The 55,345-nt window shown below is 60.0% G+C and carries 56 protein-coding genes, 1 tRNA gene and 1 pseudogene (2 of these 58 running past the window's edge); 30 read left to right on the top strand and 28 right to left on the bottom strand.

The window, feature by feature from the left end; all coding sequences use genetic code 11:
* The 5 genes from AACH73_RS05455 to AACH73_RS05435 form a co-directional block, all read right to left on the bottom strand.
* Nucleotides 1-473 carry the beginning of a nitrate reductase gene (locus tag AACH73_RS05455; RefSeq protein ID WP_338735659.1) on the bottom strand. Its footprint begins 2,188 nt before the window's first position, so only the first 473 of its 2,661 coding nucleotides appear in the window; it begins with the start codon at nt 471-473; its stop codon lies beyond the left edge, outside the window.
* A 35-nt stretch (nt 474-508) separates the two neighbouring features.
* A complete protein-coding gene (gene nirD / locus AACH73_RS05450; protein ID WP_338735658.1) occupies nt 509-856 on the bottom strand; it encodes a nitrite reductase small subunit NirD in 348 nt (115 codons plus the stop codon).
* On the bottom strand, nt 853-3,339 hold the full coding sequence (gene nirB, locus AACH73_RS05445; RefSeq protein WP_338735657.1) for a nitrite reductase large subunit NirB: 2,487 nt from the start codon (nt 3,337-3,339) through the stop codon (nt 853-855). Before nirB ends, nirD begins: the two co-directional genes overlap by 4 nt.
* 228 nt (nt 3,340-3,567) lie before the next feature.
* A complete protein-coding gene (locus AACH73_RS05440) occupies nt 3,568-4,713 on the bottom strand; it encodes a CmpA/NrtA family ABC transporter substrate-binding protein (RefSeq protein ID WP_338735656.1) in 1,146 nt (381 codons plus the stop codon).
* Complete coding sequence (locus AACH73_RS05435; RefSeq protein ID WP_272740166.1) at nt 4,707-5,300, bottom strand: ANTAR domain-containing protein; 594 nt, start codon at nt 5,298-5,300, stop codon at nt 4,707-4,709. Before AACH73_RS05435 ends, AACH73_RS05440 begins: the two co-directional genes overlap by 7 nt.
* Here AACH73_RS05435 and AACH73_RS05430 point away from each other — a divergent pair.
* Together AACH73_RS05430 and AACH73_RS05425 are read left to right on the top strand one after the other, a co-directional pair.
* Entirely contained in the window at nt 5,284-6,810 is a 1,527-nt protein-coding gene (locus AACH73_RS05430; RefSeq protein ID WP_338735655.1) for a nitrate/nitrite transporter, read from the top strand. The two genes, AACH73_RS05435 and AACH73_RS05430, sit on opposite strands and share 17 nt — an antisense overlap.
* Nucleotides 6,811-7,053: 243 nt before the next feature.
* Nucleotides 7,054-7,290: pseudogene (locus tag AACH73_RS05425) on the top strand (Ca2+-dependent phosphoinositide-specific phospholipase C); the annotation flags it as partial.
* 144 nt (nt 7,291-7,434) lie between these two features.
* Here AACH73_RS05425 and AACH73_RS05420 read toward each other — a convergent pair.
* Both AACH73_RS05420 and AACH73_RS05415 read right to left on the bottom strand, forming a co-directional pair.
* Entirely contained in the window at nt 7,435-8,178 is a 744-nt protein-coding gene (locus AACH73_RS05420; RefSeq protein WP_338735654.1) for a hypothetical protein, read from the bottom strand.
* Nucleotides 8,179-8,256: 78 nt separating this feature from the next.
* Nucleotides 8,257-9,090 carry a helix-turn-helix domain-containing protein gene (locus AACH73_RS05415; RefSeq protein ID WP_338735653.1) on the bottom strand — a complete coding sequence of 278 codons (834 nt, stop codon included), beginning with the start codon at nt 9,088-9,090 and terminating at the stop codon, nt 8,257-8,259.
* Nucleotides 9,091-9,355: 265 nt separating this feature from the next.
* Here AACH73_RS05415 and AACH73_RS05410 point away from each other — a divergent pair, with 265 nt between their 5' ends.
* Entirely contained in the window at nt 9,356-10,177 is an 822-nt protein-coding gene (locus tag AACH73_RS05410) for a hypothetical protein (protein WP_338735652.1), read from the top strand.
* 100 nt (nt 10,178-10,277) lie between these two features.
* Here the strand turns inward: AACH73_RS05410 and AACH73_RS05405 are convergent, their stop codons facing one another.
* Nucleotides 10,278-10,787 carry an MOSC domain-containing protein gene (locus tag AACH73_RS05405; RefSeq protein ID WP_338735651.1) on the bottom strand — a complete coding sequence of 170 codons (510 nt, stop codon included), beginning with the start codon at nt 10,785-10,787 and terminating at the stop codon, nt 10,278-10,280.
* Nucleotides 10,788-10,994: 207 nt separating this feature from the next.
* Between AACH73_RS05405 and AACH73_RS05400 the strand changes: the two genes are divergently transcribed.
* The 4 genes from AACH73_RS05400 (at nt 10,995) to AACH73_RS05385 (ending at nt 12,886) form a co-directional block, all read left to right on the top strand.
* Nucleotides 10,995-11,681, top strand: coding sequence for a helix-turn-helix transcriptional regulator (locus AACH73_RS05400; RefSeq protein ID WP_338735650.1), 687 nt, complete (start codon nt 10,995-10,997; stop codon nt 11,679-11,681).
* A 60-nt stretch (nt 11,682-11,741) separates the two neighbouring features.
* A complete protein-coding gene (locus AACH73_RS05395; protein WP_338735648.1) occupies nt 11,742-12,101 on the top strand; it encodes a hypothetical protein in 360 nt (119 codons plus the stop codon).
* Between the two features lie 14 nt (nt 12,102-12,115).
* Nucleotides 12,116-12,553, top strand: a complete 438-nt coding sequence (locus AACH73_RS05390; protein WP_272741066.1) for a hypothetical protein — start codon at nt 12,116-12,118, stop codon at nt 12,551-12,553.
* Nucleotides 12,554-12,634: 81 nt separating this feature from the next.
* Nucleotides 12,635-12,886 carry a helix-turn-helix transcriptional regulator gene (locus tag AACH73_RS05385; RefSeq protein ID WP_338735646.1) on the top strand — a complete coding sequence of 84 codons (252 nt, stop codon included), beginning with the start codon at nt 12,635-12,637 and terminating at the stop codon, nt 12,884-12,886.
* A 173-nt stretch (nt 12,887-13,059) separates the two neighbouring features.
* Here the strand turns inward: AACH73_RS05385 and AACH73_RS05380 are convergent, their stop codons facing one another.
* The 4 genes from AACH73_RS05380 to AACH73_RS05365 form a co-directional block, all read right to left on the bottom strand.
* Nucleotides 13,060-13,836, bottom strand: a complete 777-nt coding sequence (locus AACH73_RS05380) for a hypothetical protein (RefSeq protein WP_338735645.1) — start codon at nt 13,834-13,836, stop codon at nt 13,060-13,062.
* 86 nt (nt 13,837-13,922) lie between these two features.
* Nucleotides 13,923-14,321: a hypothetical protein gene (locus AACH73_RS05375; RefSeq protein WP_338735643.1), complete on the bottom strand. Its 399-nt coding sequence runs from the start codon at nt 14,319-14,321 to the stop codon at nt 13,923-13,925.
* The gene (locus AACH73_RS05370) at nt 14,321-15,376 is read right to left on the bottom strand and encodes an endonuclease/exonuclease/phosphatase family protein (protein WP_338735641.1); all 1,056 of its coding nucleotides are present in this window, start codon (nt 15,374-15,376) and stop codon (nt 14,321-14,323) included. The genes AACH73_RS05375 and AACH73_RS05370 overlap by 1 nt, the downstream gene beginning before the upstream one ends.
* A 69-nt stretch (nt 15,377-15,445) precedes the next feature.
* Nucleotides 15,446-15,808, bottom strand: coding sequence for a hypothetical protein (locus tag AACH73_RS05365; protein ID WP_338735639.1), 363 nt, complete (start codon nt 15,806-15,808; stop codon nt 15,446-15,448).
* Between the two features lie 108 nt (nt 15,809-15,916).
* On the opposite strand from AACH73_RS05365, the gene AACH73_RS05360 reads away from it, so the two are divergent.
* The 3 genes from AACH73_RS05360 to AACH73_RS05350 all read left to right on the top strand — a co-directional run bounded on the left by AACH73_RS05360 (nt 15,917) and on the right by AACH73_RS05350 (nt 19,490).
* Nucleotides 15,917-16,630 (top strand): SOS response-associated peptidase family protein, encoded by a 714-nt coding sequence (locus tag AACH73_RS05360; RefSeq protein ID WP_338735638.1) that lies wholly within the window; start codon nt 15,917-15,919, stop codon nt 16,628-16,630.
* Between the two features lie 297 nt (nt 16,631-16,927).
* Nucleotides 16,928-17,878 (top strand): alpha/beta hydrolase, encoded by a 951-nt coding sequence (locus tag AACH73_RS05355; protein ID WP_338735637.1) that lies wholly within the window; start codon nt 16,928-16,930, stop codon nt 17,876-17,878.
* 184 nt (nt 17,879-18,062) lie between these two features.
* Nucleotides 18,063-19,490 carry a DUF6880 family protein gene (locus AACH73_RS05350; RefSeq protein ID WP_338735636.1) on the top strand — a complete coding sequence of 476 codons (1,428 nt, stop codon included), beginning with the start codon at nt 18,063-18,065 and terminating at the stop codon, nt 19,488-19,490.
* A gap of 60 nt (nt 19,491-19,550) precedes the next feature.
* Here the strand turns inward: AACH73_RS05350 and AACH73_RS05345 are convergent, their stop codons facing one another.
* Both AACH73_RS05345 and AACH73_RS05340 read right to left on the bottom strand, forming a co-directional pair.
* A complete protein-coding gene (locus AACH73_RS05345) occupies nt 19,551-20,870 on the bottom strand; it encodes an ATP-binding protein (RefSeq protein WP_338735635.1) in 1,320 nt (439 codons plus the stop codon).
* Complete coding sequence (locus AACH73_RS05340; RefSeq protein WP_338735634.1) at nt 20,867-21,592, bottom strand: response regulator; 726 nt, start codon at nt 21,590-21,592, stop codon at nt 20,867-20,869. The genes AACH73_RS05345 and AACH73_RS05340 overlap by 4 nt, the downstream gene beginning before the upstream one ends.
* A 220-nt stretch (nt 21,593-21,812) precedes the next feature.
* Between AACH73_RS05340 and AACH73_RS05335 the strand changes: the two genes are divergently transcribed.
* The 3 genes from AACH73_RS05335 to AACH73_RS05325 all read left to right on the top strand — a co-directional run bounded on the left by AACH73_RS05335 (nt 21,813) and on the right by AACH73_RS05325 (nt 23,726).
* Complete coding sequence (locus AACH73_RS05335) at nt 21,813-22,334, top strand: hypothetical protein (RefSeq protein ID WP_338735633.1); 522 nt, start codon at nt 21,813-21,815, stop codon at nt 22,332-22,334.
* A gap of 119 nt (nt 22,335-22,453) precedes the next feature.
* Nucleotides 22,454-22,879: an EF-hand domain-containing protein gene (locus tag AACH73_RS05330; RefSeq protein WP_338735632.1), complete on the top strand. Its 426-nt coding sequence runs from the start codon at nt 22,454-22,456 to the stop codon at nt 22,877-22,879.
* Between the two features lie 4 nt (nt 22,880-22,883).
* Entirely contained in the window at nt 22,884-23,726 is an 843-nt protein-coding gene (locus AACH73_RS05325; protein WP_338735631.1) for a sterol desaturase family protein, read from the top strand.
* A 155-nt stretch (nt 23,727-23,881) separates the two neighbouring features.
* Here AACH73_RS05325 and AACH73_RS05320 read toward each other — a convergent pair whose 3' ends face one another.
* The 3 genes from AACH73_RS05320 to AACH73_RS05310 all read right to left on the bottom strand — a co-directional run bounded on the left by AACH73_RS05320 (nt 23,882) and on the right by AACH73_RS05310 (nt 25,719).
* Nucleotides 23,882-24,229 carry a carboxymuconolactone decarboxylase family protein gene (locus AACH73_RS05320; protein WP_338735630.1) on the bottom strand — a complete coding sequence of 116 codons (348 nt, stop codon included), beginning with the start codon at nt 24,227-24,229 and terminating at the stop codon, nt 23,882-23,884.
* A complete protein-coding gene (locus AACH73_RS05315; protein ID WP_338735629.1) occupies nt 24,226-24,429 on the bottom strand; it encodes a DUF2892 domain-containing protein in 204 nt (67 codons plus the stop codon). The genes AACH73_RS05320 and AACH73_RS05315 overlap by 4 nt, the downstream gene beginning before the upstream one ends.
* Nucleotides 24,430-24,537: 108 nt before the next feature.
* Nucleotides 24,538-25,719 carry an FAD/NAD(P)-binding oxidoreductase gene (locus AACH73_RS05310; protein WP_338735628.1) on the bottom strand — a complete coding sequence of 394 codons (1,182 nt, stop codon included), beginning with the start codon at nt 25,717-25,719 and terminating at the stop codon, nt 24,538-24,540.
* Nucleotides 25,720-25,859: 140 nt separating this feature from the next.
* Between AACH73_RS05310 and AACH73_RS05305 the strand changes: the two genes are divergently transcribed.
* The 5 genes from AACH73_RS05305 to AACH73_RS05285 all read left to right on the top strand — a co-directional run bounded on the left by AACH73_RS05305 (nt 25,860) and on the right by AACH73_RS05285 (nt 32,162).
* Entirely contained in the window at nt 25,860-26,210 is a 351-nt protein-coding gene (locus AACH73_RS05305; RefSeq protein WP_338735627.1) for a rhodanese-like domain-containing protein, read from the top strand.
* A gap of 32 nt (nt 26,211-26,242) precedes the next feature.
* Nucleotides 26,243-27,253 carry an efflux RND transporter periplasmic adaptor subunit gene (locus AACH73_RS05300; protein WP_338735626.1) on the top strand — a complete coding sequence of 337 codons (1,011 nt, stop codon included), beginning with the start codon at nt 26,243-26,245 and terminating at the stop codon, nt 27,251-27,253.
* Nucleotides 27,250-30,477, top strand: a complete 3,228-nt coding sequence (locus tag AACH73_RS05295) for an efflux RND transporter permease subunit (RefSeq protein WP_338735625.1) — start codon at nt 27,250-27,252, stop codon at nt 30,475-30,477. The genes AACH73_RS05300 and AACH73_RS05295 overlap by 4 nt, the downstream gene beginning before the upstream one ends.
* Nucleotides 30,474-30,779, top strand: coding sequence for a metalloregulator ArsR/SmtB family transcription factor (locus AACH73_RS05290; RefSeq protein WP_338735624.1), 306 nt, complete (start codon nt 30,474-30,476; stop codon nt 30,777-30,779). The genes AACH73_RS05295 and AACH73_RS05290 overlap by 4 nt, the downstream gene beginning before the upstream one ends.
* Before the next feature lie 822 nt (nt 30,780-31,601).
* Entirely contained in the window at nt 31,602-32,162 is a 561-nt protein-coding gene (locus tag AACH73_RS05285) for a hypothetical protein (RefSeq protein WP_338735623.1), read from the top strand.
* Here the strand turns inward: AACH73_RS05285 and AACH73_RS05280 are convergent.
* Nucleotides 32,135-32,208: transfer RNA gene (locus AACH73_RS05280), tRNA-Gln, on the bottom strand. The two genes, AACH73_RS05285 and AACH73_RS05280, sit on opposite strands and share 28 nt — an antisense overlap.
* Before the next feature lie 133 nt (nt 32,209-32,341).
* On the opposite strand from AACH73_RS05280, the gene AACH73_RS05275 reads away from it, so the two are divergent.
* From AACH73_RS05275 to sppA, 3 genes are all read left to right on the top strand, one after another.
* A complete protein-coding gene (locus tag AACH73_RS05275; RefSeq protein WP_338735622.1) occupies nt 32,342-33,055 on the top strand; it encodes an alpha/beta hydrolase in 714 nt (237 codons plus the stop codon).
* Nucleotides 33,056-33,083: 28 nt separating this feature from the next.
* Complete coding sequence (locus AACH73_RS05270) at nt 33,084-33,953, top strand: rhodanese-related sulfurtransferase (RefSeq protein ID WP_338735621.1); 870 nt, start codon at nt 33,084-33,086, stop codon at nt 33,951-33,953.
* A gap of 149 nt (nt 33,954-34,102) precedes the next feature.
* Complete coding sequence (gene sppA, locus AACH73_RS05265; RefSeq protein ID WP_272740189.1) at nt 34,103-35,881, top strand: signal peptide peptidase SppA; 1,779 nt, start codon at nt 34,103-34,105, stop codon at nt 35,879-35,881.
* A 110-nt stretch (nt 35,882-35,991) separates the two neighbouring features.
* Here the strand turns inward: sppA and clpA are convergent, their stop codons facing one another.
* The 3 genes from clpA to AACH73_RS05250 form a co-directional block, all read right to left on the bottom strand.
* Nucleotides 35,992-38,301 carry an ATP-dependent Clp protease ATP-binding subunit ClpA gene (gene clpA / locus AACH73_RS05260; protein ID WP_338735620.1) on the bottom strand — a complete coding sequence of 770 codons (2,310 nt, stop codon included), beginning with the start codon at nt 38,299-38,301 and terminating at the stop codon, nt 35,992-35,994.
* A gap of 161 nt (nt 38,302-38,462) precedes the next feature.
* A complete protein-coding gene (clpS, locus tag AACH73_RS05255; RefSeq protein WP_303651337.1) occupies nt 38,463-38,861 on the bottom strand; it encodes an ATP-dependent Clp protease adapter ClpS in 399 nt (132 codons plus the stop codon).
* 251 nt (nt 38,862-39,112) lie between these two features.
* Entirely contained in the window at nt 39,113-39,895 is a 783-nt protein-coding gene (locus tag AACH73_RS05250; RefSeq protein ID WP_338735618.1) for a hypothetical protein, read from the bottom strand.
* Nucleotides 39,896-40,099: 204 nt separating this feature from the next.
* Here AACH73_RS05250 and AACH73_RS05245 point away from each other — a divergent pair, with 204 nt between their 5' ends.
* Together AACH73_RS05245 and AACH73_RS05240 are read left to right on the top strand one after the other, a co-directional pair.
* The gene (locus tag AACH73_RS05245) at nt 40,100-40,711 is read left to right on the top strand and encodes a TIGR00730 family Rossman fold protein (protein ID WP_338735617.1); all 612 of its coding nucleotides are present in this window, start codon (nt 40,100-40,102) and stop codon (nt 40,709-40,711) included.
* 96 nt (nt 40,712-40,807) lie between these two features.
* The gene (locus AACH73_RS05240) at nt 40,808-41,008 is read left to right on the top strand and encodes a hypothetical protein (RefSeq protein ID WP_272740193.1); all 201 of its coding nucleotides are present in this window, start codon (nt 40,808-40,810) and stop codon (nt 41,006-41,008) included.
* 32 nt (nt 41,009-41,040) lie between these two features.
* On the opposite strand, the gene dksA is transcribed toward AACH73_RS05240, so the two are convergent.
* Complete coding sequence (gene dksA, locus AACH73_RS05235) at nt 41,041-41,490, bottom strand: RNA polymerase-binding protein DksA (RefSeq protein ID WP_041658562.1); 450 nt, start codon at nt 41,488-41,490, stop codon at nt 41,041-41,043.
* Between the two features lie 228 nt (nt 41,491-41,718).
* The gene (locus AACH73_RS05230) at nt 41,719-42,141 is read right to left on the bottom strand and encodes a flagellar assembly protein FliX (protein WP_272740194.1); all 423 of its coding nucleotides are present in this window, start codon (nt 42,139-42,141) and stop codon (nt 41,719-41,721) included.
* Between the two features lie 283 nt (nt 42,142-42,424).
* On the opposite strand from AACH73_RS05230, the gene AACH73_RS05225 reads away from it, so the two are divergent.
* The 3 genes from AACH73_RS05225 to AACH73_RS05215 are packed head-to-tail and all read left to right on the top strand — an operon-like array spanning nt 42,425 to nt 44,243.
* Entirely contained in the window at nt 42,425-43,504 is a 1,080-nt protein-coding gene (locus AACH73_RS05225) for a flagellar basal body P-ring protein FlgI (RefSeq protein WP_272740464.1), read from the top strand.
* Nucleotides 43,504-43,806, top strand: coding sequence for a rod-binding protein (locus AACH73_RS05220; RefSeq protein WP_272740195.1), 303 nt, complete (start codon nt 43,504-43,506; stop codon nt 43,804-43,806). Before AACH73_RS05225 ends, AACH73_RS05220 begins: the two co-directional genes overlap by 1 nt.
* Nucleotides 43,803-44,243, top strand: coding sequence for a flagellar basal-body protein FlbY (locus AACH73_RS05215; RefSeq protein WP_338735616.1), 441 nt, complete (start codon nt 43,803-43,805; stop codon nt 44,241-44,243). Before AACH73_RS05220 ends, AACH73_RS05215 begins: the two co-directional genes overlap by 4 nt.
* On the opposite strand, the gene AACH73_RS05210 is transcribed toward AACH73_RS05215, so the two are convergent.
* Nucleotides 44,233-44,916, bottom strand: a complete 684-nt coding sequence (locus tag AACH73_RS05210; protein ID WP_338735615.1) for a hypothetical protein — start codon at nt 44,914-44,916, stop codon at nt 44,233-44,235. The genes AACH73_RS05215 and AACH73_RS05210 overlap by 11 nt on opposite strands.
* Nucleotides 44,917-45,173: 257 nt before the next feature.
* Here AACH73_RS05210 and uvrA point away from each other — a divergent pair, with 257 nt between their 5' ends.
* Nucleotides 45,174-48,056, top strand: coding sequence for an excinuclease ABC subunit UvrA (gene uvrA, locus AACH73_RS05205; protein ID WP_338735719.1), 2,883 nt, complete (start codon nt 45,174-45,176; stop codon nt 48,054-48,056).
* 93 nt (nt 48,057-48,149) lie between these two features.
* Nucleotides 48,150-49,007: a carbonic anhydrase family protein gene (locus AACH73_RS05200; RefSeq protein WP_272740198.1), complete on the top strand. Its 858-nt coding sequence runs from the start codon at nt 48,150-48,152 to the stop codon at nt 49,005-49,007.
* On the opposite strand, the gene AACH73_RS05195 is transcribed toward AACH73_RS05200, so the two are convergent.
* Nucleotides 49,008-49,907: a hypothetical protein gene (locus AACH73_RS05195; protein ID WP_272740199.1), complete on the bottom strand. Its 900-nt coding sequence runs from the start codon at nt 49,905-49,907 to the stop codon at nt 49,008-49,010.
* 26 nt (nt 49,908-49,933) lie between these two features.
* Nucleotides 49,934-50,737 carry a hypothetical protein gene (locus AACH73_RS05190; RefSeq protein WP_338735614.1) on the bottom strand — a complete coding sequence of 268 codons (804 nt, stop codon included), beginning with the start codon at nt 50,735-50,737 and terminating at the stop codon, nt 49,934-49,936.
* A 147-nt stretch (nt 50,738-50,884) separates the two neighbouring features.
* Here AACH73_RS05190 and trmFO point away from each other — a divergent pair, with 147 nt between their 5' ends.
* Nucleotides 50,885-52,297, top strand: coding sequence for a methylenetetrahydrofolate--tRNA-(uracil(54)-C(5))-methyltransferase (FADH(2)-oxidizing) TrmFO (gene trmFO, locus AACH73_RS05185; protein ID WP_272740201.1), 1,413 nt, complete (start codon nt 50,885-50,887; stop codon nt 52,295-52,297).
* Between the two features lie 23 nt (nt 52,298-52,320).
* Nucleotides 52,321-53,007 (top strand): DUF1353 domain-containing protein, encoded by a 687-nt coding sequence (locus AACH73_RS05180; protein WP_272740202.1) that lies wholly within the window; start codon nt 52,321-52,323, stop codon nt 53,005-53,007.
* Between the two features lie 147 nt (nt 53,008-53,154).
* Here AACH73_RS05180 and AACH73_RS05175 read toward each other — a convergent pair whose 3' ends face one another.
* Nucleotides 53,155-53,853 (bottom strand): squalene/phytoene synthase family protein, encoded by a 699-nt coding sequence (locus tag AACH73_RS05175; RefSeq protein WP_272740203.1) that lies wholly within the window; start codon nt 53,851-53,853, stop codon nt 53,155-53,157.
* A 92-nt stretch (nt 53,854-53,945) separates the two neighbouring features.
* Nucleotides 53,946-55,345, bottom strand: the 3' portion of a protein-coding gene (gene secD / locus AACH73_RS05170) for a protein translocase subunit SecD (protein WP_272740204.1). It continues 1,192 nt past the right edge of the window; only the last 1,400 of its 2,592 coding nucleotides appear in the window; its start codon lies beyond the right edge, outside the window — the gene reads right to left on this strand; the stop codon is at nt 53,946-53,948.

Raw genomic sequence — 55,345 nt, 5'->3', positions numbered from 1 at the left:
AGATCGTCATAGACCCCTGGCACGAGATCCGCGCCGAAGGCCAGTTTGTGGGCGGCCACCGCCGAACTCATGCACAGGCGCGAATTGGTGTCGATATTGGCCGTCCCGATATAGCCCTTGGCCAGCTTGTTGACCGCGTAATAGTCCTCGGTCAGCAACTGACCGGAGACATAAAAGGCCACGGCGTCCGGGCCGTGCTCGGCGATGATGTCGCGAAACCGCCCGGCCACCTCGCTAAGCGCCGCGTCCCACGTCGTATCGACAAAACCCTGTGGCGTACGACGGCGAGGGCTGAGTAAGCGCCCTTCCAGCCCGAAGGTCTTGCCCAAAGCCGTGCCCTTGGAGCAGAGCCTGCCCAGATTGGCCGGGTGCGCCACCTCGCCCCGGACGGTCATCTGCCGGCCATCAAGCGTCGCTTCAACGCCGCAACCGACGCCGCAATAGGGACAGGTGGTGGATTGGGTGGTGGTCATTGAACCTCTCCCCCTCTCCCTTTAAGGAAAGGGGTTCAACGCAGTCCCAGAAAAATGCGGGCGTTTTCGATCTTCAGCGGCACGGTGGGCGTACAGCCCTTCCCCGCATCGGCCCCGACGGCTTCCCCCGTTTCGAGGCTAAACGACCAGTTGTGCAGCGGACAGGCGATATGACGGCCGTGCACGATGCCTTCGGACAGAGGGCCGCCCTTGTGCGGGCATTTGTCCATGACGGCGTAATAGTCATTATCCACGGTGCGGAAGACGGCGATGGCCCCCTTGTCCGTCTCGACCCGCCGGGCCCCCTGAAACGGTACATCCGCCGCCGCTCCGACATCGAGCCACGTCAGAGGTGGCCTTTGCAAAGCCAGATCGCCGCTCATCGCGCCATCTCCTTCTTTTCGCTGCGCAGGTCCGCCAGCGGTGAAAACACTTTGGCCGGCTCGGACTGGGGGGCGTGTTCCGCCCATGGATCGACCTGAAACACGGCCTGTGACTCAAGAAAGCGCGCCATTAAAGCTTTGCGGGCCTCCTCATCGAACAGTCTGGCCTTGATCGCCTCAAGGCCCACACGCTCAATCCACGGCGCGGTGCGCTCCAGGTACCAGGCGTCCTCACGGTAGAACTGCACAAAGGCCATCGAATACTCGCGGGCCTCGGCCTCGGTCGCCACCTTGCACAACAAATCCGTGCCGCGCAGGTGAATGCCGCCATTGCCGCCCACGTGCAGCTCATAGCCGGAATCGACGCAGATGACGCCGAAGTCCTTGATCGTCGCCTCGGCGCAGTTGCGCGGGCAACCTGAGACCGCCATCTTGAACTTGTGCGGCATCCAGGACCCCCAGGTGTCCTGTTCCAGCCGGATACCCAGCCCCGTCGAATCCTGCGTGCCGAAGCGGCACCATTCCGACCCGACGCAGGTTTTCACCGTCCTCAGCGCCTTGGCATAGGCGTGGCCTGAGACCATACCGGCGGCATTGAGATCGGCCCAAACGGCGGGCAGGTCTTCTTTTTTGACGCCGAAGATATCGAGGCGCTGCCCGCCCGTGACCTTGACCATGGGCAGGTTGAACTTATCGACGACATCGGCAATGGCGCGCAGCTCCCTGGCCGAAGTGACGCCGCCCCACATGCGCGGCACGACGGAATAGGTGCCATCTTTCTGAATATTGGCGTGGTTACGCTCATTGACGAAGCGCGAGCGCGGATCATCCTGATACTCACGCGGCCACGCACACAAGAGGTAGTAATTCAGCGCCGGCCGGCACGAAGAACAGCCATCCGGCGTCTCCCATTTCAGCGCCTGCATGACGTCTGGGATGGTCATCAGTCCTTGCTCGACAATCGCCTGACGCACGACCGCGTGGCCGTGTGAGGTGCATTTGCACATCGGCTTGGGGCCGATCTGCGCCTTGAAAGCATCGCCCAGAGTGACCTTGAGCAACTGTTCGACAATGCCGGTGCACGAGCCGCACGAGGCTGAGGCCTTGGTGCAACCGCGCACCTTGTCCAGCGTGTCCGCGCCGCCGCTGATGGCCGCAACCACCGTACCCTTGCTCACGCCGTTGCAGCCGCACACTTCCGTGTCGTCGGGCCATGCCGCAACGGCGGCGTTAGGGTCCACACCGGCCAGCGCCTCCGTCACGGCCTGACCGAAGATCAGGGTGTCGCGAATCTCACCGATGCTTTCCCCCTTTTTGATCAGGTCGAAATACCAGCCGCCATCGGCCGCCTCACCAAACAGCACCGCGCCCACAAGCTGGTCATTCCTGATGACGATGCGCTTATAGACGCCGCGCGCCGGATCACGGAACACGATGTCTTCGCAATCGTCGCCGCCATTGAACTGACCGGCCGAATAGAGATCGACGCCGGAGACCTTAAGCCGCGTCGCCAGTTCCGAGCCCAGATAGGTCGCCTGGGGATTCTTGCCGGTCAGCACATCGGCCAGCGTGCGGCACATGTCCCAGATGGGTGCCACAAGGCCATAGCACTGCCCGCGGTGCTGCACGCATTCGCCGACCGCAAAGATGAAGGGGTCGCTGGTGCGCATCTGGTCATCGACGACGATGCCACGCTCGACCGTCAGACCGGCTGACTTCGCCGGTTCCACGTGCGGGCGGATACCCACCGCCATGACCAGCAGCGAGGCCGGAATCACCCGTCCGTCCTTGAGTTTCAGCCCTTCCACATGGGTTTCGCCCAGTATGGCCTCGGACTGCGCATTCAGGACGGCCGACACACCGCGTTCGGCCAGCGCCTTTTCCAGCAATCGCCCGGCGGCCTCATCGAGCTGACGCTCCATCAGCACATCGACCAGATGGATCACGGTGGCCTTCATGCCGCGTTTGGCCAGACCATAGGCGGCCTCCAGGCCCAGAAGCCCGCCGCCGATGACCACCGCCTCGCCGCCTGCCTCCGCTGCTTTCTGCATCAGATCGACGTCGTGCAGGTCGCGAAAGGCCACGACGCCTGACAAATCCGCACCGGGTAGAGGCAGTCGGATGGGGTCGGAACCGGTAGCCAGAATCAGACAGTCGTAACTGATCGTCTGACCGTCATGCAGCACCACCCGCCTAGCGTCGCGGTCAATGCCCTGCACCCAGACGCCAAAGTGTGTTTTCACGCCATTGACGTCGTACCAGTCCTGCGAATGGGTGACGATCTGTTCAAACGTCTTTTCGCCCGCCAGCACCGGCGATAGTTGGATGCGGTCGTAGGTGGCGCAAGACTCGGCACCGATGACCGAAATATCAAACATCCGATCATCGCGTTTGAGGATCTCTTCGACGATGCGGCCACCGGCCATGCCCGCGCCGATGACGACGATCCGGGGTTTGGCCACAGGCTCAGAATGAAAAGCCATGGGGTTGCTCCAATGCGAGCGCGTGGGAATTGGGCCAAAAAAAATCCCGCACCCCTTTGACGCCAAAGCGTTTCAGGAGTGCGGGACATCTTTGTCCGATGAAGGCTCAAACGCGCCGCCGTTGGCGCTTCTGGGCAAATGTCGTGGATCGACCTTGATCCGTAGCTTCATTGGGCCACAGGACGCACGCCCTGTCAATCTCCGTTTTTGCGCGTGCGAGACGAAGCTTTAGCCTCTGTGGACGCGAAACACCCCACCATCAAACAGGGCGTTGGGCGGCATCAGGATATCGTGCGGCCTCGCCCGAACCTTCCAGTTCACGTCGGCGCCGCCCTCGTCCTTTTCATCGTCGATCGGGAGCGCCAGACCCAATGGTTCGGCTGCCTGACGCCACAGGTCCGGACGGTAAATCCGGCGGGCGACAGCGTCAAAATCATGATTATCCTCCGTGAGGCCCCATCGTACGAACTGCCCGATAAACCATTTGGCATGGCTGATCCACGGGAAGGTCGCCGTTTGCGGATCGAGGATCAGTCCGGCCCCGCCGGGTGCAAGAGCCGCCTGAACCGCCTCAAGGGGAGCCCGCACGTACAAATCCGCGCTGAGCAGACGGGCCAGATCATCGGCGTTCTCAGCCTTGACTGCCCACTGCCCGGCCCGTAACAGGGCGCGTGTCAGAGCGACCACGGCCTGAGGATTGTCTTCCGCCCAGGTCCCCCGCACAGCCAGTACCTTCTCAGGTTTCAGTGTCCAGAAAGCCGGATCAGAAAACAGCACCACCCCGTCACCGTTCAGCTCGGCCATCTGTGGCCAGGGGGAACCTGAGCAGAAGCCGTCGATCACCCCGTCGCGCAGATGATCGGCCATCCGCGATGGCGGCAGAACCACCCATTGCACCTGGCGATCCGGGTCAATCCCCCCCGCCGCCAGCCAGTGTCGCAGCACAAAATGATGCGGCGAATAGTTGAAAGGGATCGCCAGTGTCACCTTGCCTTCGCTGACGGCGCGCCGGTGCTGGATCACCATGCGCAGAGCCCGTGCTGATTCCAGAAGGGTCGAGGCCCCAAGTCCCTCGAAAACCTCTTTCAGCTTTGATGAGATGACCACCGAATTGCCGTTCGCCCCCAGAGCCATGGGGGCGATGATATGCCCTATGGCCGGCCCAAGCCCCAGTCCGCGCGCGAGCGGAAGCGTTGCGAGCACATGGGCGGCGTCCAGTAAACCGTAGGAAAGCTTGTCTCGGATATTCGACCAGTTGGCCTCGCGGCTTAACGAAACATCCAGTCCCTCAGCGCTGTAAAATCCCAGCGCTTCGGCCAGGACGACGAGCGCGGCGTCGTTGAGGGGGCTAAAGCCGATACGTACACTCAGCATCCGTCGTCCCTCTTTTTCAGCAGGTCGGAAATGGCAAGAATATCCTCGGCAATGGCCGCAATCGGGCGGCCTGAGTCCATGGCGTGCTTGCGCATCAGGCGATAGGCCTCTTCCTCCCCGATGCCGCGTGAGGTCATGAGCACCCCCTTGGCCCGGTCAATGGTCTTTCGCGCCGCCAGATCGGCCCGCGCCTTTGAAAGGTCATGCCGAAGGGTCTGCATCAGATTGAAGCGATGCGCGGCGACCGACAGAATAGATGCGACCCGGTTTGGGGAGTAGCCGTCCACGACATAGGCGGCCACTCCGGCCTCAAGGGCCTGAGCCGTGGTGTTGGCGTCGGAACGGTCCACAAACATCGCCACAGGGCGGGGCGCGTGTTCATGGGCGATCTGCAGCGCATCGAGCGTATCGCGGTCCGGACTTTCGCACGCGATGATGACCATGTCGGGGTTGATAGCGCTGAGGCGCGCCAGTTCAAACCGTGGCCAGACGTGGATCGTTGCGCCCTGAAGGCCGTCGTCCAGCCGCAGGCCTTCCGCCACCAGGGCGGCGCGCGCATCGTCAGGGTCGATGATCAGCACATTCACGGGAATTATCCGGCAAGGGACAGATCGACACCCCGATTTCGGGGCGGGTTCGAATCTCCCCTTAGGGCTAATGCGAATATACCGCAGTGCGCAAGAGAAAAATTTAACGCCTCTCGCAGTGCAAAAATCCAGTCTTGACAGAGCGGGTCAGGGTAACTTAGCCTTTGATATGCGACTGGGGAACTGGCCAACGGCGGGCAGCTTCCGGAACGAACCGGACCGTCGTCTTCACCCAAAAACGTTTCCCCATGGCTGTGGCGCCTGTGCGGCTGCCCAGCGCTTTGCCGCAGGTATTTCCATGATTTCCAAAGACTTCCTCAAATCCGGGCACTCCCCTACCCTGGTCTCGGCTTTTCTATATTTTGATATGAGTTTCATGGTCTGGGTGCTTCTGGGGGCGTTGGGTGTGCAGATTGCCAACGACCTCGGCCTAAGCCCGGCACAGAAGGGCTTCATGGTCGCCGTCCCCATTCTGACCGGAGCCGTGTTGCGTATAGTGGCTGGCGTTATGGTCGATCGCATCGGCCCCAAAACAACCGGTGCCATCGCTCAGGCTATCGTCATTTCCGGCCTGCTGCTGGCCTTTGTCCTGAAAATAGACTCCTACACCGGTGTCCTGATGCTGGCAGGTGTGCTGGGTGTCGCCGGCGCTTCGTTTGCTGTCGCCCTGCCCCTGGCGTCGCGCTGGTATCCCCCGCAATATCAGGGCGTGGCCCTGGGGATTGCCGGAGCGGGCAATTCCGGCACGGTCTTCGCCTCACTCTTTGCGCCGTCGCTGGCCAAGGCGTTTGGCTGGACGACCGTCTTTGGATTTGCCGCGCTTCCGCTGATCGCTGCCTTTATCTTTTATCTCCTCTTCGCCAAAGACGCGCCCGATCCGCCGGCGCCCAAGCGTCTTGATCAGTATTTTGCCGTTCTTAAACAACAGGACGCCTGGTGGTTTCTTCTCTTTTACGGCGTCTCGTTCGGGGGTTTCGTCGGTCTTAGCTCTTCTCTCAACATCTACTTCAACACAGAGTATGGCCTTGATCCGATCAAGGCTGGCTTCTTCACCGCCGCCTGCGTTTTTGCCGGTTCTCTCTTTAGGCCGGTGGGCGGCAGCGTCGCAGACAAGATTGGCGGCATTCGGACGCTGTCGATCATGTACATCGTCGCCGCTATTACCCTCACCATAATCAGCTTCCGTCTCCCAAATGCGTTCACCGCCCTTTTGTTCCTGATCGTCGGCATGGGGGCATTGGGTATGGCCAATGGCGCGGTCTTCCAGCTGGTGCCCCAACGCTTTCGCGCTGAGATCGGCGTCATGACTGGTCTAGTCGGCATGTTCGGTGGCATTGGAGGCTTTTATCTGGCCACGAGCCTTGGCTTGTCGAAACAAGCCCTGGGTTCCTATCAGCCCGGGCTGATCGGCTTTGCTGTGCTGGCATTAATCGCCTACGGCGGACTGACCTTAATCAAACGCCGATGGCGCACAACGTGGGGCGGGGTTCTGGAGAACGTGCGTATATGATATTGTCGTCGCGGTGATCTTCGCCGATGCTCGGGGGCTTCCCATCAGATTGAAGCAGACCTGCGGCTTCTCCCAATACCCCTTGTATGCAACTTTCCCCTCAATCGCCAAAACGACTGGGAGGGGCGTTCTAACCGCGGCCGGTCTGTCCGCCGACCCAGCGTTCAGCCAGCGTTTTCCATTCCGGTTTTCGGAGGGGCTGAACTATAACCATCCCGATTTGAAGACCCGCGCGATGCAGGGTTGCGCAGCCTCGAAATAGACGTCAATCCTAACCCGCGGGGCGGCCACTATCTCGATCCGGCAGGCTACCGACTGCTGAAATCGAAAGGCATCACTGACCTGCCGCCGCACATTACGACCGATCTCGATAAACCAGGCTTCAAGGTTCTGCACGTCCCGGACATCGACTTCCGCAGCCATTGCCCGATGCTGAAATTATGCCTGAGCCAGATCCGCAACTGGTCCGACGCCCATCCCGATCACGTCCCACTGTTTATCCTGATCGAGGCCAAGACGCAGGGCGTCCCTATCCTTCCGCAACCGACCTCGCCCGGTGAATTAACTATCGCGCCATTGCTCAAAGGTAATGCGCTTGTGCGATCGGCAAGCCGTTACCCCGGTCTATCCGCCCACCCAACGTTCAGCAAAAGCCTTCCATTCCGGCAGAAAATAGATCCACGCAGACAGGAGCTGAACACAGATCATAAAAACGGTGCCCCAGACAAAAGCGGGCACAAGGCGCCGATAAACGACGACGTCGCGAAGAGCGATCATGCCCGTCAGGACGATCGGTGCGGCGTTGAAGGCCAGCCAGAACGTCAGAAAGCCGGGCGAGACGCCAAGATGTTCCAGTCCACCCAGAATAGGGCGCGTTAGCCAGCGCCCGTACCCTGCCGTTGTTATAGAAATCAGTGCCAGCATCATCAGGCGTTTGTGCGCCTCTGGCGAGCGGCGAAGCCACACACCGGCGGTGGCCAGCGCCCCAAACATCACGACACCTGACAGGGCGATCACCATGAAGGCGGTTTTGGCGCCAGGCTCACCAAGTGTGCGGCGTTCAAAGTCAATCTCCGCCCAAGGCCCTACGACCAGCATGAAACACAGGAGCCCTATGCCTAGATAGCCAAGAACCTTATGTGCGCTATATCTCCCGGTTTTGATCAGGACAATCTGAAGGGTTTGCAACACCATCCAGCCGACATAGGCGGCCGCATGAATATGCACGATCAGCGGGTATCGAAATCCTTGTGCGTGTTCATATTTTTTGGCGATATCGCCACCGAACCCGGCGAACATGCCTATCCAGATCAGCACCATCAGGCACAGGAAAAAGGTGCTGTCCCGGCTTTTGGGAGTATTAGTCATATCAAAGCCCTCTCTGCGGTTAGGTCCCGCAGAGCCTACCAACCCTCTCCGAAATGCCAGTGGTAAGAAACGGACGTCTCAGTCCTCGAGAAAGCCAAATTTTCGCTCGGGCGATGTCGCCTCGACCGCCCGAAAGGCGTTTGGCGCCATGCCGCAGAAGTCCCGGAAATCATGTCGCAGGTGGTGATAGTCATAATAGCCAGCATAGACGGCCAGACTGAGCCAGTCATGAGCCGGAAAGCGATTGCTCAGGCGGACGAGCTGATCAAAGCGCGCTATACGCGCAAAGAGCTTCGGCGAAACGCCCATGCGGTCCTGAAACGCCCGACGCAGTTGTCGCGTTCCAACGTCGTGACACCGGGCTACCCGATCAATCTCGGTTGTCGGGCTTTGCAGCAATTGCAGGGCCACCGCGTCGCATGCAGTCATTTGGCGGTTGCGCCTGTGGTGATGCCGCAAAATCCAGGATTCCGCGGCGCGGATCATCTGACGGGCATCCTCCGTATCCTCAATTTCCCGGATGAGCGCGGCAAAATCCGGTGGGAAAACCGCCTCCGCATCAAGATCGGTATCGGTCAGTTCATGTATCGCGAGGCCGGTCAGCATATGGACCGCGCCAGGCTGAAACTCGATCTGATAGACACTGAAATCACGGCCCCCTTGCCGCAAGGTCGTCCGCGTCGGCTGACCGATCAACGCCGCACGCGGTTTGCGTCTCAGCTCTAACGCCCCCAACGGTCGGATCCATTCCGGATCGCGGCTATAAAACGCCAGGGACACGGATGGACGCGGCCAATAGGGTTTGGCGGGGACGGCCTCCGTCGCCGCAAAGGAAAACCGGATAATCTGGTGTTGGCGTATCAGCCTGGTGAGCGGCGGACTGGGGGGAACAAATTCAAACCGTAGGGTCATGAGGAATAGCGCCAGCGATCGAGCGTCCGATCATAGCCGCAAAGCCTCATGTCCGCTGGTAAAAAACGGACAGGATTACAAACAAAGCACTCCGTGGCCCAGAGAATCGACCATCTAGTGCACGCGCAGCCCGGAACACAGGTTGCGGGAGCCGACCCTACCCCTGATTGGCGTTCAGCGCGTGCCTGCCTCGATTTAGACCGCCCTACCGCAATCCATTTCTGATCGGGAGCGTAAGATCTATCAGACGGCTAAGGGGAAAATCGTGTTAACAGCGGAAGACTACGGCTTCGCGTTCAGCTATGCGCACGATTGGTTTTGGGCAACCACCGCAGGCTTCGGGCTGGCCTTTATCCTTACGACCCTCCTTCTGGCTCTTGATCGACGGCGCATAGCGGGCGAGTCCGTATGGCTGAAGCCGCTGAAGTTTGCCTTATCCCTGTTCATCCACTTCCTGACCCTGACTTTGCTGACGGGTGGCCTGTCCATAGAGCTGCGTCAGAGGGGTTTCTTGACCGCAACGGCTATTGCCGCCTGCCTGGCCGCCGCTTTTGAAATCATCTACATCGGGTTTAGAGCCGCGCGCCAGGAGCGGTCTCACTTCAATCTGGCCACACACGTGGCGCGCCTGATGTACGCTCTAATGGCCCTCGGCGCCGTCGTGCTCACGCTGGCAGCAGGCATTCTGGCCGGTTACATTTTTTTAGACCCAGGCTTTGCCGGTGGCGCCGGTTTGAGATGGGGCAGCGTCCTCGGTCTGTCTCTTGGCACGCTTATGACATTGATCACGGCCTTTGCCATGGGCGGCGCCTTATCGCACCATGTCGGTCAGGAAGCGGCGGGAGCACCGAAAATGCCGGTCACCGGCTGGTCACTCACCGTTGGCGACCGGCGCCCGGCCCATTTCGTGGCGACCCATGTGATGCAGGTCCTACCCGTCGCAGGCCTGATCTTCGATCAGGTATTCCTGCCGCCTCTGGCAACGGCTCTCGTGGCGCTTCTGGCCGGCCTGAGCGTCCTATTGACGGTCTGGCTGTTCCGGGAAGCCGGCCAGGGACGCCCAATCTTCAGGGTACGGCATCGTTAGATTAAAGCCAGCCATTGCGCTCAAACAAAAATCTTGCGGCCCGAGATAAGCCGGGGCGAAAGAGAAGGCGCGGCCCCATAGAAAACAGATCGGACTTGCCTCAGGCTTCCGAGGTTTTGTCGCGTTCGGCTATCAGCCGATCCCCGACACGAAAACGGCCCCCCGTAATGACCCGTGCAGTGATCCCGCCGTGTCCGCGCACGGCATTATAGCCTCCGACACCGAACGTTTCTTCCATGCGCGAACAGGGATGGCATTCGCCGGTATATTCCAGCACCGCCTCGCCCAGACGGAAGCGCTTATCTTTCAGTGCCAGTAGATTGATCCCGACCGTGACGACGTTGCGTCGAAGACGGTGCGGCAAGACGGACACGCCGAGGAAACTGGCGATCGCATTTATGTCCTCCTCGCCGATAAGCGTCAGGTGCCGGTTGCCACTTCGTCCCTGATAGTGGTCACCGATTAAGCCAACCTCAGGTGACAGATGAGCCTCATCTGCAGCGATAATCTCCCCTCGCCGCTCCGGCCGCCAACCTATCCACTGCACCGTGCCGGGGCGCATCGGTGCCTTAAGGAGGAGTGCGAGACTGGACTTGGGGTTGAAGGCCATGGCTTGGTAGGTTTAGGTCAGGGTTGCACGCTAAACTTAGTCAGAAGTGGGGTCATTCTCCAGCTTTAAGATCGCAAAACTGATGCTGGTCGCGATTTCTAATAGTTGTGGACCGTATCTCCGGCTGACCTGACACAATCGTAACTGGTCTTCACGCTCCTCTTCCGTTAACCCTTAGTAGGGTACGTCAATCGGGGCTGACGAACATTGACTGATCAGATTGAGGAAAAGCTGGCGTCACTAACGCCGCGGCAGAAAGAGGTGATGCGCTACATCGCCCGGCACTACCGCGACAAAGAGATCGCGCGTTTGATGAACATCAGCGAGCACACGGCGCGTGCGCATGCTGACGCGGTGCGCCAAAAGCTCGGAGGCGTCAGCCGACGTGAAGCGGCCCGGTTTCTTAGTGACCACGTGGACGCTCTGGGCATCCCCCCTGAGCGGGAATATCAGTCATCGGGAATAGCGCAGACCGCCCCGGAACTCTCATCCTTCGGTCATCCCTCCCCTGAAGGCGCTAGAGATGACCAACCCCTCCCTTCCCATGACGCCGCCGTACCCGCCATCGGTCACGATGCAATGGGCGCACATCGAGACGGCGCTCAGATACCTGGCGGTGCCCGAGAAGGCGCATCTGATCAGCGAGACGCTTTCGGCGATCCGGCAAGAATACCAGACGACGCCGGAGAAGCTCGTCTTTACCCTGATCTCAGCCTGCGCCTGGCTCACAGACGAGACGGCCTCCATGGCTGGCTCGCAGAGCTCAATCTCCTTCAATGGACACTTCTGACTCTGGGCCTCACCCTGTCCGTCGTCCTGATCATCGGCGGTGTGATGGGGGGCCTGATCGGAATTTTCCAGGCCATTCGCGAACTCAGCGGCCAGACCGGATAACCTTCTTCCGGCTGGGCGTTTAACCCAGCCGGTAAGAGACCGGCCCTCACTGGAGACCTGATGATGAAACGATCGGAAATGGTAATGGCTGGCGCTGAACGTCTCTTCCAGACCGAAGAGGCCGTCGATCGCGCGCTGACCGAAACAGGCGAGATGCTCGCCGCCCTGCTGCGCATGCGTATGGCTGGCGGCCTTTCGGCAGTGATGGGACAGGAAGCGGTCGAAGGCATCATTGGCAGCGCCCACGCGCTGGCCCAGGCCCGTCGCGAAATCATCACCGTGCACGGTCACCTCAATAAGGTTAAAACCCAGATGGGTTGTGCAACGGTGGCCGTGGGGGCCGGAGATACAAAGCCAGGGACTTCCGGCGATAAAATTATTCCGGCTCAAGGTCATAACGAGGCTGTGACTGCGAGCTAAGATAGGGAGAAGAGATGCTACCCCTTTTACATCTGATCTGGGTCTGGACAGCAAACCTGACGGTGTTGGTGTGTGGTAGCTTAGCCATCTGGCGAGGCGGTTGGGCTGAACGGTCAACCGCCGTCGTTATCTGGGTCGCCTGGTTTATTACCCCGGTACTTCAAAAGCAAAATCATGATCCTGGGGTGATGACGACGATTCTGGATGGGGCAGTTACCGCATTCGTATTTGCTGTCTCTTACTACTCGCGTAGAATCTGGACGGTTTTCATGACCGCGTTTATGTTTGGGACTTTTTTAACCCACCTCACAGCGGACGTCATGCCGGGTGTCGGGTATTTTGCTTATGTGACGACTATGGGCTTATTTGGTGGCTATGGCGTTGCACTGACCTTGGGCGGCGCCGCGCTGGAAGCAGAATATTTACGAAAGACGCCCAAAATACACGCCTGACGTGTGATGGCTAATGTCCTTATGCCAATGAAACTAAGCTGGGGTTTCTGCTTCTAGGTCTACGGGGTCGCGTTCAGGTCTATGTCTCATCCCCATTTCATTGACGTTCAGGTCGGCAAACGTCTTCGCGAGTTTCGCGAAGCCAAACGACTTTCCCAAATAGACTTCGCCAGTGCCCAGGCCATCGCTTTCCAACAGGTCCAAAAATACGAAAACGGTCACAACCGCATCAGCGCCTCTAGGCTGCATGTCGCGGCGTGTTTCCTGAAAGTGCCGGTGGCGGACTTTTTTGAGAGCCTGGATGATAGTGCGCCCGTAGGTCTGTCTGGGTAATAAGCGCGTATCTGGGCCTTCACGCGCACCTCAGAAGGACAAACGCTTTCCCGGTATTCATCAGTTGAGCCCGCCCATGAGACGCAGCGTCGTCTTCGTGGTCTAGGCTGTGCTCGCGGAACAAAAAAGAGTAAAACGGTTTTTGGTGGCAGGCGTCTTCGCTCTTCATCGAACTATCTGACTGGCGCCAGTTTCGCCGACTCAATATGCCAGCGCCGCTGAGCCGGCGTGGCCCCGTCTACATCGTTGACGCGGCGAAGCGTGTAGCTCCCCTTAAAGCGCTGATGCCCGCCCGTCTTCAGCACCGCATCGATGGTGACCGGCACGCTTTGAAACACCGACCCCGCCCCGGCATCGCCCTCGGGCAGATCCCCAATCGTCACCTTGGTCGACTGGGTGTCCGTAAAGCCGGCGCTGAACTGCGGTAAAGACTGGTTCGGCGGACCGTCCTCGCCCCATTGCGACCAGGCGGTTCCATAATCGCGCGCATTGATGGCAGAATAATAGAGGGAGACGACCGCCGCTGCCGCTTGCCCACTTTTTGGATCAGGCTGGCAATCGGCGATCGGTGCGTCCTTTTCATCGAACTGCGCGCAACTGCGGGCAATCTCATCGGACATCAGGGCGCAACTGTTGGCAACATTGCAGGGCGGATGCGTCGCCGGGGATACTTTCTGACAGGTTTTGGCAAGGCGCTCGGCCGCCTTTGCACCGATGTCCGTCGAACAGGCCACGGGTCCCTCCGCTTCGGTCGCGGGCAGGGTCTCAAGCTTTGTGCGCGAAACCGAGGCCGAAGCCGCCACGGGATCGATGATCTCTATGCCGCCCGAGGCCGTGTTCCCGGGCTCTGCCCGGGGGGCCTTATCAGGTGCCTCACCGTCGGGAGCGCCACACGCACTCAAAACGCACATAGCGGCCAGCAAAACGGGGCTCAGGGCTAAAGGCTTCATCGAACATTCCTCTCAGCGGTTGCGGGGGGTCTTAAAGCGCGCTTTGCAAATAAGCCATTCCCCTCTGAGATGAAGCAGCCGCCCCCTTACGCTTGCACATCAGATTGAGGCAGCACAGACCATCCGGCAATACGATCCTTGCGGAACGTGCGTTCTTCCTGCCGGTTGAGGCACACCCCTTCGATATAGGCACCTTGGCTGCGCCAGTTGGACACGCGACGCTCGGTGACCACCCCGTCACGATCGGCATAGGTAAAGGTGGCTAATTCACCCTCTTCGCCCTCGCCCCAGCGCGGATCCGTCGCAGCCATGTCTCGATCATGTTCATCAAGCGTTCGCGCGACCTCCGGGTCGGCCCGCTTGTACTTCGAGGGATTGCGCAGGGCCTCGGCAGGTGCCTCGCGCCGTCTGATGCCGATCAGGTAGGTCAGAGCCGCTCCGGTGATAAGCCCTGCCGCAAATGCGATCAGTGTTGTTACGGTCATCACTTGCCTCCCCGAACGAGATCAACGGCGATCGGCCAATGGTCAGAGGTACCAGACCCCTTGCCGGTTTCGGTATTGAAACGGAAGGCCTTGGGACGCATGACCTGATCGCGATCATCCCACTGCAGTTGTTCATTGTCCGTCAGAACCGTGCGGAAGGTCTTCGGATCAATGGCCCAGTCGTGGCTCACCCCGCTGGCCTTCTGGGTGATGACGTCGAGATAGGACCAGGTCTTTTCGCGCCCGTAGAACTGGCTGCCGCTACCCCGGCAAGCATTGTCCAGTTGCATGGGCAACACCCAGCCAGTGAAGGCGGCCGCAAGCCCTTTGCGTTCTTCCGGCGCACAGTTGAAATTGAAGTCACCGGCCGCGAGGATGACGTGGCTTTGCGGCAGTTTGGCGGCTAAATTCGCTATCGTCTGGGCGGCGATTTCACGGCACACGCGCGGATTGCCACCTGACGGCAGATGTCCGCCGAAAATCGTTAGCGTCTTGCCGTCGGGCAGAGCGAGATCGACTTGCAAAAGATCGCGGGTCGTACCGGCAGAGCCATCGCGGCTCTTGCAGTCAGACGCCTTCGTCAGATCCACCGGGAAGGACTTAGGCGTAAAGCCATTGGCCAGAGGCAGTTTGGACAGAAGGGCGACCTTGATCCCACGCTGATCGGGCTTAGGCGCCGGACGGTTCGGATCGGCATCCAATAGCACCGCCGTCACGTAGGCGGCACCGGCATTATTCAATGCGCCTTTAATCGCCTCAAGGCTCGCCTGGCTTTCCACCTCGGTCAGGACGAGGACATCCGGCCCTCGCCCGAAATCAAAGCGCTGGATGACGCGAGCGACGTTTGCAGCTTTCGCCGACACCCAGGCCGGGGTGTTGACGACCTCGTTGCTCGAGCTATTGGGCATCCGGGGGTCGTCTTCGGCGTCAAAGAAGTTCTCGACATTGTAGGTCATGACGGTCAGGCGCGACGCGACCTCTTGCGCGGCAGCGCCGCCCGCAATGACAAGGCTCAACAGGCCGCTTACCAACCAGGGGGCAGTTTTCAGGCTCATGACGGGCTCCTTTGATGTTGGCTCATTTACCGACAGGGCTTCGATGCCGTCCAGCGGTTTTGAGGTCCACTAACCCGAAACGGCAGATGATTGCGCCTCTTCGAGCGTCCCCATGGCCTCAATAAAGCTCAGGCTGTTACCCGCCTGCGGCAGATCAAACGCAACACCATCAAAATCGCCATAGACCCATTTGTCCTCGCGCAGCATGCGCAGGGTTGCGCCATCGCGCGAGACGTCCTTTCGATCGACCTCGGTCATGGCCCGCGTCTCCCAGTCAGCGAGCAGCTTTTCGATGCGGCGGTGCATCGAGGTCAGGGTGCCGAGCGCACAGGCGCGGCCTTTGACAAGGGGTTGCGGCAGGTCTCGCAAGGCGGCGATCATTGCGGCCAGGCGGTCATGATAGAGGCGCAGGCCTTGGGGATTGAGGCTCATATCGTCCTTCCGATCTGTCAGCGAGAGCGGTGAGGTGCCACGCTGTTAAAGCTCTTGGCAAGGTGCCGATATTGGGTTTCACTGAACCGCCCACAGGAAGAACAACCGATGTGTAATCTCTACTCAATGACCAGCAATGAAGCGGCCATTCGCGCTCTTGCCCGGGTCCTCAAATCATCGGTCGGCAATCTGCCCCTGTTCGAATACATCGGGGCCAACGGCTTTGGCCCCATTGTGCGCAACACCGGCGAGGGCCGCGAACTGGCTATGTGCCGGTGGGGGATGCCCTCTCCGCCTTTTACGCTGAAAGGCAAAAACTACGATTCCGGGGTCACCAATATCCGCAACACGGACAAGCCCTACTGGGCCAAATGGCTGACCGATACCGCAAACCGTTGCCTCGTGCCGTTTACGTCCTTCTCCGAGCCCGATCAGGTTTCCGGCAGCAATGTCATCCACTGGTTCGCCCAAAGCCCCGAGCGCCCCCTGCTCTTCTTTGCCGGCATCTGGACGCCTCAGTGGACCTCCGTGCGCAAGGTCAAGGATGGCGAGACGACGGATGATCTCTATGCCTTCCTGACCACAACGGCGAATGCCGAAGTCGGCGCGGTCCACGACAAGGCCATGCCCGTTATTCTGACGACGGAAGCCGAACGGGAGCTTTGGATGACGGGCGCCTGGAGCGAGGTTCAGGCGCTCCAGCGTCCTTTGCCCGACGGTGGCCTGAGCGTCGTGGCAACGGGGCAACGCAAGGACGGGCCGCATCTGGATGAATTAAATACTCTTTCAGGCGGGACGCAAACGAATAGTCTTCTCTTTTGAGAGCGCAATCGCGATGGAGAAGGTCAATGTCCGGACGAACAACAAACCTTTAACAATGAGCGTGTTTGTGCCCTGAGGTACGTTACGTAAACGGCCTGCCACTTTAGAGAGGCTCGTTATCGCTAGTCCGATTAAAGACCATATCAATACCCACGCGGATCTGAGCAAATGAAGCAGGTTAGCGTCATTTATATCAACTATTGATTTGCATGAAAAACCGCTCAGGTCTTGGCCTTGCCGTCATAGGCGCGGTAACGTATCAAATGACAAGCTAAGATATAAAAGGGAGTTCGGACCGTGGCATACAGATTTGCGTCCTTCATCATGGCCGCGGCGTTCGTCCCTGCGCCTCCAGCGGCGACGGCCCTGGAGGCGGCCTCTGACTTTGCGCCCAAAATGACGGAAGTTGCCCTTTATGGTGACGCCCCCATTCCAAATTCGAAACCGGTGGCAGACACCGAAACAGGCGCGCAAAAGGGCTGGGTACAGAATGTGTCGCGGCCCACGCTTCAAATCTACCTGCCGTCACCGGCTAAGGCGACGGGCACCAGCGTCCTCATAATCCCTGGTGGCGGCTATTCGGGCCTGACATTCGATTACGAAGGCGTTCAGCAGGCGCAATACTTCATCGATCATGGCATTGCCGCCTTTGTCCTGAAGTACCGTCTCCCGAGTGACTCAACGATGGGGGATAAATCGATCGGGCCTCTTCAGGACGCACAGCAGGGTCTGCGTAACATCAGGCTAAACGCCAAGACCTGGAATCTCGACCCCGCGCGCGTCGGGGTGGTTGGGTTTTCGGCAGGCGGCCACCTCGCGTCGACACTGGCAACGCATTTTCAGAAGGCATATGTCCCAAACCCTGAGAATATAAATCTCCGCCCGGACTTTCAGGTGCTCATCTACCCGGTCATCAGCATGGATGCCAGGATCACCCATATGGGCTCAAGGACCGCGCTCCTCGGCGCATCACCGTCAGAGGCTCAGATTGAGGCGTTTTCAAGCGAGCGAAACGTAACGAACGCCACGCCGCCCGCTTTGATTCTCCACGCCGCTGACGACCAACTGGTGGACCTCGACAATAGCCTTGCTTATCTCGAAGCCCTTCGGCATGCAGGTGTCCCTGCTGAGGCGCGTATCTTCAGTAAGGGACAGCATGGCTTTCCTTTGTTGCCCCGCAGTACCTGGCAGGGTGCCATAATGGACTGGATCACCGCGAACGGCTGGCTCAGTCCGCGTAAACCGTAAGGCTCCCAAAAAGTAAAATCACGGCTGACCGCTGCCTTAGGCGAACGCGACGCTTATAACCTTATTGCCCCTTTTTTTGGCGGGTTCAGTGGAACGTGATCCTCATCTTGATGCCGTAGAAGGGACACTCGCCCTAAGAAGAGCCCTGTTCAAACCTAACGTCTGACCCTATCTTTGTGTCTATATGGCCGTAAAAACCACCCTCAATGCGACGAACCTTGCCTCCCTGGGCGCCGATCGGCTGGCGCAGTTGCTGATCGAGATCAGTGCGGGCGATGCCAACGCCAAACGCCGTTTACGCTTGGAACTCATAGGGCAGGATAGTCCATCGCGCCTCGTAAGTGAGGTCCAAAAACGTATAGCGGCGATTTCGGCCGCCGAAACGAGCGTGGGATGGCGCACTCTCAAAGGGTTTCGGGGCGATCTCAAAAGTCTTCATGATCTGATCTTGGGTCAGATAGAGCCGTCAGCTCCGAAAGACGCCCTTGAGCTTCTGTGGAAGTTTCTGGCCCTATGTAATGGCGTCATTGAACGAACAAATGACGCATCCGGGGAAATCCTGACGCTTTTTAAGACAATCCCGGCTGACATAGCGCGACTGGCGACGGATTTATCCTCAGACTGCGCAACCCTCATCGCGCCTGCGGCCCAAGCCCTCATGGCTAATCGTTATGGCCAGTCGGACGCACTGGTCTCGGGTCTAGCGGCGCAACTTGGGGAGATCGGTCTGAAAGCTTTACGAGCCGAATGTCTCACGGCGGCCAAATCCCCTGAAAAGGCCCCTTCGGCCCGGCCACGGAAAGTCTCGCGCTGGAAACGCCGTCAAATTCAGGCCACACAACTCCATCGCCGGACGCGGCAAGAAGTGACCCACATGGCGCTGGAAGCCATCGCGGACGCTGCAAACGACATTGATGCCTTCATCGACCTGCAAGCTGACCCCAAACAACCGAGCACAGCGTTTCGTATCGCGACGCGTCTGCACACGGTGGGACGCAACGTCGAAGCCCTGAGGGTACTCGATGCCGCTCGCGGGCAGCTCCACCTGACGGACCTCGCGTGGATTACGCTGCGCATCGAGATTTTGGAGGCCTCTGGCCAGTCTGATGGCGCGCAGGGCCTTCGTCTCCAGACCTTTCGACACACACTCGATCCGGTATATTTGCGCGCCTATCTCAAACGCCTGCCTGACTTCGAAGACGTCGAGGCTGAAGACGCCGAACTCGACGCTGCCATTATGGCGGGTGACGCGTCCGCCGCTCTCCGGCTCCTTATCCAGTGGCCGTCACTTGATCGAGCCGCACGTCTGGTCCTGGCCCGTTCGAAAGACATTAGTGCCGAAAACCGCGAGCGCCTCGAGTTCGCCGCGGATCGCCTCGCCGCGCGATATCCGGCGGCCGCCAGCCTTCTCTACAGGCGCATGGTCGAAGCCATATTGATATCAGCACTCACCGTTTATTATGCCGATGGGGCGAGATATGTTTGGGAGGCCGAACGGTTAGACGCCCGCATTCCCGATCAAACGGAAATAGAACCTTTTAGCGTCTGGATGAAGAGACTACGTGAGGCCTACCGCCATAGACATGACTTCTGGCAACGCGTTGAGGGGTGAGGCGATCGGCCCGACCGGTCATTGGCGGAAGGGTGCTGGTGACCTATACCCGGTAAAATCTTAGCGCTCTTTGTTAGGCGCCCCTGTTTCAATCGCAACTTCAAAGCCACGAGCGGTTTGTTTGAAGGTCAACTCCCAGCCGTGCAGACGGGTGATTTGCTGCGCCATGGCGAGGCCAAGACCTACGCCTGCAACAGACACCTGACCGGCGACAGGCTGACGCGCCTCATCCCCTCTGACAAAAGGCTTGGTCAGCAGTTCAGCCTGTTCCGGGCGGAAACCCTCGCCCTGATCGCGCACCCCAAAGCGAAGCCCCCCTTCGGCAATTATGGCAAAGACCGTCACCGGCGCCTGTCCATAGCGCAAGGCATTCTCGATAAGATTACACAGCAGACGTCGCAACGCTTCGCAACGCCCCGTGAGTATCTGTTCAGTGTCAGGCAGGCTGATCTCTACGCCCGCCTGCGCGTAGTCGGCAGCCGCCAAACTTATCAAGGCATTCAGCGAGAAAGGTTCCACCACTTCCGCTTCAAATCCTCTGGCGTACACCAAAAACTGCGACAGGATGCGCTCAATGCTTTCCACCTGACGTTCAGCAGTAAGACGCAGGTCCGTATCCGCGATGGAGGCCATATCCAGCGCCAGCCGCAGCTTGGCCAAAGGCGTGCGCAAATCATGAGAAATCCCCGCCAGAACCAGAGCGCGATTATCCTCGATCTCGGTCAGGCGCCCGGTCATGCGGTTGAAGCTGCGGCTAAGTTCGGCGATCTCCACCAGGCCTTGCTCCTCAAGCATCTGCGGTTTCTCGCTGACATAAACCCGGTCGGTGGCGTTTTGCAGCGCCTCCAGAGGGCGCAGCAATTGCCGCGACAACCAGACGGCCGCAGCAGACGCCAGACACACAGCGATCACCCCCAGCCAGATAATCATGCCCGTTGGCGCATAGAAGGGCGTGGATTTCAGACCAATCCAATAGGGGGTGCCGCCCAGAAAGATCTGAACCCACAGTTTACCCCTTGCATCTGTACGCCAGTCGAGATGCGCCTGTCCATTCAACCGCTCCGCCAGACTGCGCATAAAGGCGCGTTCCATATACCGCGGCCGGGGGCCCGTGCGGTCTGGCGGCTTATCCCCCTGCCACAGCGCCAGATAGCTCGACGCCTCAAGCCGTCGGATCAGCACGGGGCGGGCTTCGACGGGCAAGGTGTCGTAGGTTTCGGTCAGCACCGCCACGTTTTGCGCCAGCATGGCCGCTGCGCGGTCGATCTGAGGACGCACGATCAGAAAGGTCATGGCGGCGACGGTCAGGACCTGACTCACCGCGACAATCAGTATGGTCCCGGCAAGGCTCTGAAAGCGTAGCGAACGTAGCGGGATCACGGGCTTTTACCGTCCGGCGTGAAGACATAGCCATGCCCCCATACCGTCCTGATCCACACGGGATTGGCCTGATCATCTTCGATGATGCGCCTCAGCCGCACAATCTGAACATCCACGGCGCGATCGGTAACTTCGGCATCGCGCCCAAGGGCGAGATCAATGATGCGCGCCCGCGATAGGGGCCTGCCCGCGTGCATCACCAATGTCTTCAGAAGAGAAAATTCGCGCGTGGACAATTCGACCCCCTCGTCACCGCGCGTCAGTTGCATCCGCCCGATATCCAGCCGATACGGCCCAAAGCGTACCACCTCGGATGAAACGGCCCCCATCGGCTCCCCGGGGACGAACTGATGACGGCGGCGCACCGCCTCTATACGCGCCAGAAGCTCACGCGGCATAAAAGGCTTAGGCAGGTAGTCGTCCGCCCCCATCTCCAGGCCGACCACGCGATCGACCGGATCGCCACGCGCAGTCAGCATGATAATCGGCGTGGTGTCGCCTTCGCTGCGCAGCCGGCGGCAAACCGCAAGCCCGTCTTCACCGGGCATCATCAGATCGAGAATGAGCAGATCGAAAGTTTCGCGGGCCAGCAATCGGTTGAGGCTTTCCGCATCCGGCACGCAGCGCACAGAATAATGGTTTTCCGTCAGATAGCGTTGCAGGAGCGCACGCATTTCCTGATCGTCATCAAGAACAATGAGCCGGCCCTTTTGCGTCGTCATCTGCGCGTCATCCCAGTTCGCCCGTGTAATAGGCTAATTTACAGCTCTTAAAAAAAGCTGCATCCGCACAGATGTTACAAACCGTTACGCGGGGCGCCGCCTGTAACCGACTGTCGCAACAGAGCCCGAAGACGACATCATGGCGTAACAGGTCGGCGACGATGATGAAGGGGTAGTCGCGTCACCCTTCCCCTCCCTATCTCCTACAAAGGATTCCCCAATGAAAAAACTTTTGTCTGCGTCGCTGGTTGCTGGCCTCTCCACCCTTATGCTGACCGGTCTGATCGTGGCCCCCGTCCATGCGGCCGAAGGCCGTGTGAAAGCCCGCGGCGCCAACGGCATGGTCGCCGCCGGTACCCATAATGGCAACAGCTATGTGCGTGGTCACGGCGCCAAGACCAATTCGGACGGTTCGACCACGACCGGATCGGGCGCGGCCTTCAAGACCAATAAAGGCGCCGCCGGGGCCCGCGGTTCGGCCACGACCTACAACCCGGACGGCTCGGTCGAACATGAGGGCGGCTTCGCGACCTCCGGGGCGCGCGGCAATGTGAATTCGCAAGGTGGCTTCACCCGCAATGCCGACGGCACCTCTTCGGGGTCGCGCACCACCAACGCCACCAATGCCCAGAACGGCAACAGCTACACCGGCACCACGACCTATGATTCCACCAATGGCGTCTCGCATCAGTCAAGCTGCAAGGACGCGAGCGGTAACGCCATCGCCTGCCCGACGCGCTAAGGACTGCCCCCTTCGGGCCGTTTTCCCCCGGACGTGCCCACGTGCGCAAGCAGCGATATGGCCCCGCCCGCATCCCCCGTGCCGGGCGGGGCCTTCTGCACTGACTTAAGGATAATGCTATGAACTCTCGTCCAATTTTTTTTCTCTCGCTGGCCCTTGTTGCCGCCTGGCCAGTGTCAGCCCTGGCTCAGCCCTCCCGACTGGACCCTGACAGTGTGGCTCAACGCATCGAAATGGCGGACCTCAACCGCGACGGCATGGTTACCCGTCAGGAATTCCTCTCCTTTCGCAGTCAGTCGTTTTCAAAGTTCGATCGCAACCACGACGGCTCTCTCAGTGCTGCCGACCTGCCCGCTTTTGCCCGCCAGTCTGAGCGGGGAGAGGCCTTTCTGAAGATGATGGAGACCTTTGACCGCAACCATGACGGCCGCGTCAGCCGCACCGAATTCGTCAATGGGCCTACCCCTGTTTTCGACAATACCGACACCAACGCCAATGGCGTCATTGACGGCTACGAACTGAAACAACTCAAGGCGAAAGGCTAGTCGCATGTACAAGAGCGTCCCGCACCTGTCGGACCCCCTCACGGCCACCCCTGTGCTGGCGACCCTGGCGGGGCTGATCCTGATCGAAGCGACCATTGTCGTGCTGGCCTTGCGGCGCGGCTATGACACCGGCGAGGCCGCCGCGTCCGTTGCTGTGGGGGTAGGCAATATCCTGACCCGATCGGTCAACCGTGTGTTGATTGCGCTTGTTATGTCAGTGGTCAGCGAGCTGGCCCCCTGGCATTGGGATATCACCTCAGCCTGGACGTGGGTGGCGGGCTTTGTCGGGGTGGAGTTCTGCTATTACTGGATGCATCGGCTGGGTCATAGGGTCTGGTGGATGTGGGCCTCTCACGGCGTTCACCATTCCGCCAGCCATTTCATCCTGCCTTCGGCCATGCGTCTGCCGTGGACAGGGGTCTTTTCCGGAGAATGGCTGGTGTTCTTGCCTCTGGTTCTGATCGGGTGTCCGCCGATGGTGGTGGCCACACTTCTGGCGCTGAACCTGCTATATCAGTTTTTCCTGCACACCGAACTGTCGCCGCGCTGGGGTCCGCTGGAATACGTACTGAACACGCCCACCCATCACCGCATCCACCATGCGTCCAATGCATCCTGTCTGGACAAGAATTTCGGCGGTGTGCTGATTGTGTTTGACCGGCTGTTCGGCACCTTTGCGAGCGAAGAGGGCAATGAACCGCTCCGCTTCGGCCTGACCGCGCCCATTGATAGCCGCAACCCGTTCGTCATTGCTTTTGCGGGCTGGGGCCGCTTGTTCAAAGCCGTGAAAAACGAAAGAGGAGCCGTGCCGCGCCTGCGTCTTCTTCTCGGTCCCCCGCGCGACTGAGGCCGGCATGCCTCTTGTAAAAACGACTGTACCCGAAGACGCTGTAGGCTATTCATCGTTAGGCAACAGAGCTGGCGGTGAGAAAGTCAGCACTGCCCCTTCCCCTCTCGCGAAAGGTGCCGCTTGAGACTGAGCACTGGCACAGATCTGACTGATTAGGGTAGGACTGAATACTGCTCAAAGGCCAGTATCGCATCAGCGGCATACATCAGCGAAGGCCCTCCACCCATGTAGATAGCCATGCCGAGCACCTCTTCGACCTCCTGTTTCGTCGCGCCCAGTCGCACCAGTGCCTCGGTGTGATAGCCTATGCAGCCGTCGCAGCGGGTCGCAACCCCAATGGCCAGTGCAATGAACTCTTTCATCTTCTTGTCCAGCGCGCCCTCGGCGGTGGCGGCCTTCGCCAGCGCCGAAAAGCCCGCCATGGTTTCCGGAATATCCTTGCGCAGCGTCTTGATATTAGCCGACAGACGTGTGGTGATTTCAGGATAGGACTTACTCATTTGAAGCACCCCCCCGGCTTGGCGCCCAGCGCCTTGAACACCATGGCCGCCGGACAAAAGCCGGTGAAACTGACTTGAATCATATTGGCCCCGGCAAAGACGGTCAGCCACACCCAGTTCGGGTGGGCAAAATGCGCCAGCGCGACCGACACCAGCACGACGGTTCCGGCAAAGGCCAGAACGAGACGATCCAGAGACATGCGATTTCTCCTCAGGGTTTGATTTTGTGGGCGCCGATCAAATCGAGCGCGAGCTTTTCATAGAAGGGTTCGGACTTGCCGGACTTCACCTTGCCGATGAAGTATTTTTCAAAGCCCACCTTGGCGAGATGCACCCACTTGCCGGATGCCGACCAGTTGATGTTGCGCGGTGGAATCTGCGGCTGAGCAAAAAAGGCCACGCCGCCATCGCCGAAGTCGGCCAGACAGATGGCATTCCACGTCGCTTCGTGCGTCGGGGCCTTGCCCGCCAGTATTAGTTTGAAGTTGTGCGCGATGGCCGTGACCATGGACTCGATCATGAAGCCGGTCTTGGGCACACCCACAGGCACCCGTCGGCGCAATGGCCACGCAGACGCCCAGTGCAAATATGTTAGGATAGGTCGGATTGCGCTGATGCTTGTCCACGAGAATAAACCCGCGCGGGTTGGTCAGGCCTTCGTGCCCGCGCACGGCCTCAACACCCCTGAAAGCCGGCAGCATCATCGAAAAACCGAAGGGCAACTGATGATGCCCCTTTGTCGAGCCATCTTCATTGACCTCTTCGACATGCACCAGGCCGGCCTCGACCTTTTCGACCCTGGCATTGGTGATCCATTTGATGTGGCGCTGGCGCAGTTCACTTTCCAGCAGACCCTTGGTGTCCCCCACACCATCCAGTCCCAGATGCCCAACATAGGGTTCGGAGGTCACAAAGGTCATTGGCACCTTATCGCGCACCTTGCGTTTGCGCAGTTCGGTATCAAGGATGAGAGCAAACTCATAGGCGGGCCCGAAGCACGAGGCCCCCTGCACCGCTCCGACCACTATGGGCTTCGGGTCCCTGACAAAGGCCTCAAACACATCTGACGCGGCCAAGGCGTGATCGACGTGACAGACCGATTGGGTGAAATGCTCCGGACCAAAACCTTCGATTTCGTCAAACGCCAGTTCCGGTCCTGTCGCAATGACCAGATAGTCGTAAAACAGCTCCATTTCCGTCGAAAGGGTGACCTTGTTATCTTTGGGATGGATGGCCTTTGCCCCGCAGGTAAAGAATTCGATGCCCTTGCGCCGGAAGATGTGAGTCAGATTGACTTCAATGGCTTCGCGCGTGCGCCATTTGACGGTGACCCACGGGTTTGACGGTACAAAATGGAATGTGTCACCCTTATTGACGACGGTGACATCGGCCTTGTTGCCGACCGCTTCCTTGATCTCAAAGGCAGCAATCGTACCGCCCAACCCCGCACCCAGAACCACGATGCGCGGCTTTTGACCTGTATTGGCCATGACTGACCTCCCTGGTGTCCACCCGGTTTACCGCCCGCCCACTCCCGCGGAGGCCCATTAAAAACAGTGGACTTGCGTTTAATTGCATATTATCTTAACTACGCTATATCGAAACTTCAAGCGCTTTTTTTGAGGCCCCCATGTTCGGACTGTTTAAACCGCAAACCCCCATCACTAACCTGACCCCGGCCGAGGTACACAAAGGGCTCCAGACCAAAAAAATCCTGCTGATAGACGTGCGCGAACCGTCTGAGTTTACGTCCGAGCACATAAAAGAGGCTATCAACCTGCCTCTGTCGAGCCTCAGCAAGGACGCTCTGAAGACCGTCACCGCCGGAGCCGGTGAACGTACCGTGGTCATGCAGTGTCTGGCGGGTGGGCGTTCAGCGCAGGGCGTCAAGGCCTGCCGTGACTTCGGCGAAAGCGTCGATCATCACCTTCAGGGCGGCATCAATGCCTGGAAGGCCGCCGGCCTGCCGACCGTCCGCTAAGCCCATAAAAGAGACATGACCGGAGAGTCACTATGCGCCGCGCCGCCGCTTCGTCCCTAACCCTTATTCTGTCCGCGCTTGCTCTGACCGGTCTATTGGCCTGTTCGGAGAACCACTCCGAGGCCACAACCAGCGAACGAGCATCAGAGCCCGCACCAGAGAAGGCCGCAGGCGACCTGCTTAGCGTCGCCACGACCGACATCGACGATATCAAGCGCCTGTCGGCTACGCTGACGACGCGCGATATGGGCGAGGCCGTAGCGCGGATTCCCGGCGTGCTTATCACCCTGAATGTGCGCGAAGGCGACACCGTCGCCAAGGGACAGGTCATTGGCGTGGTCAAGGACCAGAGGCTGAATTTCGAAGCCAGCGCCTACACGGCGACCGCGCTTCAGGCGGAGGCCGACTACAAACGCATCAGGACGCTGTATGACAAGGGCGTCTACGCCAAGGCGCGGCTGGAGCAGGCGGAATCGGCCTGGAACGCGGCGCAGGCGCAGCGTGCAGCGGCGGGTGAACTGGCCGGTCAGGGCGTTATTCGCGCCCCGGCCTCTGGAGTGGTCGTGAAGGCCGATGTCCCTGCCGGGGCCGTGGTTATGGCCGGTCAGTCGGTGGCGACGGTAACCGCCGGGCCACGCGTCGTGCGCCTGCAACTGCCCGAACCGCAGGCGCGCGCGCTCAGCGTGGGGCAAAGTGTGCAACTGGAAGCTAATGCCCTGACCGCTTCGGGCACGCTCAGCCAGATCTATCCGGCGGTCGATAAAGGGCAGGTCATTGCCGATGTCACTCCGGCGGGGCTGGATCAGGTGCTGGTGGGTGAGCGCGTAATTACCTCGCTCAGCCTCGGCAAACGTCGGGGCATTCAGGTGCCGGCCGCCTATGTCGCCACTCGCTACGGCCTCGACTATGTGCGTCTGGTCGCCCCTGACCGCACCTTCAGCGAGATACCGGTGCAGACCGCGCCGCTTTCAGCGGGACAGGTGGAAATCCTCAGCGGGCTTAAGGACGGGGACACACTGGCCCCCTATGGAGCGGCGAAATGAGCGACGCCAAGTTAGGACTGTCGGGCCGCCTGACCAGGGCGACGCTGAACTCACCCCTCACGCCTCTGGCCCTGCTGGTGGCCGTGTTTGTCGGCCTGATGGCGGTCATGTCCATCCCGCGCGAGGAGGAGCCGCAGATTTCGGTGCCCATGGTCGATATTCAGGTGGCGGCGGCCGGGCTGAAGGTTAGTGACGCCAAGGAACTGATCGCCAGACCTCTGGAAACGATCGTTAAAAGCATCAACGGCGTCGATCACGTCTATAGCTTTATCGAAGACGACGCGGTGATGGTGACGGCGCGCTTCAAGGTGGGCACGGATCCCGACTCCGCCGCCGTGCGCATCCATGAAAAACTGCGCGCCAATGCCGATAAGATCCCAAACGGCATCCCCGAACCGCTCATTTCGACGCGCGGCATCAATGACGTGCCGTCGATGATCATTACCCTGTCGCCCACCCGCGCTGCCGGAGCGCGTATCGATGATGTGGCGCTGTACGGACTGGCGCTCAAACTGCGCAGCGAGCTGGCGAAGGTGGACAATGTCGGCCTGACCTTCCTCACCGGTGGCCGCCCGGAAGAAATCCGCATCGAGCCGGACCCGGCGCGCATGAGCCTGCACGGCGTGTCCCTGACGGCGCTCACTCAGGCGATTTCAGCGGCCAACCAGACCCTGCCCGCAGGCCCGGTGCGCGATCATGGCCAGACGCTCGACCTCAAGGCCGGGCGCTCACTCAGCAGCGTCTTCGACGTGGGGCAGATCACCGTGACCTCGGTCAGCGGCCAGCCGGTTTTGGTGCGCGACGTCACCACTATCGTGCAGGCTCCGCGCGAGGATCAGGCGCGGGTGACCCGCTATCGCCAGACGGCGCACGGTATTGAGGCCGCGCCTGCCGTGTCATTGGCCATCGCCAAGCGTCAGGGGGCCAATGCGGTCATCGTCTCCGAGGCCATCCACAAACGGCTTGAGGCGCTCAAAGGCACGCTGATCCCGTCGGGGGTTGAGGTGTCGATTACGCGCGACTACGGCGAAACGGCCAATGAAAAGGCCAATGAGCTGCTGTTCCATCTGGGGATGGCCACGGCTTCGATCGTCGTGCTGATCGGATTTGCCATCGGCTGGCGCGAAGCCGCGGTGACCGCCGTGGTGATCCCGACCACCATCCTTTTAACGCTGTTCGCCTCGAACCTGATGGGCTTCACCATCAACAGAGTCAGCCTGTTCGCGCTGATCTTCTCCATCGGCATTCTGGTCGATGATGCCATCGTGATGATCGAAAACACCGCAAGGCACTGGGGTATGAACGATGGCCGAAGCCGCGCTCAGGCCACCATCGAAGCCGTGGCAGAAGTCGGTAACCCGACCATTGTCGCCACCCTGACCGTGGTGGCGGCGCTGCTGCCCATGCTTTTTGTCTCCGGTCTGATGGGGCCCTACATGGCCCCCATCCCGGTCAATGCCTCGGCGGCTATGGTCTTTTCGTTCTTTGTCGCGGTGATCCTCGCGCCGTGGCTGATGATCCGCTTTGCGCGCAAGACGCTGAGCGACGGCCAATCGCACGACCACGAAGGTTTTATCGGCCTCCTCTATCGCCGTGTGGCGTCGAAGGTCATCGCCACGAAAAAGACGGCCTGGACTTTCCTGTTGCTGGTTGGGGCCGCCACGCTCGTGTCGATGAGCCTGTTCGGCTTCAAGGTGGTGACGGTCAAATTACTGCCCTTCGACAACAAGTCGGAGCTTCAGGTCATTGCCGACCTGCCCGAAGGCACGTCGCTGGAGATGACGCAGCGCGTGCTGGCCGAGGCCGCGCGGGTGAGCGCCGGTCTGAAAGAGGTTAAAGCCATCGACGCCTATGCCGGTACCGCCACGCCGTTCAACTTCAACGGGCTGGTGCGTCACTACTATCTGCGTAGGCGCCCGGAACAGGGCGATCTCAATGTGTTGCTGGCTCCCAAGGGCGAGCGCTCGCGCGCCAGCCATGCCATTGCACTGGACCTGCGCCAAAGGCTGAAGGCAGTGACCCTGCCTGCGGGTGGTGTGTTGAAGGTGGTCGAGGCGCCGCCGGGACCGCCGGTCATGGCCACCCTGCTGGCCGAAATCTACGGGCCGGATGCCGCCACGCGGCGCGCCGTGGCCGAAAAGGTCAAGGCCATCTTCAAGGACATCGACTTCATCGTCGATGTGGACGATTCCTACGGTCTGCCGCGCCCGACTCTCAACGTCGCACCTGATCGTGCCCGTCTGGAAAGCCTCAGAGTGTCGGAAGGCGAACTCTATGCCTCGGTCAATACGCTGATGAACGGGCAGGTTCTGGGCTACGCGCAGCAGGCCGGGCGCAGCGGCGAAGGCCGCGAACCGCTGGAGATCGCGCTCCGCCTACCTCAGAATGCGCGCTATGTCAGCGAAACACTTGAGTCCATGCCCGTGGCCACCTCCGGCGGACGACTGGTGGCGCTAAACGAGATCGCCGCGTTTGAACGCGGACAGGGCTCGACCGCCTATTTCCGCCGCGACGGACGCGATGCCGACATGATCATGGCGGAGCTGGCCGGGCGTTATGAGGCGCCTATCTATGGCCTCGGTGCCGTCAATGACGCCATAACTGCCGCCGATTGGGGGAACCTGCCGAAGCCGGTGATCCGCCTCAATGGTCAACCCGAAGACGAAACCCGTCCCACCGTGTTGTGGGACGGCGAATGGGAGATCACCTGGGTCACGTTCCGTGACATGGGCGCGGCCTTTGGGGTGGCACTTCTGGGCATCTATATTCTGGTGGTGGCGCAATTCAAAAACTTCCGCCTGCCGCTGGTCATACTGACGCCGGTGCCCCTGACGCTGATCGGCATTGTCATCGGGCACCTGTTGTTTGGCGCGCCGTTTTCCGCCACCTCGATGATCGGGTTTATCGCTCTGGCCGGGATTATCGTGCGCAATTCGATCCTGCTGGTCGATTTCATCCGCCATGCCGAAAACGAAGCTGACGGTCACAAACGCCCTCTGCGTGAGGTGCTGCTGAAGGCCGGGGCCACGCGCTTCAAGCCCATCCTACTGACAGCGCTGGCGGCCATGATCGGGGCCAGCGTTATCCTGTTTGACCCCATCTTTCAGGGGCTGGCCATCTCGCTGCTGTTCGGGCTTTTGTCCTCGACGCTTCTGACCGTACTGGTTATTCCGGCCATCTATGTTGTCTTCAAGGACGACCTTAAAGAGCGAGTTAAGTCATGACTGTCACCACGCAGGACCTGCAAAACCTGAAGCCGAATGTGCAGCGGGCGACGCGGATGCTCAAACTACTGGCCAGCGAACATCGCCTGATGATCCTGTGCCGGCTGTTTGAGGGGGAAGCCAGCGTCTCCGACCTGGCGGATCATCTGGGGCAGTCCATCGCGGGCACCTCACAGCACCTGGCCAAGATGCGGGCGGAAAATCTGGTGGCCACGCGCCGAGCCGGCCAAACCATTTACTATACTCTCAGCGATCCCGCAGCTAGAGACGTCGTCAGCACGTTGTGCCAAATCTACAAATAGTTGAGGAACCGTTTGCCTTTTCGGACATGATCGGATGCCTGTTCATCGATGTTTTTTTCTAAAAGTTGTAGTCAGGATCGAATTTTAAGGAAATAGTTTCAGAGAAATCCTCAGTCGTGTTTTGAAATTTCAACCTGTGATACAAAAACATACAAGAATATCTAATTCTTTTGGGGTTTAAACTACAATTTTCTTACCCGGCCGCAGTTAGTCAATATTAAGCCGAGGCGGTCTCTGATCCGATGAACAATCGATCGATCCGACCGCGTTAACGGCAATCTCCTCATTTAAAACAAATTCGGAAATTGCGAAATCGTAACAGCCCAAGACTCCTGGACCGTTGGTGTGGAATCGGGGACGACGTAAAGCCCCACGCGTCAGACCGGCCGCCAAATTGCGATAAATCCCCCATTTCGGTCATCTGGGCCGCAGTTCACGACCCATCAGACCGGCTTCAGTTTCCAGGCGGCGCTGACGCGGTCGCGCTGTACGAGGCCCGCCACCGGTAATCTCAAAGCCTCCTGATCGTCGAAGGACAATCACAGCACAGCATCGGCCTCCCGGCCGGTGCTGTCTATTCGTTGGCGATCTTTAACCCTCCAGAGAATACGAACGTTTACAGCCTTCGCCGCGATCGCCTGCAGATCGCGGTCAGACCTTCGCGTCCTCAACCATCCCACAGATGGCTGAGCCAATCCCATCTTCGCTGTATCCCCTCTGTTAGCGATTCGCCGCCGAAGACCAAATCCGCCATTGGCGTGACCCAGGCTGCCATCGACCGGGCCTCCTCCTGCTCGAGGCCTCTATGGTCGAGAGGAGGTCATGGCTGAACAATTTGCCGCCATCCTGTCGCGACTGAAATCCGCTTCCGGCATCTATGACCTGATTGTCAGAGCTTTAAGGAGCAGCTTCGCCACCGAGCGCGAAGAACATGAACTGGCCGTCACACGACTGACTGGGGAGATCGACCACTTAGGTAAGCGTATCGAGGCCGTCTACACAGACAAGCTCGATGGGAAGATAAGTGCCGAATACTACAAACGTGCGTCGAGCCAATGGCAGGATGAGATGCGGCGACGCCACGACGAACTGCGACGGTATCAGGAAGCCAGCGAGGCCTACATGAATGAGGGTGTGGATCTGCTTATACTCGCCCGAGACGAGGAGGAAATCTTCCAAAAGCACGAGGGCGCATCGCGAAAAAGGCTGCTAAATTTCGTACTATCGAACTGCACCTGGAAGGACGCTCAACTTTCAGCAAATTTCCGAAAGCCGTTTGATTCGCTTCTGAAAACACTACCATGCAACACCACCCAAATTTGGGCGATTGGTATGATGATGCAGGAAAAGAAAATTGGCTGGGGAACTAGGACTCGAACCTAGAATGACGGTACCAAAAACCGGAGTGTTACCATTACACCATTCCCCAGCAGGTCCTAAGAAAGTCTCAAAAGACTTGCCGGCCTCGCCTGTCTCGGCGAGAGGGCGCTTCACTAACCCAAGCTTTTGTGACATGCAATCCCCCCGTTGAAATTTTCCCCAACTTCTCTGGATTTCAGACAATGCCGCGGCCATTGGTTATTCTACTGCCTGGAACCGACGGCACCGCCTTGTTTTTCAGCGAACTGACAACAGCTCTGGAAAAAGAATGTGACGTGCGCTGTTTTCCCTATCCAGAGACGGGTGAACAGTCCTACGCGGCACTCGGTCAACTTTTATTGCCTCAATTACCGACAGACCGGGACTATGTCTTATTGGGAGAGTCATTTGGGGGGCCGCTGGCGGTCTGGCTGGCTACACAGGCAACGCACCCGCCGATAAAGCTGATCCTTGGCGCGACCTTTGCCGCTTCCCCTTTCGGGTTTCTGGGCCGCGCAGCCTCGCCGCTTGTGCCCCTGGCGCGGTTTATCCCTTTGCGACGCTGGCAAATTCGGCTGATGCTTTTCAACGGTGGCCATGCCGCGTGGGCAAATCGCATCTTTGATAAAACCTGTGGGCTTGATCGCCGCACCTTGCTGGCCCGTGTGATCAGCGTTCTGACTTGCGATATGAGGGAGGCATTAGCCTCATTCAACGGCCCTGTGCTCTGCCTGAATGCTTCGAAAGATCGCCTGTTGCCGCCGTGGTTACCGCGACATTTTCCTAAGGAGGACAATATCCGTGTCGTTGACCTGTCGTTACCGCACATGATGTTTCAAGCCGACCCTCTAGGCATCGCCACGACTTACATTCTTCCCTTTATCCGTGAAGAGGTGACATCCCGCCCCCTTTCGTGAACGAAGGCTTTGTGATAGCTCCCGCCGCATGTCACAGCCCTACGTCATCGCCGCCTTCTATCATTTCTTTGACTTTCCCGATTTCGAGGCGCATCAGGCCCCGCTGCTCGACCGGTTGAAAGGGCTCGGCATCAAGGGATCACTGCTGATCACCTCCGAAGGCGTCAACTCGACCATGGCCGGCACGCGCGAAGCCATAGATCGCTTCCTGACCTATCTTCAGAGCGAACTGATCGGCGAGCCGATTGTATGGAAGGAGTCCTATGCCGACACCCAGCCCTTTGGCAAGGTGCGGGTGCGCCTGAAGAAAGAGACGATTTCGCTGGGAGAACCGGTCAACCTCAGCCACCGCGGCCACTATGTCGAGCCTAAGGACTGGAACGACCTGATCCGCCGCAACGACGTGGTGATCCTCGATACGCGCAATGATTACGAGGTAAACCTCGGCACGTTCAGGGGGGCCATTGATCCGAAAATCCCGACCTTCAAATTCCTGCCCGAATGGACGCGCCAGCACGCCGATCAGCTTAAAGGCAAAAAGATCGCCACATTCTGCACCGGTGGCATCCGCTGCGAGAAGTACACGGCCTGGATGATGGAGAACGGCTTTGATGAGGTGTATCACCTTAAGGGTGGCATCTTGCAGTATTTCGAAGACGTTCCCGCCGAAGAGTCTCTATGGGACGGCGAATGTTTCGTCTTCGATGAGCGTATCGCCGTCGATCATCACCTGAATCCGTCGCAAACCGCCGTGCTCTGCCTTTATTGCGACCACGCCCTGACCGCCGAGGATCAGCAAAGCCCGCTATTTGCGCCAGGTGTCTCCTGCCCGCATTGCCACGGCGACCCGAAATATCAGCATGACCGTGAGCCCGCAGCGGGCCGCACCAAATTCTGACTAAGGGCGGCCCGTCTTATTACACGGTCTTCATTTGACCTTATCGTAAGGCGCGCTATGGTACGCGCCTGAGTGCGCGTGCGTCGCCCATCGTGGTTCCGGCGCATTTTTGATATAGCTGCACCCAATTCGGGGATGACGTTCGTCACATGAAACAGTTTTTCATTACGGTAGCCGCCGTATTCGCCGCCTTTGTGCTGTTCTTCGTCGGCGTGCCCTTTCTGCTCATCACCATGATCGCGGCCGCGTCCAAGCCCACCACACCGTCGGCCATCACACTGGTGGTTGATCTGCGCGAAGGCCTGACGGATCAGTCGCGAGCCGATCCGTTCGCCTTCATTACGGGGCGTCCCCTGTCCACCATGGACATCGTCACCTCGCTCTATCACGCGGCCGACGACAGCAAGGTCAAGTCGGTGCTGATCCGTCTGCCCGAAGGCGGACTGATGCCCGCTGCCGCGCAGGAAATCCGTACGGCCGTGCGTTATGTGCGCAGCAAGAACAAGCCGGTCTATGCCCACTCTCAGGGTCTTTATCCTTCGACCATGGTGCTGGCCTCCTACACGGTAGGCACAGCGGCGACCGAGTTCTGGATGCAGCCCCGCTCGTCTTTTCAGGTGACCGGCATTGCCACCGAGGAAATGTTCCTCAAGCGCGCCTTTGATAAGTACGGCATCACGCCGCAATTCCAGCAGCGCTATGAGTACAAAAACGCTGTCAACCCCTACCTGCAAAGCGACTTCACGCCGGCGCACCGCGAAGCCACCCTTTCCTGGATGGGATCGGTCTATGACTCGCTGATCAGCGATGCCGCGATCGACCGCAAGGACGCCAAGCTGGATGCCGTCAAGCTGAAGACCATTCTCGAAGCCGGTCCGTATAGCGCCGAAAAAGCCAAGGAACTGGGCCTGATCACCAATCTGGGTCAGGTCGAGGAGATCGAAGAAGCCGCAAAGGCCAAGGGTGGGGCGGATACGCAACTGATGGACATCGAGTCCTATGCGGCCACGACCGTATCGACCGGCAGCCAGACCATCGCCGTCATCAATGGCGAAGGCCCGATCATGACCGGTAAGGGGTCTGGCAGCGGCTTTGGCAGCGAAGCGCAGATGCTGTCCGACGATGTGGCTGAGGCCTTCTACGACGCCGTCGATAATGACAAGGTCAAGGCCATCGTCTTCCGTGTCTCCTCGCCCGGCGGATCGGACACCGCCTCTGAACAGATTGCGCGCGCCATGGCCTACGCCAAAAAGTCAGGCAAGCCGGTCGTGGTGTCGATGGGGGATTACGCGGCTTCGGGCGGGTACTGGATCTCGGCGGGGGCCAATGCCATCGTCGCCAACCCGACCACCCTCACCGGCTCGATCGGTGTCTATGGCGGCAAGATGGCCATTGGCGAAGCGGCTTCGCGCTTCGGTGTCGATTTCCGTCAGATCGGCGTGGGGTCGGACTATGCTGGGGCCTATTCGGCCGGCAAGCCCTTCACCGAAAAGCAAACCCAGGCCATCTCCAACTGGATGGACACCATCTATAACGCCTTTATCGGTCACGTCGCCGAAGGCCGCAAGCTGGCCCCCGAACGCGTGCGTGAAATCGCCAAGGGCCGTGTGTGGACGGGGGCTCAGGCCAAGCAACTGGGGCTGGTTGATGAAACCGGCGGATTCTACGCCGCCGTGGCCAAGGCCAAGCAACTGGCCAAGATCGGTGACGACGTGAAGGTGAAGCTGGTCAACTACCCCAATAACAAGTCGCCCTTCGCCATGTTCGGTAAGGGCGTCGAGGCAAGCGCCAAGGGCTTCGAAGCGCTGTCCTTCCTCGGCTGGGCCGCCAGCGATCCACGCGCCCAGATGATCATGAAGGAAGCCCGCGACGCCCGCCTACGCGAGCAAGGCGCCAGCGTTCTGGCCCCGGAACCCTACGCACCCTAGAGTTCGGACCTCATCACTGTAACAAAAAACCCTCCGGAGCAATCCGGAGGGTTTTTCTTTGGGATTCAGTGATGTGGGGTCACGGACCCCACACCCCGTAAGTTACAGGCTTAGTCCACAGCTTCGGCGCGTGAGGCATTCTTGTCTTTGGCCGGCGTAATGTCGAAGGCGATCTTGCCTTCGGCCAGCTTGACCAGAATATGCCCGCCGCGCACCAGCTTGCCGAACAGGATCTCGTCCGCCAGCGGCTTCTTGATGTTCTCCTGAATGACCCGCGCCAGCGGACGCGCGCCATAAAGTTCATCATAGCCGTTCTCCGCCAGCCATTTTTCGGCATCCGGCGACAGCTCGATCGTGATGTTACGGTCGGCCAGCTGCATTTCGAGCTGAAGGATAAACTTCTGCACGACCTGCCCGATGACCTCCGGCTTAAGCTGACGGAAGGTGACGATGGCATCCAGACGGTTGCGGAATTCCGGCGTGAACAGGCGCTTGATCGCCACCTCGTCCTCACCCGACACCTTCTCGCGTCCAAAGCCAATCGAGTTCTTCTGATTGTCCGAAGCGCCTGCATTGGTGGTCATGATCAGCACCACATTGCGGAAATCGACTTTCTTGCCCACCGCATCGGTCAGCGTCCCGTTATCCATCACCTGCAGCAGGATGTTGTAGATATCCGGGTGCGCCTTCTCGATTTCGTCGAGCAGGACGATAGCGTGCGGCGTCTGATCCACAGCATCAGTAAGGAGGCCGCCCTGATCGTGGCCGACATAGCCCGGTGGGGCCCCGATCAGCCGCGACACGGTGTGACGCTCCATATATTCCGACATGTCGAAGCGCAGCAGCTCGATGCCGAGCGTTTGCGACAACTGCTTGGCCACCTCGGTCTTGCCGACGCCGGTCGGACCGGAGAAAAGATAAGAGCCGATGGGCTTGTTGGAATCGCGCAGACCTGCACGGGCGAGCTTCATTGCCGCCGAAAGCTGTTCGATGGCTTCGTCCTGACCGAAGACGACCCTTTGCAGATCGTTGGTCAGGTCACGCAGCGCCTCCGTATCGGTCTTGGAGACCGACTTCGACGGAATGCGGGCGATCTTGGCGATCACCGTTTCGATCTCCTTCGGCCCGATGACCTTCTTGCGCTTGCCTTCGGGCAGGATCACCTGCAAGGCCCCGGCTTCGTCGATCACGTCGATCGCCTTGTCCGGCAGCTTGCGGTCGGTGATGTAGCGCGCCGACAGTTCCACCGCCGTCTTGATAGCGGCATCGGTATATTTCAGATTGTGGAAGGTCTCGTAGTAAGGCTTGAGGCCCTTCAGAATCTTCACCGTGTCATCAAGCGACGGCTCGGTCACGTCGATCTTCTGGAAGCGACGGACCAGTGCCCGATCCTTCTCGAAGTGCTGACGATATTCCTTATAGGTGGTCGAACCCATGCAGCGCAGGGCACCCGACGCCAGCGCCGGCTTCAAGAGGTTGGAGGCATCCATGGCCCCGCCCGACGTCGCGCCGGCACCGATGACGGTGTGGATTTCGTCGATGAACAGTATGGCATTGGGATGCGCCTCCAGTTCCTTGACCACCTGCTTGACGCGCTCTTCAAAATCGCCGCGGTAGCGGGTCCCGGCCAGAAGCGTGCCCATATCGAGCGAATAGATGGTCGCCCCGGCGAGCACTTCCGGCACCTCGCCTTCGACGATCTTCTTGGCCAGACCTTCGGCTATAGCGGTCTTGCCGACGCCCGGATCACCCACCAGCAGCGGATTGTTCTTGGTGCGGCGGCACAGGATCTGAATGGCGCGCTCAACCTCGGCCGAACGCCCGATCAGCGGATCGACCTTGCCGTGGCGCGATTTCTCATTGAGATCAACGCAATAGGCCGCCAACGCATCCGTGGAAGCGGCCTTGCCCGACTTTTCTTCGGAAGAGGTCGCGCCGTCTTCGGAGGAACCGCGCACCGGCCGCGGCTCGGACGCACCCGGCTTCTTGGCGATGCCGTGGGCAATATAGTTGACCGCGTCATAGCGCGTCATCTCCTGCTCCTGCAGGAAGAAGGCGGCATGGGATTCGCGCTCAGAAAAGATAGCCACCAGCACATTGGCGCCGGTTACTTCGTCCCGGCCCGAAGACTGCACATGGATTACCGCGCGCTGAATGACGCGCTGGAAGCCGGCTGTGGGCTTGGCTTCCTCCGAGTGGGGAACGACCAGCGATTTTAGGTCGGTTTCAATATAGGCCGTCAATGCGGTCCTGAGCTTGGTCAGATCGACATTACACGCCGTCATGACGCCTGCGGCATCCACGTCATCGACGAGGGCCAGCAGAAGGTGCTCCAGGGTCGCGTACTCATGGTGATGGGTGTTCGCATGACCCACCGCGCGATGCAGGGTTTCTTCGAGAGCGCTTGAAAACGATGGCATGTCGGCCTCTCCTTGGAGCAAAAAAGCGGGTACAGGGTAGTCTGGTCTCTCCTCGATGAACGGGGGCTGAAAGTCGGGTTCAAGCGATCCTCAGTCCTTCTCCATCGTACACTGGAGAGGGTGTTGGTGTCGGCATTCTGGGTAGAGTGTCGGCATCAGATTCAGTCTTTCTCCATGGTGCACTGGAGAGGGTGCTGATGCCGACGGGCCATGTCCACCACCTGGGCGACCTTGGTTTCCGCGACCTCATAGGTATAGACCCCGCAAACGCCGACGCCCGTCTGGTGGACGTGGAGCATGATACGGGTGGCGTCCTCGCGCGACTTGTTGAAGAATCGCTCCAGCACGTACACGACGAATTCCATAGGGGTATAGTCGTCGTTGAGAATTAACACGCGATAAAGAGAGGGTTTCGCAGCCTTGGGCTTGGCGTCGATAACGGCAAACGGCGCATTCGCCGGTTTGTCCACATCGGTGACCGGGGCCTTCGGGGCGCGCACCGCCTCAACCGGCAAATTTGCCGATGTCGGAAAGCGCAGCAGGGCTGGACCAAACGTCAAACCTGTCCTCTTTAACTTGGCGAAAAACGGACGCACCGCTCCTCGTCTTTTGAGACTCATACCGGGTGAAAACTCTACGGACAGAATGCTCCGACAGTTTTCGCCTGACTTCAAGATAGTGCAAACTTTAATCCTGTTAAGAGGCCGCAGCCCACATATTTGAGTTATCCGCATCACAGTTTGCGCAACTGCGTTACAAATATGTCGTCATTGATGCAGTGCAAAAGGCTGTGAGGCGCTTGCGATCAGGCTCAGAACACGACCGTGGTCTGGAGCCCGCCGCCGCTGATGGCCCAGTCCACATACCACGCGCCGGCCGTCAGGACGGCACCTTCGGAGGTCGGGTGGCGCAGGCTGATCTGGCGGGTTTCGAAGCGGTCGCGCGAATGGACGCCGATGGTCACTGTACCATTGCGCAGACCGCCTCTGACCGGAAGGGCCGCCGTATAGACGCCATTTTCGCCCGAGCGCACCTCAAGGGCGGGCTGACCGTCGATTTCCACATCGACCGTCAGACCGGGATCGGTACGTCCTGATACCGCCATCGCCCCACCGGCGTCATAATCGACCACCGCCAGCAGGCTCGCCTGCGGCCACAGAGGCAGGGCCGAGGCACCCGGTCGCAGCAGCACAGATCGCGGCGGCGCCCCGATATCAGAGGCCGGAGGCACGAAGAGACGGCCTTCGGCGCGCATCAGTCGCCCCTCGGTTTCCATGGCCAGATCATAGAAGCTGCCGCCGGACATCTGCGGCAGGCTGGCCTGAAAGCGACCGTCAGCGCCTGCGGTCACCCCATAGGCCTGGCCAGCGGGAGCCGTCAGGCGGACACGCGCCTCGGGCAGGGCCGATCCGGTCACCAGCAACTCACCCGCGGCGGTAACGGCCACCGAGGTCACTTCCGGCGATCTCACATACCCACGATTGGTGGCGACATAGTCGGCCACCTCGACCTTTTCCGGGGCTTTCTCGCCGCAACCCGTCAGCACCACTACTGAAGCGGCGCAGAGTGCCACATTGCTCAGCCTGAACCCCATCGGAACGCCGAAACCTTTCAACAGGCTTATCAGGGCCTGACAAATCCCATACACAGAACACGTATGTCGTCGCTGAAAAGCGTTGCGCGCTCGCGGCAAAGCCCTTTAATTTACGACGACATTCATTTGTTTACGCGACTGACCATATCTTTTGTCACGGGCGGTAATCAAGTCCGTCCATCGCCATAGTTCCGAGGATTTCCAATGCCCGATTCCGTTTCTGCCGCCGCACATCGCCCCATAGTGTCGGTGTGCATCTATTGCGGATCGTCGGACGCCGTGGATCAGCGCTATAAGGACGAAGCCCGGCAACTGGGCGGCATACTGGCGGCGGGGAATCTGCGTCTGGTCTATGGCGGGGGCGGCGTCGGCCTGATGGGTGAAGCGGCGCGCGGGGCCTATGAAGCGGGCGGCAAGGTGCTGGGCATCATGCCGCAATTCCTACGCACCAAGGAGCGCCTGCTGGACGAGGTCGAAACCATCGTCGTGCAGTCCATGCATGAGCGCAAGATGATGATGTTTGAAGAAGCCGATGCCTTTGTCGTCCTCCCGGGCGGGGTCGGTACGCTGGAAGAGGTCATAGAGCTACTGTCGTGGCGGCGGCTCGACCTGCACAAGAAGCCGATCATCTTCCTCAATTCAGGCGGCTTCTGGCAGCCCTTCTTCGATCTGGTCGATTTTACCGTGGGTAAGGGCTTTACGCCGGAAGCCTTCCGCCGCACCTATAAGAGTGTGGACACGGTCGAGGAGGTGCTGGGGGCTATCGAAGACCTGGCGTCCTATGATGAGGAAATCGACACGCGTCGCGTACTTTAACACTAACGGCCGAAGATGCTGACCTCATCCGGCCGTTAAAAACTCGGATCGCTTCTTTAGACCGCCGCGGGCAATCTCAGGGCAAAGGAGACGACTATGCCCGACCTGCCGCCGCACAACGAACCACCCAAAAAGAATGGCCTGAACGATTATGGCCCCAAGACCGGTGCCGCCAGCGATCACCCCTATGGCATGGATGAGATGCCGCCGGCTCCCAAGACCAAAGGCACGCCGCCTGACGCCAGAACGGAGGTCAGCAGTGAAGCGGATCTGGGCGATCCGACACAGACAGGATAATAAAAAAGGCGCTGTTTCAGCGCCTTTTTTATTCAGTCATCACGGTGGACGCGCTCGGAGCGTTCATGACGTTCCTGTGCTTCGATGGACAGGGTCGCCGTCGGGCGCGCCTCAAGCCGCCCCAGACCAATGGGTTCGCCGGTTTCTTCGCAGAAGCCGTAGGAACCATCGTCGATACGGGCGATCGCTTCGTCGATCTTGGAGATCAGTTTGCGCTGGCGGTCGCGGGTACGCAGTTCGAGCGCACGGTCCGCTTCTGAGGAGGCTCGGTCCACCAGATCGGGGTGGTTTTCCGTTTCCTTCTGCATGACCGACACGGTTTCTTTCGAACCGGCCAAGATTTCCGTTTTCCACGAAATCAGCTTTTTGCGGAAATAGGCGAGCTGACGCTCATTCATATATTCTTCGTCGTCCTTGGGACGATAGGCATCGGTATCGGATTTGGAAAGCTCGACAGCGCTCATCTTTGCACCACACCCCATGACATTGTTCACCGGCACCCTTGGCGCCGCCCCGAATTGAGACGTCGCCCGCCGCTGCGTCCCTCCCTGCAAGAACAGGGCCCCATATGGACGTACCGGCACGGGTCCGATGGCGCGGCTTATACCCGTGGAATCAGCCGTGAACAATCACGTTTTCTTTACATTAACGGGGTTTCGATGGTGCAGCGCACACAGCGGCAAGGGGCGGACTTCGCGCCGTAAGGGAATTTACATCAGCCGCCGCTTGGCCAGTTCGACATAAGCGCGGGTTTCGATTTCATTGAGCACGTTTTGCAGCCCCTGATCCTCGACCTCTTCGCGCTGAAGTTCGATCATCTTTTGCAGCGTTAAAAGCGCGCCGTCGTCGAGCGTGCCGCCCAGCAAAGCCAGCTTGAGCTCTTCAAGCGCTTCCAGAATGTCCTGAGAGCGTTTGATCTGACGGCGGCGACGCCCGTGAAGCACGTCGTCCTCGGCCTGCAGGGCCAAAAGCGCATCTATGCCGCCCAACGATAAAGCCTGAGACACCGAGGCGGCGGACGCACTCGACCGGGTTTCCGATGATCCGCTCAGCGAAAAGGCGCCAGACGTGCGGCGCGGTGCGCTGCCGCCGCCCACATTGGTCGGTCCGGCCGGTCCGTTGATCTTGATCATGCTTGCCCCATTCAGCGGTGGTATGGTCATGTCGGGGCCGTTCTGGCGAAAAGACGCGAAACCCTCTTCTGAGAGTGTACAGGCGGTGAGTATTTGCCTGTCCGTGGTTTCCAAGCCCTTAACGGCCCGGCAGATTTTTCCCCTGCCCGCACAACGCCCCCTCCGCGCCCCTGACTCTTAAAGGCTTTTTGTGTGGCATGAAATTAGCAGCCAGGAAAACATGGTTAATGCCCTCTGTGTGGACATGCGTATGCGCCTCCTTCTTGCCGCCCTCGCCGCCTTTATGACTCTGTGTGCGCCGGTGTTCGGTCTGTCGAATGCCTGCGCCGCCTCGCGCATCAAGGACATTGTCGATTTCGAAGGGGTGCGTAAGAACCAGTTGGTCGGTTACGGCCTCGTCGTCGGGCTGAATGGCACGGGCGACACGGTGCGCAACGCCCCCATGCTGAAACAGACCATGGAAAGCATGATGGGGCGGCTGGACGTCAATATCCGCGACGCCACCCTTAATACCAAGAATGCCGCCGTGGTCATGGTCACCGCCGAACTGCCGCCCTTTGCCGCCCCCGGCGCGCGCATCGACGTGACCGTCTCGGCCATGGGCGACGCCAAGAGCCTGCTGGGCGGCACGCTGCTGGTCACCCCCCTGCTGGGGGCCGACGGCGAAGCCTATGCGGCGGCACAAGGTTCTATCCAGACGGGGTCGGTATCTGCCGGCGGGGCGTCGGGCTCGTCCGTCACCAAGGGCGTGCCGACCGCCGGGCGTATCGCCTCAGGCGGCATCATCGAACGCGAAACGGGTTTCGACTTCAACGCCATGCCCATCGTGCGCCTGACGCTGAAAAATCCCGACTTCACCACCGCCAAACGCATCGCGGACACGGTGAACAAGGCCTATCCCGGCACGGCCTTTGCCGACAACCCGACCGTGGTATCGGTGCGCAACCGGCCGGAAATGAACATGATGAGCTTCATCACCGCCATTGAGCAACTGCCCGTCGCCGTAGATACACCGGCCAAGGTAGTCATTGATGAGGTCAACGGCGTCATTGTCATCGGTGAAAACGTCCGCGTCTCGCGCGTTGCCATCGCTCAGGGGAACCTGACCATCCGTGTCGATGAGCGCCCCTTCGTCAGTCAGCCCGCTCCCTTCTCGCAGGGCCAGACGACTGCCGTTCCCGACAGTTCGGTGAGCGTGGAAGAGGAAAAGGGCAAAAAACTCTATGAGCTTCAGGAGACCACCTCGCTTACCGATCTGGTCAATGGTCTCAATGCCCTGGGCGTCAGCCCGCGCGACATGATTTCCATCTTGCAGACCATCAAGGCGTCCGGCGCTCTGCAAGCCGATATCGAGGTGATGTAATGGACACGCTCAATACCACCGCAACCTCAACGAACGGACACAGCCCCACCCTGTCCAAGGCCTCGCCACCAACAGGGAAAAAGGTGGGTACAGACTTTGAAAACATGGTCATTTCCCAGATGCTGAAACCCATGTTCGAAGGCCTGTCCACGGACGGCCTGTTCGGTGGTGGCGAAGGCGAGGAAGCCTTTCGGTCGGTCTATCTCGACGCCCTGGCTGGTCAGGTGGTAAAATCCGGAGGTGTCGGCATTTCCGCGCAGGTTCAGAAACAACTTCTTGCCCTTCAGGAGGCGCACTCATGAGCATTTCCGCCCGCGACGCCGATGATTACGCGGCTCAGCTTCTGGTTCTGACCGAACGCCTCACCGAACGCCTGACCGGCGAAGCCGAAGCGCTGGAAGCCCATCGCCCGCTCGATATCCGCGACTCGGTCGAAGAAACACGCAGCCTGTCCGCCCTCTATCGGCAGGAAAGCGCCCGCCTGAAGGCCGACCCGTCGCGCCTGCAAGGTTTGAGCCCCGCGCATAAGGACAGCCTGCGCAGGGCGACCGAGGTGTTTGTCGCCATATCCGAGCGCCATGCGCGCGCTGTCGAAGCCGCCAAGACGATTTCAGAGGGTCTGATGAAGGCGGTCGCCGATACGCTGAATGAGAACCGCAAGCCCAGCCTGACCTACGGACCCGGCGCGGCGGTAACGGATCGCGCGCCGCAATCCCTGAACTACGGCTTCAAGGCTTAGGCAGGGTTTCGCGCTTGGCCTTGTAATAGGCATCGGTGCGCCCATCGACATCGTGCATAAACTGCCCCTTTTCCGTGGAATAGACGCCCGGCGCTGGCAGGTCGGGCGGCGTATAGCGCGGCGAGTCGGGGCCATTGACGCGCTTCCAGTAATCGACATTGCCGGGCTCGCTCCTGTAGCGGCGCTCGGCTTCGGTGGCGGCGACCTGCGCCTCCCAATAGGGTTGAGGCCCCGGTTTGACCGGCAAAGGCCGCACAGGGGCATAACCGCGTTCAGGACAATCGGGCGGCAGGGCGGTTCCGTTCATCAACGCCTTGCGACAGGCCTGACCGTGACGCAGGGCGGCCCCCAGCGTCTCACGCCCCGTATCGTCGCTGGCGGACGGCGGGGCCGCACTGGCGACTACCGAAGGCGTAGCCCCGGAAGGGTCAGGAGGCCGTGAGGGTTGACGATAGGGCGGTAATGCCGTGTGGCGTTCTCCCTGAGCTGAGCGGGAGGGCGACCTCACCCCGCGCGACGGCACAAACCACACCTCACTAAGGGTCGGCGCGTCCTGCGACGGCGTTTCACGGGGCCGCGAAATCATGAACAGCAGGGCCAGCGCCATATGCGCCGCCACCACCACAAGTGCGGTGAAGCCCACCTGTCGCCATTGAATCACCTGATGCGCCATACCGCCCCCTGTCTCTGCCAGATGAGACGAACAATCCGGCCTTTAAGAGGCAGCCCACGGACACAGTTTTTACAAAAGCGTTCGCAAAACGTTCTTGCGCCTTCGGTGCAAATCGGGCAGTGAACCCAAAAACCTCTGCTGACACTTTCTCGACGCTGCCATTATACCTATATGGCGGAAATTGCCTCCCCAAATGGATATGCGTAATGGCCGATAGCGGACACGACAAGGATATGCTGATGAGCAGCTCAAACCTGATGCAGGGCTTCATCAAGGTGCGCGGCGCGCGCGAGCATAACCTCAAGGGCGTCGATGTCGATATTCCGCGCGGCAAGCTGGTGGTGCTCACCGGCCTGTCGGGGTCGGGCAAGTCGTCACTCGCCTTCGACACCATCTATGCCGAGGGGCAGCGGCGTTACGTCGAGTCGCTGTCGGCCTATGCGCGGCAATTCCTTGAGCTGATGTCGAAGCCCGACGTGGACCTGATTGAAGGCCTGTCGCCGGCCATTTCCATCGAGCAGAAGACGACCTCCAAAAACCCGCGCTCGACCGTCGGGACGGTGACGGAAATCCACGACTATATGCGCCTTCTGTGGGCGCGCACCGGCGTGCCCTATTCGCCCGCCACGGGCCTGCCCATCGAAAGCCAGACCATTTCGCAGATGGTCGATAAGATCTTGGCCCTGCCCGAGGGGACGCGACTGTTGCTGTTGGCCCCCTTCGTGCGCGGGCGCAAGGGCGAATACAAGAAAGAAATCGCCGACCTTCAGCGTCAGGGCTTTCAGCGCCTGAAGATCGACGGTGAGTACTACGCCATCGAAGATGCTCCCAAGCTCGACAAGAAGTACAAGCACGATATCGACGTCGTGGTGGATCGTGTGGTCGTCAAAGGCGGGCTGATGCAGCGTCTGGCCGACAGTCTGGAAACGGCGCTGCGGCTGGCCGACGGCTTGGCCATCGCCGAATATGCCGATGTGGCTGAAGGCGAGACCGAACCGAAGCGCCTGATCTTTTCCGAAAAATTCGCCTGCCCGGTGTCTGGCTTTACCATTGCGGAGATTGAGCCGCGCCTGTTCTCGTTCAACAATCCGTTCGGCGCCTGCCCGACCTGCGACGGGCTGGGGGTCAAGCTGACCTTTGACCGCTCGCTGATCGTGCCGGATGAGTCGTTGAGCCTCAAGGACGGGGCCATTGCGCCGTGGGCCAAGGGCCCCTCGCCACTGTACGCGCAGACGCTTGAGGCCCTGTCCGGGCATTACGGCTTCAAGATGGACACCAAATGGCGCGCCCTGACGCCGGAAGCGCAGGACGTGATCCTGCTGGGGTCCGAATCGGAAAAGATCAAGTTCGTCTATCAGGACGGCTCGCGGCGCTACGACGTGACCAAGCCGTTCGAAGGCGTCATCCCCAATATGGAGCGCCGCTACCGCGAAACCGACTCGTCCTGGGTGCGCGAGGACCTGAGCCGTTATCAGGCCGAAACCCCGTGCGAGGCCTGCGGCGGCAAGCGCCTCAAGCCCGAGGCCCTGGCCGTCAAGGTCAATGCGAAGGACATCGCCGAAATCTCCGGCCTGTCGATCAAGAAGGCACACGACTGGTTCGCCGATCTGCAGAACCATCTGAGCGAAAAGCAGATGGATATTGCGCGGCGCATCCTGAAGGAAATTCTCGACCGCCTGAACTTCCTCAATGCGGTGGGGCTCGACTATCTCAACCTGTCGCGCAATTCCGGCACCCTGTCCGGCGGCGAAAGCCAGCGTATCCGTCTGGCCTCACAGATCGGTTCGGGCCTGACCGGCGTGCTCTACGTGCTGGATGAACCCTCGATCGGTCTGCATCAACGCGACAATGACCGCCTGCTCGACAGCCTGAAAGGGCTGCGCGATCTGGGCAATTCGGTACTTGTGGTCGAACACGACGAAGACGCCATCCTTACCGCCGACTATGTGATCGACATGGGCCCGGCGGCCGGTGTGCACGGCGGTCAGGTGGTGGCCGAGGGCACGCCCGATGACATCAAGGCCAATGCCAACTCGCTGACCGGGCAATATCTGACCGGCAAGCGCGAAATCCCCCTCTACTTCTCGAAGGATACGGACAATGAGCGCCGCCCCATCGACAAGAAGAAGATGCTGAAGGTCATCGGGGCGCGCGGCAACAATCTGAAAAACGTCACCGGCGAAATTCCGGTGGGCGTCATGACCTGCATCACCGGTGTTTCCGGTGGCGGCAAATCGACCTTCACGCTGGAAACCCTGCATAAGGCGGCGGCGCGACGCCTCAACAACGCCTCCGCCAATCCCGCCGTCCACGACAAGATCGAGGGGCTGGAGTTTTTCGACAAGGTGGTCGAGATCGACCAGTCGCCCATCGGCCGCACGCCGCGTTCCAACCCAGCCACCTATACGGGGGCCTTCGGGCCGATCCGCGACTGGTACGCCGGCCTGCCGGAATCCAAGGCGCGCGGCTACGGACCGGGCCGCTTCTCCTTCAACGTCAAGGGCGGCCGCTGCGAAGCCTGTCAGGGCGACGGCGTCATCAAGATCGAGATGCACTTCCTGCCCGACGTCTATGTCACCTGCGATGTGTGCAAGGGCAAGCGCTATAACCGCGAGACGCTGGAGATCGTCTTCAAGGGCCATTCCATCGCCGATGTGCTGGACATGACGGTCGAGGAAGGCGCCGAGGCCTTCAAGGCCGTGCCTTCGATCCGTGACAAGCTGGAGACGCTGAAGCGCGTCGGTCTGGGCTATATCAAGATCGGCCAGCAGGCGACCACCCTGTCGGGCGGTGAGGCGCAGCGCGTCAAGCTGTCGAAAGAGCTGTCGAAACGCGCCACGGGCAAAACCCTGTATATTCTCGACGAACCGACCACGGGGCTGCATTTTGAGGATACGCGCAAGCTGCTGGAAGTGCTGCACGAGCTGACCGACCACGGCAACACGACCGTGGTGATCGAGCACAATCTGGACGTCATCAAGACGGCCGACTGGCTGCTCGACTTCGGCCCGGAAGGTGGTGACGGCGGCGGCGAGATCGTGGCCTTCGGCACGCCGGAAAAGGTGGCGGACAATCCGAAGTCGTGGACCGGCAAATACCTGAAAGACATTCTGGCCCGGCACAAGGTGCGGAAAAAATAGGCTTCAAACGCGGATCCGTTGCGAAAGTGAACACTGCGTTAACCCTGTTGCGGCATTGAATCGAACATCGTCATCCTCGATTCGAGACCCGTCATGCGCCGCCGCCCCCTCTCCTCGGCCCTGCTCGTTACTGTTGCCGCCCTTGGTCTGATGAGCGCGGGACTGTCGGGGTGCAGCAAGCCGAAGGCCGAGCCTGGCGATCCGCACGCTGAAGCCGCAGGCGATCATGGGGGGAGCGATGCGGAACACGGTGCCGCCAAGAACGATGTCGCGCACTGGAGCTATGAAGGCGATGACGGCCCGGCGCACTGGGGGGATCTGAGCACTGAGAATAAGGCCTGCAAGACCGGACCGCGTCAGTCCCCGATCAATCTCAGCGGCGTGGCGTCGCCCAAGGCCGTTAATCTGACGCTCGACTATACCTCATCCCCGGCCAAGATCCAGAACATGGGACACGCCATTCAGGTCTCACCGACCGACGGCGGCGGCGTGGTGATGGACGGCGTGCGCTACAAGCTGGTGCAGTTCCATTTCCATACCCCGTCCGAACACACGATCGACGGCCACCGCGCGGCCATCGAAACCCACTTTGTGCACAAGAACGACAAGGGTGACCTGCTGGTTATCGGCGTCCTGTCGGATGTAGGCGTGGCCGACCCCATGCTGGCACCCATCTGGACGTGGCTGCCGACCGATCCGGGGCCGGCCGCCCTGATCCCCGACCTGCTGGTCAATGCGCGCGATCTGATGCCCGCCACCGAAGAGTTTTATGCCTATTCCGGTTCGCTGACCACGCCGCCGTGCACGGAAAACGTCACATGGCTGGTCTATGCCTCGCCGCTGTCGATCTCACCGGAGCAGGTGGACGCCTATCAGCGCCTGACCGGCCCCAATGCGCGCCCGATACAGTCGCCGCAGGGCCGAGACATCCTGCACCTCGTCGGAAGCTGATCAGGCTTTTGGCGTATTTTTCAGGGTTTGATAGGCCGCAGCGACGGCTCCAATCATGATAGCCGTGGTCAGGGGCGCAATCACACCGTTGACCGCCAGATAGATGCCCGTCAAAGGCTCAAACAGATTGGCCAGTTGTGAGACGTCGGGCTGAGGCACCTCGTCCACCGACGTGATTTCACGGCCCGTTATAAGAACGGCCAAGGCCATATACACGGTCTGCGCCAGCATACTGACCAGTAACGCCATCAGGAAGGCCACAGCAAATCCGCCCAGAAGCGACCAGAACCGCCCCTGAGTCAGCTTGAGCGAACCCGTCAGGTTGAAATGACCTTCATCGAAACTCTGTACGCTGACCATGGACAGACGCACCATCAGCCAGATGTTGAAGATCATGGCCGCCATGGCCGTCAAGGTTCCGATCACCGGGACGACGGCCTGAGACACCGCACCGACGAGGAATGACAGCAGACCACCCAGTATGGCGAGGACCACGGTAATCAGCAGGGTAACGACGATAATGGCCAGAGCGAGCACGAAGGAAAGCGCCATCTGCCGGATTTCATCGGCCCCCAGACGCAGAAACCCGAACTGAGGCGAATGTCCGCCCAGCACCGCCCGATACACCGCGCAGGTAATAATGGCCGAAAAAACCAGAGTCACCATCAGGGCCAGCACATAGGCCGGCCCCAGACGTAGAAGCAACTCCGCCGCCTTTTCCGGTTCGTTGGGCACCTGCCCCTGAATGAGGGCGTTCCATTCCGGACCAGCCACCGACATCAGCAAAGCGGTAGACAGGATAAGCGCTACCAGCAGAACCGCCCCCCACCAGGCAATCAGGATGGGCCGCTCACGGATGATACGGAAGCCTTCAAAGGCAAAATCAACGGACGAAGCCATGCACGGAACCGGGGAAAGAGAACTTCCTATCCCTTAGCGCGAAGTGCGCTGATTTGCCTATAGGCAGACGCCAAAAAAGCAATGCTCAGCGGCATGAAGACGCCCACACCCAGCGCTAAATTAATAATGCCCCCCAGCGGCAATTCCGCCATGATCATCAGCGGCGGCATCAGGCTGCTCAGGACGATAAACGGCAGCAGGATATAGACATAGCCAAGGAACAGCTTGACCGTCTGTCCCGAAGACAGGCTGAGGGCATTGAGCGACACCAGACGATGTTCGGCCACCGTGGCGGCGCGGTGCAGCCACAGTTTCACCGTCAGGATGCTGAGCGTCAGAAGAACGGCGATAATGGCAACGCCGACGACGACCCCTTGCGGTTGCGCCCCTTCGATCAGGGTGCGCAGCAGGGCCTGCGGTGTGCGGTAGCTGTCTTCGGGCAGACCTGCCGCCCCCATGAACAGAGCCAGCACCACGGCGCCCGCGATAAACACGATGGACCAGAACAGCAGGACCAGAGCGCTCGCCCCCAGCAGGCGGCGCTCACCCTTGCCGAACTGCAAACCGCCAAAGCCCAGACCTTCAGCCGCAGCAAAACGCTCACCGAACAGGGCCAGACGATACAGCGCCCCCGCCGCCGCCGTGTGCACGATAACGCCGACCACGATCAGACCCCGCCGCAACCACACATCCAGATGCGGCAGATGCCCCAGCAGCAGGACGACAAACAGAACACCCAGAACCGGGCCCGCCTTGCGCCACAGTAGCGGCAGGCTCTGCCCGGCCGTCTTCAGCGCACCGATCAGATGAAAGGCCGTGCCGAAACTCATTGTCGAAATCCCCAAAAGCCCGATAACCCGCAGCGTTAACCCTAAGCAGGGACCACTGTTAAACAAATCCTTTCCCTTTAAAAGGGCAAAGGCAAGTGGCCCGATGTTTTTCATCGAGACCGTGACATCGTCATACGATCTCATTATATGACCCGCATGACAGTCCAACCCGTACATATCATTGGCGGCGGTCTCGCCGGTTCCGAAGCCGCCTGGCAACTGGCTCAGGCCGGTGTTCCCGTCATTATTCACGAGATGCGCGGCGTCAAACCGACCGACGCGCACCAGACCGACGGCCTCGCCGAACTGGTCTGCTCCAACTCGTTCCGCTCGGACGACTGGGAATATAATGCCGTGGGCCTGCTGCACGCAGAAATGCGGCGCGGCAACTCGCTGATCATGGCCTGCGCCGACAGACATCAGGTGCCGGCCGGCGGTGCGCTGGCCGTTGACCGCGAAGGCTTCTCGCAGGCCGTCACCGCCGCTCTGGCGGCGCATCCGCTGGTGACCCTCCTGCGCGAAGAGGTCACCTCCCTGAAAGACAAGGACTGGAAAAACGTCATCTGTGCCACCGGGCCGCTGACCTCGGAATCCCTGTCCGAGGTCATTCTGGAACTGACCGGCGAAGGCCACCTCAGCTTTTTTGACGCCATCGCCCCTATCGTGCACTCCGAAAGCATCGACATGTCGATTGCTTGGCGGCAGTCCCGCTACGACAAGGAAGGGCCCGGCGGCGACGCGGCGGCCTATATCAACTGCCCCATGACAAAGGACCAGTATGAGGCCTTTGTCGATGCCCTGCTGACCGGCCCCAAGGCGGATTTCAAGGAGTGGGAGCACGTCCCCTATTTCGACGGCTGCCTGCCCATTGAGGTGATGGCCGAGCGCGGACGCGAAACCCTGCGCTATGGCCCGATGAAGCCCGTCGGCCTGACCGATCCCAATAATCCGACCGTCAAACCTCATGCGATTGTTCAGCTTCGGCAGGATAATGCCCTGGGAACATTGTATAATCTGGTTGGCTTTCAGACCAAGCTGAAACACGGGGCTCAGGCCGAGGTCTTTCGCATGATCCCCGGGCTTCAGAACGCGCAGTTCGCGCGTCTGGGCGGACTGCACCGCAACACCTTCATCCAGTCGCCCAAGGTGCTGGGGGCCGATCTGCGCCTGAAGCGCCTGATCGGTGAGCGGTCCCTGCGCTTTGCCGGGCAGATCACCGGCGTCGAAGGCTATGTCGAAAGCGCCGCCATGGGCTTGCTTGCCGGACGCTTTGCCGCCGCCGAAGCGAGAGGCGAAAGCCTGCCGCCGCCGCCGCCGACCACGGCACTGGGGGCCCTGATCGGGCATATCACCGGCGGGCATCTGGCCGATGAAAAGGCGTCCTTTCAACCCATGAATATCAACTATGGACTGCTGCCGCCGATGGAGGCCCCGAAGTTCGACGAAGACGGCAAGAAGATCCCCGTCAAGGATCGCACCCGCGCCAAGAAACGCCAAATGAGCGTTCGGGCCTTGCGCGATATCGAGACGTGGTTAAAAACAGAACCCGTTCCGGCCTGAATGCCTGCTGAAGTGTGTGTGTGATGAAAGCTCTCGCCCCTCTCCTCGCTCTGTCTGTTCTGGGCTTAAGTGCCTGCGCCACGACCGAGACGCCGCCGGTCGTGCCAACACCGGTCGTCATTCCCTCCTCCCTGCAACCGCAGCCCATCATGCTGTTCGATGTGCAAAAGGAAGGGCGCAAGCTCTATACGCTGAATGATGAGTTCCCCTATTGCGACAAGCTGACGGGCAAGGTGGTGGTGGTGCCTAAATGGTTCCGCACCGACTTCGCCTCGGTGCCGTGGTTCGGACAGTTTGCGGTCAATACGGACGGGCCGACCATCCGTGCGGCCATCGTCCACGACTGGCTTTACGCCATCGGGGAGCCGGGTAAGCGTCAGGACGCCGACGACATCTTCTACCGCGCCATGCGCAAATGGGGCGTCAGCGAGATCGAGGCGCGTATCGCCTATAATGCCGTCCGCACCGGCGGGGAAAGCGGTTATGGACTGGCCTCGGACTGGGTGTTCGTCAATCCGGCCTTCCCGTCGGCGCGCTTCCCGGCCCCGTTCGCCAAGCCGAAAACCGGCATCATCATGACCCTGCCGCAGTGCAAGGGCTTTGAAGAGATGGTGGCCAAGGGCTGGAAGGCCTATCCGTTATATCCGGCTCCCGTGACGCCGACCGTGACACAACCGCCGAAAAAGAAGCCGCTATTCGGGATTGGGTAAATCCTAGATTCAAACCCCGGATAGACACGGATATGGCCGCGTTGCGGCCATGACACGGATAAAAGAGCTTATGTTAAAAGGCTTTTTTAGTTAAAGGCATCCGTGTTGCCGCCGCAGGCGGCTATCCGTGTGTATCCGTGGTAAAATCTAAATCCGGCCCGTCACAAACACCCAGAGCAGTTTCAAACGCACCGACAGGGCGCTGCGCACGCGCCCCTGCCACAGGTCGGCCGCCACCGCCGTCGGCAGCACCAAGGGCAACAGGGCCGACGGCACGCGTTTCACAGACTGACGCGCCTCACGGTACAGATGACGCCCCTCTTCTGCACCGGCTTCGTTGGCGTTTAAACGACCCGCCACCTTCATCGTCGCCAGGGTGTGAAAGCGCGCCGGGATGAGCAGGCACGCCGCATCGGCGGTCGGGGCCAGCACCCTGGCCGCCTGTGCCAGTACCGCGGCCTGCCCCTTGTCGGCCACGCTCAAAGCGTCGCGCAAAGACAGGCGGCCATCGAGTTGTAACCGGTGCGGCTCTATGGCGTCGATCAGCACCTGCATATCAAGGGCATGGCGTTCGGCCACGCCCGACAGCGCCGCGCTCAGCGGATGATAACGCACCTTGCGCCCGTCGCGAATTTCCTCCAGCGCCTCAACCCACCATGTATAGCGGATATCGCCCAGCAACGGTTCAGAGACGCGGGCCGGGACATCGCGCAGCAGTTCAGCAAAGGCCAGCAGGGCCAGCACGTCTGCCCGCGTCTGCGCATCCTCGATGAACTGTGCGGCCAGACGCACGACCTCATCGCGCGGTACGGTTTCGTCTTCGGGCAAGATCGGGGAGTCGGACATGCCCTGCCCTTACCCTGCCGCACATCAAAAGCAACAAAAAACCGCCCTGCCAAACGGACAGGGCGGTCATTTGTAAGTCTGGCAGACCCGCTTTAAGGCTGCGGGGCCTTCTTGCCCTTGAAACCGCCGACATCGACGACCTCGGCTTCAGCCGCATTGCGGTTGACGCCCCACAACAGGATAACCGGGGCGGCAACATAGATGGACGAGTAAGTGCCGATAACGATACCGAAGATCAGCGCCACCGAGAAGGAGAACAGCGCCTCACCGCCCAGAACCGCCAGACCGGTCAGCGCCATGACCGCCGTCACGCCGGTGATGATGGTGCGCGACAGGGTTTCGTTGATCGACAAGTCGATCACGTCCTTCAGGGCCATCTTCTTGTACTTACGCAGGTTTTCACGGATACGGTCGAACACGACGACGGTGTCGTTCATCGAATAGCCGATGATGGTCAGGATGGCTGCGACCGCCGTCAGGGTAAATTCCAGACGGAAGACAGCGAACAGGCCGAAGGTCAGGATGACGTCGTGCATCAGGCCGACGACCGCCCCCAGGCCGAACTGCCATTCAAAGCGGAACCAGATATAGACCATCATCAGGCCGATGGCGAAGACCAGCGCCAGAATACCGCCGGTGAACAGCTCACCCGACACCTTCGGGCCGACCACGGTGGCTGGCTTGAAGCTGGCGTCCGGGAATTGCGCCTTGATCGAGGTCTGCACACGATCCAGAGCCGCCTGCGGATTCTTGGTCGGCGACTCAAAGCGGATCATGGCGTCCTGACCGGCCTGACCGGCGCCCTGAACCTGCACGTCGTGGAGGTCCAGCGTATCGAGCGTGCTGCGCAGCTTGCCCAGATCAATGGTGGATTTCTGCGACATTTCGAGGATGGTACCGCCCTTGAAATCGACGCCGCAGTTCAGACCCCCGCACGGCGGGGTCGCCGGCCAGATGGTGAAGAACAGCGAACCGGCCACCAGAGCGATGGAGATAATCCCGGCCAGCTTGGAGAAGCGCACAAAGTTGAAATGCGTCTTTTGCGGCAGGATCTTGATCAGCGGCCACACGCCCTTGCCGTCCGGAGCCTGAATCGGCAGGGTCTTGGGCCGACGGGCATGATACCACCAGGCGAGCAGCAGTTGCGTGACCATGACGGCCGAGAAGACCGAGGTGATAACCCCCAGCGACAGGGTCCAGGCGAAGCCGCGCACAGGACCGGCCCCGAAGAAGAACATGATCGCCGCCGCCCCCAGTGAGGTCAGATTGGCGTCGATGATGGTTTCCATAGCCTTGGAGAAACCGGCGTCCAGCGCGCCGATCACGTTCCGACCCGCGCGAATTTCGTCGCGCATCCGTTCATAGATGAGCACGTTGGCGTCGACGGCCACGGCCAGAGTCAGGATCAGACCGGCAATACCAGGCAGGGTCAGGGTCGCCTGCGTTACCGACATACCGGCAATGATCAGGATCAGGTTGACGATCAGGGCGG

It is taken from the genome of Asticcacaulis sp. DW145, assembly GCF_037101385.1.
GTDB lineage: Bacteria > Pseudomonadota > Alphaproteobacteria > Caulobacterales > Caulobacteraceae > Asticcacaulis > Asticcacaulis currens.
The sequence above is the reverse complement of the archived record's forward strand: the minus strand, read 5'-3'. Positions and strand labels throughout refer to the sequence as shown.

Excerpts from the sequence above, each read along its gene's own strand:
- nirD (WP_338735658.1), bottom strand. The coding sequence starts at position 856 with ATGAGCGGCGATCTGGCTTTGCAAAGGCCACCTCTGACGTGGCTCGAT.
- nirB (WP_338735657.1), bottom strand. The coding sequence starts at position 3,339 with ATGGCTTTTCATTCTGAGCCTGTGGCCAAACCCCGGATCGTCGTCATC.
- AACH73_RS05440 (WP_338735656.1), bottom strand. The coding sequence starts at position 4,713 with ATGCTGAGTGTACGTATCGGCTTTAGCCCCCTCAACGACGCCGCGCTC.
- AACH73_RS05430 (WP_338735655.1), top strand. The coding sequence starts at position 5,284 with ATGATCAGCACATTCACGGGAATTATCCGGCAAGGGACAGATCGACAC.
- AACH73_RS05420 (WP_338735654.1), bottom strand. The coding sequence starts at position 8,178 with ATGACTAATACTCCCAAAAGCCGGGACAGCACCTTTTTCCTGTGCCTG.
- AACH73_RS05415 (WP_338735653.1), bottom strand. The coding sequence starts at position 9,090 with ATGACCCTACGGTTTGAATTTGTTCCCCCCAGTCCGCCGCTCACCAGG.
- AACH73_RS05405 (WP_338735651.1), bottom strand. The coding sequence starts at position 10,787 with ATGGCCTTCAACCCCAAGTCCAGTCTCGCACTCCTCCTTAAGGCACCG.
- AACH73_RS05395 (WP_338735648.1), top strand. The coding sequence starts at position 11,742 with ATGATGAAACGATCGGAAATGGTAATGGCTGGCGCTGAACGTCTCTTC.
- AACH73_RS05390 (WP_272741066.1), top strand. The coding sequence starts at position 12,116 with ATGCTACCCCTTTTACATCTGATCTGGGTCTGGACAGCAAACCTGACG.
- AACH73_RS05385 (WP_338735646.1), top strand. The coding sequence starts at position 12,635 with ATGTCTCATCCCCATTTCATTGACGTTCAGGTCGGCAAACGTCTTCGC.
- AACH73_RS05380 (WP_338735645.1), bottom strand. The coding sequence starts at position 13,836 with ATGAAGCCTTTAGCCCTGAGCCCCGTTTTGCTGGCCGCTATGTGCGTT.
- AACH73_RS05375 (WP_338735643.1), bottom strand. The coding sequence starts at position 14,321 with ATGACCGTAACAACACTGATCGCATTTGCGGCAGGGCTTATCACCGGA.
- AACH73_RS05370 (WP_338735641.1), bottom strand. The coding sequence starts at position 15,376 with ATGAGCCTGAAAACTGCCCCCTGGTTGGTAAGCGGCCTGTTGAGCCTT.
- AACH73_RS05365 (WP_338735639.1), bottom strand. The coding sequence starts at position 15,808 with ATGAGCCTCAATCCCCAAGGCCTGCGCCTCTATCATGACCGCCTGGCC.
- AACH73_RS05360 (WP_338735638.1), top strand. The coding sequence starts at position 15,917 with ATGTGTAATCTCTACTCAATGACCAGCAATGAAGCGGCCATTCGCGCT.
- AACH73_RS05350 (WP_338735636.1), top strand. The coding sequence starts at position 18,063 with ATGGCCGTAAAAACCACCCTCAATGCGACGAACCTTGCCTCCCTGGGC.
- AACH73_RS05340 (WP_338735634.1), bottom strand. The coding sequence starts at position 21,592 with ATGACGACGCAAAAGGGCCGGCTCATTGTTCTTGATGACGATCAGGAA.
- AACH73_RS05335 (WP_338735633.1), top strand. The coding sequence starts at position 21,813 with ATGAAAAAACTTTTGTCTGCGTCGCTGGTTGCTGGCCTCTCCACCCTT.
- AACH73_RS05330 (WP_338735632.1), top strand. The coding sequence starts at position 22,454 with ATGAACTCTCGTCCAATTTTTTTTCTCTCGCTGGCCCTTGTTGCCGCC.
- AACH73_RS05325 (WP_338735631.1), top strand. The coding sequence starts at position 22,884 with ATGTACAAGAGCGTCCCGCACCTGTCGGACCCCCTCACGGCCACCCCT.
- AACH73_RS05320 (WP_338735630.1), bottom strand. The coding sequence starts at position 24,229 with ATGAGTAAGTCCTATCCTGAAATCACCACACGTCTGTCGGCTAATATC.
- AACH73_RS05315 (WP_338735629.1), bottom strand. The coding sequence starts at position 24,429 with ATGTCTCTGGATCGTCTCGTTCTGGCCTTTGCCGGAACCGTCGTGCTG.
- AACH73_RS05310 (WP_338735628.1), bottom strand. The coding sequence starts at position 25,719 with ATGGCCAATACAGGTCAAAAGCCGCGCATCGTGGTTCTGGGTGCGGGG.
- AACH73_RS05305 (WP_338735627.1), top strand. The coding sequence starts at position 25,860 with ATGTTCGGACTGTTTAAACCGCAAACCCCCATCACTAACCTGACCCCG.
- AACH73_RS05300 (WP_338735626.1), top strand. The coding sequence starts at position 26,243 with ATGCGCCGCGCCGCCGCTTCGTCCCTAACCCTTATTCTGTCCGCGCTT.
- AACH73_RS05295 (WP_338735625.1), top strand. The coding sequence starts at position 27,250 with ATGAGCGACGCCAAGTTAGGACTGTCGGGCCGCCTGACCAGGGCGACG.
- AACH73_RS05290 (WP_338735624.1), top strand. The coding sequence starts at position 30,474 with ATGACTGTCACCACGCAGGACCTGCAAAACCTGAAGCCGAATGTGCAG.
- AACH73_RS05285 (WP_338735623.1), top strand. The coding sequence starts at position 31,602 with ATGGCTGAACAATTTGCCGCCATCCTGTCGCGACTGAAATCCGCTTCC.
- AACH73_RS05275 (WP_338735622.1), top strand. The coding sequence starts at position 32,342 with ATGCCGCGGCCATTGGTTATTCTACTGCCTGGAACCGACGGCACCGCC.
- AACH73_RS05270 (WP_338735621.1), top strand. The coding sequence starts at position 33,084 with ATGTCACAGCCCTACGTCATCGCCGCCTTCTATCATTTCTTTGACTTT.
- sppA (WP_272740189.1), top strand. The coding sequence starts at position 34,103 with ATGAAACAGTTTTTCATTACGGTAGCCGCCGTATTCGCCGCCTTTGTG.
- clpA (WP_338735620.1), bottom strand. The coding sequence starts at position 38,301 with ATGCCATCGTTTTCAAGCGCTCTCGAAGAAACCCTGCATCGCGCGGTG.
- AACH73_RS05250 (WP_338735618.1), bottom strand. The coding sequence starts at position 39,895 with ATGGGGTTCAGGCTGAGCAATGTGGCACTCTGCGCCGCTTCAGTAGTG.
- AACH73_RS05245 (WP_338735617.1), top strand. The coding sequence starts at position 40,100 with ATGCCCGATTCCGTTTCTGCCGCCGCACATCGCCCCATAGTGTCGGTG.
- AACH73_RS05240 (WP_272740193.1), top strand. The coding sequence starts at position 40,808 with ATGCCCGACCTGCCGCCGCACAACGAACCACCCAAAAAGAATGGCCTG.
- dksA (WP_041658562.1), bottom strand. The coding sequence starts at position 41,490 with ATGGGGTGTGGTGCAAAGATGAGCGCTGTCGAGCTTTCCAAATCCGAT.
- AACH73_RS05230 (WP_272740194.1), bottom strand. The coding sequence starts at position 42,141 with ATGATCAAGATCAACGGACCGGCCGGACCGACCAATGTGGGCGGCGGC.
- AACH73_RS05225 (WP_272740464.1), top strand. The coding sequence starts at position 42,425 with ATGACTCTGTGTGCGCCGGTGTTCGGTCTGTCGAATGCCTGCGCCGCC.
- AACH73_RS05220 (WP_272740195.1), top strand. The coding sequence starts at position 43,504 with ATGGACACGCTCAATACCACCGCAACCTCAACGAACGGACACAGCCCC.
- AACH73_RS05215 (WP_338735616.1), top strand. The coding sequence starts at position 43,803 with ATGAGCATTTCCGCCCGCGACGCCGATGATTACGCGGCTCAGCTTCTG.
- AACH73_RS05210 (WP_338735615.1), bottom strand. The coding sequence starts at position 44,916 with ATGGCGCATCAGGTGATTCAATGGCGACAGGTGGGCTTCACCGCACTT.
- uvrA (WP_338735719.1), top strand. The coding sequence starts at position 45,174 with ATGCAGGGCTTCATCAAGGTGCGCGGCGCGCGCGAGCATAACCTCAAG.
- AACH73_RS05200 (WP_272740198.1), top strand. The coding sequence starts at position 48,150 with ATGCGCCGCCGCCCCCTCTCCTCGGCCCTGCTCGTTACTGTTGCCGCC.
- AACH73_RS05195 (WP_272740199.1), bottom strand. The coding sequence starts at position 49,907 with ATGGCTTCGTCCGTTGATTTTGCCTTTGAAGGCTTCCGTATCATCCGT.
- AACH73_RS05190 (WP_338735614.1), bottom strand. The coding sequence starts at position 50,737 with ATGAGTTTCGGCACGGCCTTTCATCTGATCGGTGCGCTGAAGACGGCC.
- trmFO (WP_272740201.1), top strand. The coding sequence starts at position 50,885 with ATGACCCGCATGACAGTCCAACCCGTACATATCATTGGCGGCGGTCTC.
- AACH73_RS05180 (WP_272740202.1), top strand. The coding sequence starts at position 52,321 with ATGAAAGCTCTCGCCCCTCTCCTCGCTCTGTCTGTTCTGGGCTTAAGT.
- AACH73_RS05175 (WP_272740203.1), bottom strand. The coding sequence starts at position 53,853 with ATGTCCGACTCCCCGATCTTGCCCGAAGACGAAACCGTACCGCGCGAT.